The sequence below is a fragment of the Effusibacillus sp. SKA8 genome (assembly GCF_058273125.1).
The window spans coordinates 1-57301 of the sequence record NZ_JBZCSF010000017.1; the positions used below are offsets into that span (position 1 = coordinate 1).

At 53.0% G+C, this 57301-nt stretch carries 57 protein-coding genes, 5 pseudogenes and 1 CRISPR repeat array; of the genes and pseudogenes, 58 read left to right on the forward strand and 4 right to left on the reverse strand.

Going from position 1 to position 57301, the window contains the following annotated elements:
- From AC4ED1_RS12935 to AC4ED1_RS13020, 18 genes and pseudogenes are all read left to right on the forward strand, one after another.
- Positions 1 to 506: pseudogene (locus AC4ED1_RS12935) on the forward strand (group II intron maturase-specific domain-containing protein); the annotation flags it as partial.
- Positions 507 to 716: 210 nt separating this feature from the next.
- Positions 717 to 1652, forward strand: coding sequence for a hypothetical protein (locus AC4ED1_RS12940; protein ID WP_490939255.1), 936 nt, complete (start codon positions 717 to 719; stop codon positions 1650 to 1652).
- A 134-nt stretch (positions 1653 to 1786) separates the two neighbouring features.
- The gene (gene aspA / locus AC4ED1_RS12945; RefSeq protein ID WP_490939257.1) at positions 1787 to 3211 is read left to right on the forward strand and encodes an aspartate ammonia-lyase; all 1425 of its coding nucleotides are present in this window, start codon (positions 1787 to 1789) and stop codon (positions 3209 to 3211) included.
- A gap of 141 nt (positions 3212 to 3352) precedes the next feature.
- The gene (locus AC4ED1_RS12950) at positions 3353 to 3607 is read left to right on the forward strand and encodes a DUF4321 domain-containing protein (protein ID WP_490939259.1); all 255 of its coding nucleotides are present in this window, start codon (positions 3353 to 3355) and stop codon (positions 3605 to 3607) included.
- Between the two features lie 3 nt (positions 3608 to 3610).
- Complete coding sequence (locus AC4ED1_RS12955) at positions 3611 to 4213, forward strand: Maf family protein (RefSeq protein ID WP_490939261.1); 603 nt, start codon at positions 3611 to 3613, stop codon at positions 4211 to 4213.
- A 5-nt stretch (positions 4214 to 4218) separates the two neighbouring features.
- Positions 4219 to 4917, forward strand: a complete 699-nt coding sequence (radC, locus tag AC4ED1_RS12960) for a RadC family protein (RefSeq protein ID WP_490939263.1) — start codon at positions 4219 to 4221, stop codon at positions 4915 to 4917.
- A gap of 39 nt (positions 4918 to 4956) precedes the next feature.
- Positions 4957 to 5991, forward strand: a complete 1035-nt coding sequence (locus AC4ED1_RS12965; protein WP_490939265.1) for a rod shape-determining protein — start codon at positions 4957 to 4959, stop codon at positions 5989 to 5991.
- A gap of 23 nt (positions 5992 to 6014) precedes the next feature.
- On the forward strand, positions 6015 to 6866 hold the full coding sequence (mreC, locus tag AC4ED1_RS12970; protein ID WP_490939267.1) for a rod shape-determining protein MreC: 852 nt from the start codon (positions 6015 to 6017) through the stop codon (positions 6864 to 6866).
- Between the two features lie 10 nt (positions 6867 to 6876).
- Positions 6877 to 7386 (forward strand): rod shape-determining protein MreD, encoded by a 510-nt coding sequence (mreD, locus tag AC4ED1_RS12975; RefSeq protein WP_490939269.1) that lies wholly within the window; start codon positions 6877 to 6879, stop codon positions 7384 to 7386.
- 139 nt (positions 7387 to 7525) lie between these two features.
- Positions 7526 to 8206 carry a septum site-determining protein MinC gene (gene minC, locus AC4ED1_RS12980; RefSeq protein WP_490939271.1) on the forward strand — a complete coding sequence of 227 codons (681 nt, stop codon included), beginning with the start codon at positions 7526 to 7528 and terminating at the stop codon, positions 8204 to 8206.
- Positions 8207 to 8245: 39 nt separating this feature from the next.
- The gene (minD, locus tag AC4ED1_RS12985) at positions 8246 to 9043 is read left to right on the forward strand and encodes a septum site-determining protein MinD (RefSeq protein WP_490939273.1); all 798 of its coding nucleotides are present in this window, start codon (positions 8246 to 8248) and stop codon (positions 9041 to 9043) included.
- Positions 9044 to 9111: 68 nt separating this feature from the next.
- Positions 9112 to 9951 (forward strand): peptidoglycan DD-metalloendopeptidase family protein, encoded by an 840-nt coding sequence (locus AC4ED1_RS12990; RefSeq protein WP_490939275.1) that lies wholly within the window; start codon positions 9112 to 9114, stop codon positions 9949 to 9951.
- A 19-nt stretch (positions 9952 to 9970) separates the two neighbouring features.
- Positions 9971 to 10828: a M50 family metallopeptidase gene (locus AC4ED1_RS12995; protein WP_490939277.1), complete on the forward strand. Its 858-nt coding sequence runs from the start codon at positions 9971 to 9973 to the stop codon at positions 10826 to 10828.
- 121 nt (positions 10829 to 10949) lie between these two features.
- Positions 10950 to 11636 (forward strand): Crp/Fnr family transcriptional regulator, encoded by a 687-nt coding sequence (locus AC4ED1_RS13000; RefSeq protein WP_490939279.1) that lies wholly within the window; start codon positions 10950 to 10952, stop codon positions 11634 to 11636.
- A 178-nt stretch (positions 11637 to 11814) separates the two neighbouring features.
- Positions 11815 to 12972 carry a cysteine desulfurase family protein gene (locus tag AC4ED1_RS13005; RefSeq protein WP_490939281.1) on the forward strand — a complete coding sequence of 386 codons (1158 nt, stop codon included), beginning with the start codon at positions 11815 to 11817 and terminating at the stop codon, positions 12970 to 12972.
- A 5-nt stretch (positions 12973 to 12977) separates the two neighbouring features.
- Positions 12978 to 14168 (forward strand): tRNA uracil 4-sulfurtransferase ThiI, encoded by a 1191-nt coding sequence (thiI, locus tag AC4ED1_RS13010; RefSeq protein ID WP_490939283.1) that lies wholly within the window; start codon positions 12978 to 12980, stop codon positions 14166 to 14168.
- Between the two features lie 57 nt (positions 14169 to 14225).
- A complete protein-coding gene (locus tag AC4ED1_RS13015) occupies positions 14226 to 14366 on the forward strand; it encodes a hypothetical protein (protein WP_490939285.1) in 141 nt (46 codons plus the stop codon).
- 118 nt (positions 14367 to 14484) lie between these two features.
- Complete coding sequence (locus AC4ED1_RS13020) at positions 14485 to 15108, forward strand: RsfA family transcriptional regulator (RefSeq protein ID WP_490939287.1); 624 nt, start codon at positions 14485 to 14487, stop codon at positions 15106 to 15108.
- A gap of 66 nt (positions 15109 to 15174) precedes the next feature.
- Here AC4ED1_RS13020 and AC4ED1_RS13025 read toward each other — a convergent pair whose 3' ends face one another.
- Positions 15175 to 15621: an N-acetyltransferase gene (locus tag AC4ED1_RS13025; protein ID WP_490939289.1), complete on the reverse strand. Its 447-nt coding sequence runs from the start codon at positions 15619 to 15621 to the stop codon at positions 15175 to 15177.
- Between the two features lie 242 nt (positions 15622 to 15863).
- Here AC4ED1_RS13025 and AC4ED1_RS13030 point away from each other — a divergent pair, with 242 nt between their 5' ends.
- The 9 genes from AC4ED1_RS13030 to AC4ED1_RS13070 all read left to right on the forward strand — a co-directional run bounded on the left by AC4ED1_RS13030 (position 15864) and on the right by AC4ED1_RS13070 (position 21756).
- Positions 15864 to 16067, forward strand: coding sequence for a Spo0E family sporulation regulatory protein-aspartic acid phosphatase (locus tag AC4ED1_RS13030; RefSeq protein ID WP_490939291.1), 204 nt, complete (start codon positions 15864 to 15866; stop codon positions 16065 to 16067).
- Complete coding sequence (locus tag AC4ED1_RS13035) at positions 16042 to 16395, forward strand: hypothetical protein (protein WP_490939293.1); 354 nt, start codon at positions 16042 to 16044, stop codon at positions 16393 to 16395. The genes AC4ED1_RS13030 and AC4ED1_RS13035 overlap by 26 nt, the downstream gene beginning before the upstream one ends.
- A gap of 60 nt (positions 16396 to 16455) precedes the next feature.
- The gene (locus AC4ED1_RS13040; RefSeq protein WP_490939295.1) at positions 16456 to 16698 is read left to right on the forward strand and encodes a hypothetical protein; all 243 of its coding nucleotides are present in this window, start codon (positions 16456 to 16458) and stop codon (positions 16696 to 16698) included.
- 86 nt (positions 16699 to 16784) lie between these two features.
- Positions 16785 to 17582: an HAD family hydrolase gene (locus tag AC4ED1_RS13045; protein WP_490939297.1), complete on the forward strand. Its 798-nt coding sequence runs from the start codon at positions 16785 to 16787 to the stop codon at positions 17580 to 17582.
- A gap of 149 nt (positions 17583 to 17731) precedes the next feature.
- On the forward strand, positions 17732 to 18208 hold the full coding sequence (locus tag AC4ED1_RS13050; protein WP_490939299.1) for a hypothetical protein: 477 nt from the start codon (positions 17732 to 17734) through the stop codon (positions 18206 to 18208).
- A gap of 25 nt (positions 18209 to 18233) precedes the next feature.
- Positions 18234 to 20069 (forward strand): translational GTPase TypA, encoded by a 1836-nt coding sequence (gene typA, locus AC4ED1_RS13055; protein WP_490939301.1) that lies wholly within the window; start codon positions 18234 to 18236, stop codon positions 20067 to 20069.
- Between the two features lie 310 nt (positions 20070 to 20379).
- Positions 20380 to 20529, forward strand: coding sequence for a hypothetical protein (locus AC4ED1_RS13060; RefSeq protein WP_490939303.1), 150 nt, complete (start codon positions 20380 to 20382; stop codon positions 20527 to 20529).
- Between the two features lie 236 nt (positions 20530 to 20765).
- Positions 20766 to 21179, forward strand: a complete 414-nt coding sequence (locus tag AC4ED1_RS13065) for a pyridoxamine 5'-phosphate oxidase family protein (RefSeq protein ID WP_490939305.1) — start codon at positions 20766 to 20768, stop codon at positions 21177 to 21179.
- A 100-nt stretch (positions 21180 to 21279) separates the two neighbouring features.
- Entirely contained in the window at positions 21280 to 21756 is a 477-nt protein-coding gene (locus AC4ED1_RS13070; protein WP_490939307.1) for a hypothetical protein, read from the forward strand.
- A 30-nt stretch (positions 21757 to 21786) separates the two neighbouring features.
- On the opposite strand, the gene ymfI is transcribed toward AC4ED1_RS13070, so the two are convergent.
- Entirely contained in the window at positions 21787 to 22563 is a 777-nt protein-coding gene (ymfI, locus tag AC4ED1_RS13075) for an elongation factor P 5-aminopentanone reductase (RefSeq protein WP_490939309.1), read from the reverse strand.
- Positions 22564 to 22729: 166 nt separating this feature from the next.
- Here ymfI and AC4ED1_RS13080 point away from each other — a divergent pair, with 166 nt between their 5' ends.
- From AC4ED1_RS13080 to AC4ED1_RS13130, 11 genes and pseudogenes are all read left to right on the forward strand, one after another.
- On the forward strand, positions 22730 to 24073 hold the full coding sequence (locus AC4ED1_RS13080; protein ID WP_490939311.1) for an acetyl-CoA carboxylase biotin carboxylase subunit: 1344 nt from the start codon (positions 22730 to 22732) through the stop codon (positions 24071 to 24073).
- Between the two features lie 20 nt (positions 24074 to 24093).
- Positions 24094 to 24306, forward strand: a complete 213-nt coding sequence (locus tag AC4ED1_RS13085) for an acetyl-CoA carboxylase biotin carboxyl carrier protein subunit (RefSeq protein WP_490939313.1) — start codon at positions 24094 to 24096, stop codon at positions 24304 to 24306.
- Positions 24307 to 24389: 83 nt separating this feature from the next.
- On the forward strand, positions 24390 to 25310 hold the full coding sequence (locus tag AC4ED1_RS13090; RefSeq protein WP_490939315.1) for a hydroxymethylglutaryl-CoA lyase: 921 nt from the start codon (positions 24390 to 24392) through the stop codon (positions 25308 to 25310).
- Between the two features lie 84 nt (positions 25311 to 25394).
- Entirely contained in the window at positions 25395 to 26180 is a 786-nt protein-coding gene (locus AC4ED1_RS13095; protein WP_490939317.1) for an enoyl-CoA hydratase, read from the forward strand.
- A 42-nt stretch (positions 26181 to 26222) separates the two neighbouring features.
- Positions 26223 to 27752, forward strand: coding sequence for an acyl-CoA carboxylase subunit beta (locus tag AC4ED1_RS13100; protein ID WP_490939319.1), 1530 nt, complete (start codon positions 26223 to 26225; stop codon positions 27750 to 27752).
- A gap of 321 nt (positions 27753 to 28073) precedes the next feature.
- Positions 28074 to 28202 (forward strand): DUF6011 domain-containing protein, encoded by a 129-nt coding sequence (locus tag AC4ED1_RS13105; protein WP_490939365.1) that lies wholly within the window; start codon positions 28074 to 28076, stop codon positions 28200 to 28202.
- Positions 28177 to 28614: a hypothetical protein gene (locus AC4ED1_RS13110; protein ID WP_490939321.1), complete on the forward strand. Its 438-nt coding sequence runs from the start codon at positions 28177 to 28179 to the stop codon at positions 28612 to 28614. Before AC4ED1_RS13105 ends, AC4ED1_RS13110 begins: the two co-directional genes overlap by 26 nt.
- 77 nt (positions 28615 to 28691) lie before the next feature.
- Positions 28692 to 29411: a hypothetical protein gene (locus AC4ED1_RS13115; protein ID WP_490939323.1), complete on the forward strand. Its 720-nt coding sequence runs from the start codon at positions 28692 to 28694 to the stop codon at positions 29409 to 29411.
- Between the two features lie 25 nt (positions 29412 to 29436).
- Positions 29437 to 29970: a gamma-glutamylcyclotransferase family protein gene (locus AC4ED1_RS13120; RefSeq protein ID WP_490939325.1), complete on the forward strand. Its 534-nt coding sequence runs from the start codon at positions 29437 to 29439 to the stop codon at positions 29968 to 29970.
- Positions 29894 to 30170: pseudogene (locus AC4ED1_RS13125) on the forward strand (HU family DNA-binding protein). The gene AC4ED1_RS13120 and the pseudogene AC4ED1_RS13125 overlap by 77 nt, the downstream one beginning before the upstream one ends.
- A 199-nt stretch (positions 30171 to 30369) precedes the next feature.
- A complete protein-coding gene (locus AC4ED1_RS13130) occupies positions 30370 to 30939 on the forward strand; it encodes a tyrosine-type recombinase/integrase (RefSeq protein ID WP_490939327.1) in 570 nt (189 codons plus the stop codon).
- A gap of 248 nt (positions 30940 to 31187) precedes the next feature.
- Here the strand turns inward: AC4ED1_RS13130 and AC4ED1_RS13135 are convergent, their stop codons facing one another.
- Positions 31188 to 31271, reverse strand: coding sequence for a putative holin-like toxin (locus tag AC4ED1_RS13135; RefSeq protein ID WP_490939367.1), 84 nt, complete (start codon positions 31269 to 31271; stop codon positions 31188 to 31190).
- A 221-nt stretch (positions 31272 to 31492) separates the two neighbouring features.
- Between AC4ED1_RS13135 and AC4ED1_RS13140 the strand changes: the two genes are divergently transcribed.
- Complete coding sequence (locus tag AC4ED1_RS13140; RefSeq protein ID WP_490939329.1) at positions 31493 to 33832, forward strand: hypothetical protein; 2340 nt, start codon at positions 31493 to 31495, stop codon at positions 33830 to 33832.
- A 68-nt stretch (positions 33833 to 33900) separates the two neighbouring features.
- Here the strand turns inward: AC4ED1_RS13140 and AC4ED1_RS13145 are convergent, their stop codons facing one another.
- On the reverse strand, positions 33901 to 34029 hold the full coding sequence (locus AC4ED1_RS13145; protein WP_490939331.1) for a hypothetical protein: 129 nt from the start codon (positions 34027 to 34029) through the stop codon (positions 33901 to 33903).
- Between the two features lie 180 nt (positions 34030 to 34209).
- On the opposite strand from AC4ED1_RS13145, the gene AC4ED1_RS13150 reads away from it, so the two are divergent.
- The 19 genes and pseudogenes from AC4ED1_RS13150 (at position 34210) to cas2 (ending at position 49649) form a co-directional block, all read left to right on the forward strand.
- Positions 34210 to 34623, forward strand: coding sequence for a helix-turn-helix domain-containing protein (locus AC4ED1_RS13150; protein WP_490939333.1), 414 nt, complete (start codon positions 34210 to 34212; stop codon positions 34621 to 34623).
- Complete coding sequence (locus AC4ED1_RS13155; protein WP_490939335.1) at positions 34620 to 35012, forward strand: gamma-glutamylcyclotransferase family protein; 393 nt, start codon at positions 34620 to 34622, stop codon at positions 35010 to 35012. The genes AC4ED1_RS13150 and AC4ED1_RS13155 overlap by 4 nt, the downstream gene beginning before the upstream one ends.
- Positions 35012 to 35506 carry a HEPN domain-containing protein gene (locus AC4ED1_RS13160; protein ID WP_490939337.1) on the forward strand — a complete coding sequence of 165 codons (495 nt, stop codon included), beginning with the start codon at positions 35012 to 35014 and terminating at the stop codon, positions 35504 to 35506. Before AC4ED1_RS13155 ends, AC4ED1_RS13160 begins: the two co-directional genes overlap by 1 nt.
- A complete protein-coding gene (locus tag AC4ED1_RS13165; RefSeq protein ID WP_490939339.1) occupies positions 35482 to 35826 on the forward strand; it encodes a nucleotidyltransferase domain-containing protein in 345 nt (114 codons plus the stop codon). The genes AC4ED1_RS13160 and AC4ED1_RS13165 overlap by 25 nt, the downstream gene beginning before the upstream one ends.
- A gap of 199 nt (positions 35827 to 36025) precedes the next feature.
- Positions 36026 to 37141 carry a helix-turn-helix domain-containing protein gene (locus AC4ED1_RS13170; protein ID WP_490939341.1) on the forward strand — a complete coding sequence of 372 codons (1116 nt, stop codon included), beginning with the start codon at positions 36026 to 36028 and terminating at the stop codon, positions 37139 to 37141.
- A gap of 114 nt (positions 37142 to 37255) precedes the next feature.
- Entirely contained in the window at positions 37256 to 37642 is a 387-nt protein-coding gene (locus AC4ED1_RS13175; protein WP_490939343.1) for a hypothetical protein, read from the forward strand.
- Positions 37643 to 37903: 261 nt separating this feature from the next.
- Complete coding sequence (locus AC4ED1_RS13180; RefSeq protein WP_490939345.1) at positions 37904 to 38389, forward strand: helix-turn-helix domain-containing protein; 486 nt, start codon at positions 37904 to 37906, stop codon at positions 38387 to 38389.
- 5 nt (positions 38390 to 38394) lie between these two features.
- A complete protein-coding gene (locus tag AC4ED1_RS13185) occupies positions 38395 to 38976 on the forward strand; it encodes a PIN domain-containing protein (protein WP_490939347.1) in 582 nt (193 codons plus the stop codon).
- Between the two features lie 120 nt (positions 38977 to 39096).
- On the forward strand, positions 39097 to 39384 hold the full coding sequence (tnpA, locus tag AC4ED1_RS13190) for an IS66 family insertion sequence element accessory protein TnpA (protein WP_490939349.1): 288 nt from the start codon (positions 39097 to 39099) through the stop codon (positions 39382 to 39384).
- Between the two features lie 57 nt (positions 39385 to 39441).
- Positions 39442 to 39660: pseudogene (locus tag AC4ED1_RS13195) on the forward strand (transposase domain-containing protein); the annotation flags it as partial.
- Between the two features lie 69 nt (positions 39661 to 39729).
- Positions 39730 to 40278, forward strand: a pseudogene (locus AC4ED1_RS13200) (IS66 family transposase); the annotation flags it as partial.
- A gap of 166 nt (positions 40279 to 40444) precedes the next feature.
- Positions 40445 to 41206, forward strand: a complete 762-nt coding sequence (gene cas6 / locus AC4ED1_RS13205; RefSeq protein WP_490939351.1) for a CRISPR-associated endoribonuclease Cas6 — start codon at positions 40445 to 40447, stop codon at positions 41204 to 41206.
- Positions 41203 to 43260: a hypothetical protein gene (locus AC4ED1_RS13210; RefSeq protein ID WP_490939353.1), complete on the forward strand. Its 2058-nt coding sequence runs from the start codon at positions 41203 to 41205 to the stop codon at positions 43258 to 43260. The genes cas6 and AC4ED1_RS13210 overlap by 4 nt, the downstream gene beginning before the upstream one ends.
- Before the next feature lie 41 nt (positions 43261 to 43301).
- On the forward strand, positions 43302 to 44357 hold the full coding sequence (locus AC4ED1_RS13215; protein ID WP_490939355.1) for a CRISPR-associated protein: 1056 nt from the start codon (positions 43302 to 43304) through the stop codon (positions 44355 to 44357).
- A 5-nt stretch (positions 44358 to 44362) separates the two neighbouring features.
- Positions 44363 to 45127, forward strand: a complete 765-nt coding sequence (gene cas5, locus AC4ED1_RS13220) for a CRISPR-associated protein Cas5 (protein WP_490939357.1) — start codon at positions 44363 to 44365, stop codon at positions 45125 to 45127.
- Positions 45128 to 45188: 61 nt separating this feature from the next.
- Positions 45189 to 47603 (forward strand): CRISPR-associated helicase Cas3', encoded by a 2415-nt coding sequence (gene cas3, locus AC4ED1_RS13225; protein WP_490939359.1) that lies wholly within the window; start codon positions 45189 to 45191, stop codon positions 47601 to 47603.
- Positions 47604 to 47624: 21 nt separating this feature from the next.
- Complete coding sequence (gene cas4 / locus AC4ED1_RS13230) at positions 47625 to 48161, forward strand: CRISPR-associated protein Cas4 (protein WP_490939361.1); 537 nt, start codon at positions 47625 to 47627, stop codon at positions 48159 to 48161.
- 17 nt (positions 48162 to 48178) lie between these two features.
- Positions 48179 to 49172, forward strand: a pseudogene (cas1b, locus tag AC4ED1_RS13235) (type I-B CRISPR-associated endonuclease Cas1b).
- Between the two features lie 213 nt (positions 49173 to 49385).
- Positions 49386 to 49649: a CRISPR-associated endonuclease Cas2 gene (gene cas2 / locus AC4ED1_RS13240; protein WP_490939363.1), complete on the forward strand. Its 264-nt coding sequence runs from the start codon at positions 49386 to 49388 to the stop codon at positions 49647 to 49649.
- Between the two features lie 178 nt (positions 49650 to 49827).
- Positions 49828 to 57252: direct repeats of the CRISPR family, unit length 30 nt; unit sequence GATTGAATCGTACCTATGAGGGATTGAAAC.
- Positions 57253 to 57301: the final 49 nt, after the last annotated feature.

Consider the following 57301-nt stretch of genomic DNA (forward strand, 5'->3'; position numbering starts at 1 on the left):
TCCAATGCTTCATTCAGGAAAGATACCGTTGGGTGGTCGACATGGACCTGGAAAAATTCTTTGACCGGGTGAATCACGACATCCTGATCGCGCCGAAAACGATCGAGTGGTTCAAGGAACGCATCCGCGTCATCACATCCAGAACCCGGCCTGTATCGATGAAGCAGCGGATTGAGGAAATAAACCGCTACATCATGGGTTGGGCAGGATACTTCCACATCGCCTCGGCCAAGAACCACTGCGAGTCACTAGACCAGTGGATCCGGCGGCGACTCAGAATGTGTCTATGGAAACAATGAAAACGGGTGCGAACGCGCTATCGGGAACTGCGTGCACTTGGGGTCCCGGAATTTGCGGTTCACCAAATGGCCAACTCCTGCCGCGGGGCATGGGCCATGTCCCGCAACCTCAATAATGCCCTTGACACTTCCTATTGGGAAGCACAAGGGCTGAAAAGTTTGCTTGTTCGTTATTTGGAACTTCGTGAACCTTTTGGAACCGCCTAGTGCGGACCCGCATGCTAGGTGGTGTGAGAGGACGGGGGTTAGCCGCCCCCTCCTACTCGATTGATGCGCCGGTCGCCCCGACAGCAAAGACAGTCGGGAATTCGGCACGGCGCTGCTGCGGGGTGTCATCGGGCACGCCGGAACCTGCATATCTTTGCGAACGCCGTCATAAGGTAGTAAAAAATGATAGAGTCGGAAGGAGCAGCGGATATGGACAAGTCTCGAATGACGTTTACCTTTCGTCCGGTCAGCAAGGAACCTGTGGCGGGGACCGGCAAATGGCGGGGCAGCCGCCCGTTTGAGTTTCATTCGCGTCCGGAACGAAAGCCGTACTGGCGCAATGCGGACCGGTGTTCAAAACGGGATGCGCTCCCCCGTTTCCAGCGTTTCGCATGGTTGCTGCCGGCGGCTTTGGCTGTTCTGACCGGTACAATTTTGGGGAGCGGAATCTTGTTTTTGTTCAGGAACACAAGCCACGAGTCGGGTCCCACTGTCACTGCGGTCAACTCACGCCCGCAAGGGGGCGCTGCCGTTGTGGTCGCCCAGTCTTTGCCCGGATTGGAACTGGTCGCTTACCAAGTCAGCGCTTATACCGATTTTGACAGAGCCAAAAAAGGGGCTTCCGAATTTGAAAAAATCGGGGTCCGTCCGGTATTGCGCAACTCCGGCCAGATCCAGCTGTTTGTCGGGATCGCCCGGGACAGGGCACAGGGACAAGTAGTGGCGGACGCTTTGAATCGGGCAAAGATTCCTTACTACGTCAAAGACTACAAAGTGGTCCAAAAAAAAGGCGTGATCCAGGGAATTCCGGCAAAAGACGGGACCACGCTCGCTAGTGTCCTGACCCAGGCCGTTCAAACGATACAAGAAGGAATCGCGTTGGCTACCGGGAAAGCGCCGGACAAAAGCGCGGTTGAAGCATGGGGCAAACGGGTACAGTCCCTTGACGGACAGATTGGAATGGCCCGTGCAATTTTGGAGAAAGCGGGCAAAAACGGTGAAGTCGCCCGCCTGAACGATCTGCTGCAGCAGTTGCAGGAAGCCGCCACCGCGATGACACAGGCGAAAGAAGTGTTGGACGTGCAGCGTTGTCTTACGCAAAGCGTGGTCGATTACGAAGAATTAATCAACAAATTGGTACCGTAATGCCCTGTGCCCCGTCCCGCTTTTTGATATTCCCCATTTTGCGCTTCTTTTTGCGCTCCTTTTTTGGAAAGAATCCGGAAACTGTGATATGCTGGAAAAAGACTGACGTTACATTGAAAAAGGGGTCGTGGACGATGACGGAAACCCGAACGGAAAAAGACCTGTTGGGTACGAAAGAGGTGCCGGCCGACGCGTATTACGGCATTCAGACGCTGCGTGCGGTCGAGAATTTTCCGATTACCGGCATTCCGCCGCACAAAGAATTGATACGGGCGTTGGCGGCGGTGAAAAAAGCGGCTGCCATGGCCAATCGGGAGGTCGGCGTATTGCGGCCGGACATTGCCGATGCGATCATCCGGGCGGCTGATGAGGTTCTTGCCGGCAAACTGCACGATCAGTTTATCGTCGACTCGATCCAGGGCGGTGCCGGCACGTCGATGAACATGAACGCCAACGAAGTGATCGCCAACCGGGCCATCGAGTTGTTGGGAGGCAAAAAGGGAGAATATATCAAGTGTTCGCCCAACACCCACGTCAATATGGCGCAGTCGACAAACGACGTGTTTCCGACCGCAATCCGGATCGCTTCCCTTAATGTGGCCAAAGGGGTGCTGGAAGCGTTGGCCGGACTGAAAACCGCGCTGGAAAAGAAAGCGGTGGAGTTTGACATCGTGATCAAAATGGGCCGTACCCATTTGCAGGACGCCGTGCCGATCCGGATGGGACAAGAGTTTGGCGCGTACGCCCGGGTGGTGGGGCGCGACATTGAGCGGATCGCCCGTTCGCTTGATAACCTGCGGGAGATCAACATGGGAGCGACAGCGGTGGGAACCGGTTTGAACGCGATGCCGGAGTATATCGCGAAAGTCACGGAATATTTGCGGCAGATCACCGGGCTCGATCTGAAACGGGCGGAGGATCTGGTCGATGCGACCCAAAACACGGACGCTTACACGGAAGTGTCCGCCGCTCTGAAAATCTGCGCCGTCAATCTGTCGAAAATCTGCAACGATATCCGGCTGATGGCATCGGGACCGCGCACCGGGTTTGCCGAGCTGAAACTGCCGCCCCGTCAGCCCGGATCCTCGATCATGCCGGGCAAAGTCAACCCGGTGATGGCGGAAGTGGTCAATCAGGTGGCGTTTCAAATCCAGGGTAACGACCAGACGATCTGTCTGGCTTCGGAAGCGGGACAATTGGAATTGAACGTGATGGAACCGGTGCTGGTGTTTAACTTGTTACAATCGCTGTCGATTTTGCAAAACGCGGTGCGGGTGTTCACCAAGTATCTGGTGGAAGGGCTGGAGGCGAACGTGGAGCGGTGTCGCGAACTGGTAGAAAACAGCGTCGGTGTCATCACCGCCATCAACCCGCATGTCGGGTACGAAACCGCGTCGGTCATTGCGAAAGAGGCGATCGCCACGGGCCGTCCCGTCCGGGAAATCTGCCTCGAAAAAGGGGTTTTGACGAAAGAAGAACTTGACGTGATCCTCAATCCTTTGGAAATGACGACGCCGGGGATCGCTGGCGCGAATCTGTTGTTCGGAGAGCGAAAATAGAGATGCCGGGAAAGCGGATTGTTTTTCCGCGTCTCGTCTTTAATTTTTTGTGCAGCAGGAAGTACTCCGATCCTTGTCGAATAAATGACAAGATTGTCGATCTCTGGCAAGTGGACATGCGGTTCCAAAGGGGGTATGATTATGGCAAGGTCATCCTCCAACATATGGAGACTGATTTTGATTTTGATACTCGGACTCACGATCGGCACGATCGCGGGCGATCTGCTCGGAAAAGCTTTTCAGCTTCCCTGGCTGACTCAGGCGTGGACACCCGTCAGATGGAATCCGGCCGGAGATTTTGGGATTGTCAAATATGATCTCGATCTGCAGGTCAGACTAAATTTGGCAAGCCTGATCGGATTGGGCCTGGCTTACTGGATTTCAAGAAAGATGTAGGTGATGCGCGTGGGCAAGCTGATTCTTGCGTCCGGTTCGCCGCGGCGGCGCGAGCTTCTCGCCGGTTTGGGGCTGAATTTCGAGGTTTTGGTGCCCGCTGTGGACGAAACGGTTGACAAGCTCTCGCCGGAGGAAACGGTTCGCACGCTGGCGTTCAGAAAGGCGTCCGCCGTTGCGAATACTGTACGGGATGGAATCGTAATCGGGGCAGACACGATTGTTGTACTAGACGGACGCATACTTGGCAAACCTGTGGATAAGCAGGATGCCTGCGACATGCTTGGCAGATTGCAGGGAAAAACCCATACGGTTTATTCGGGAGTGGCGGTGATTGACGCGTCCACCGGCAGACACTTGGTCGGACATCGCTTGACGCACGTACATATGCGGTCTCTGACTGACACTGAGATTGCAGCGTATGTCCAGACCGGCGAACCGATGGACAAGGCGGGTTCATACGCCATCCAGGGCATCGGATCGACGATTGTTGACCGGATCGACGGGGATTATTTTACCGTCGTCGGACTTCCCATGGAATTGCTTGCTTCGATGTTGGCTTCCTTTGGTGTTCATGTGTTGAAGGCGACGGAAGAAAGCAAGAGGTGAGCTGATTGAAAACCGAAGAAACATCGCGTGTGCTCGTCCGCGATGTGCCGGCGGAGGACCGGCCGCGGGAGCGCATGCTCCGCGATGGAGCCCCCAGCCTCAGCAATGCGGAACTGCTGGCGATCCTGCTGCGCACCGGTTCCAACGGACAGTCTGTAATGGGATTGGCTGAACGCCTGTTGTCTCATTTCGGGGGGCTTCGTTCCTTAATGGAAGCGGACATTCGAGAAATGACCGACATTCCGGGAATAGGTCCCGCAAAAGCCCTGCAAATTCAAGCCGCAATCGAAATCGGCAAGCGCATCGCCCGGCTGTCGAGAGAACCGTTGGCCGTAATTCGCAGTCCCCAGGACGTGGCGAACCTGTTGATGGATCGTCTTCGCTTCGAGAAAAAAGAGCATTTCATTGTGCTTCACCTCGATACACGGAATCAAGTGATCGCGGAAGAAGTCGTATCCATAGGCTCTCTTGACTCTTCGATCGTGCATCCTCGCGAAATTTTCAAAACCGCTCTCAAAAAGAGTTCCGCTTCGATCATCTGTGTCCACAACCATCCCAGCGGCGATCCGACTCCCAGCCGCGAAGACATCCTTGTAAGCAGACGCTTGGCTGAAGTGGGGCAGCTTATGGGAATTGAAGTGTTGGATCACGTTGTGGTTGGGGAACAGCGTTTTGTCAGCATGAAAGAACAGGGCTTGTTTTAGCCGTCAGACACAGCATTCGTCTTGAAGGGAGTATCTATCATGTTTAACAGCCGTGATATGGGAATTGACTTGGGGACAGCCAACACATTGGTGTTTGTCAAAGGAAAAGGAATCATTGTCCGCGAACCTTCTGTCGTTGCAATCCGCACCGATACGGGGGCGATTGAGGCGGTCGGCGAACAGGCGAAAATGATGATCGGCCGGACGCCCGGCAACATTGTCGCCGTTCGTCCCATGAAAGACGGTGTCATCGCGGATTTTGACACGACGGCTACCATGCTTCGCCATTTCATCCGGCAGGCGATGAAAAAGAAATCGATTTTCTCGGGGCGCCCCCGGGTGATGGTATGCGTGCCGTCCGGCATTACCGCGGTGGAAAAAAGAGCGGTCGAAGACGCGACTCTGCAGGCGGGAGCACGGGAAGCCCACACGATTGAGGAACCGATGGCGGCCGCCATCGGCGCGGGGCTTCCGGTAGGGGAACCGACAGGTTCGATGGTGGTCGACATCGGCGGCGGCACAACGGAAGTTGCCATCATATCGCTGGGCGGTATCGTTACCAGCCGTTCCATCCGCGTGGCGGGCGACGAGATGGACGAAGCGATCATCCAGTACATCAAAAAAGCGTACAATTTGATGATCGGCGAACGGACCGCCGAAGAACTGAAAATCTCGATCGGTTCCGCAATGCCGTCGGAACGCAGGGAAACGATGGAGATTCGGGGACGCGATCTCGTTTCCGGGCTTCCAAAGACGCTGACGATTTCCGCCGAAGAGATCGCCAAAGCGTTGGGAGATACGGTCAACACGATTATCGATGCGGTGAAAATCACGTTGGAGAAGTCGCCGCCGGAACTGGCGGCCGACATTATGGATCGGGGGATCGTTTTGACCGGGGGAGGGGCGCTGCTCCGTGATTTGGATCGCCTTTTGTCGAAAGAGACCGGAATGCCCGTAGTGGTGGCGGAAAGTCCGCTTGACTGCGTGGCTGTGGGTACGGGGAAAGCCCTCGATTTGATCCATCTGTTCAAAAATCGGGGTGGCTACACTTCCAAGCGAAGATCCTTACGCTAACCGGGAAAAGGATGTGGGTATTCGTGCCCCGATTCAGCAACAACAAACGGATGTTGGTTCTGCTTTTGAGCCTGATCTTGCTGACCGTCGCGGTGTCTTATTCGGTCAAGGAGCGCAAAGACATCACTTGGCCGGAAAAGGTGTTGATCGACGTTTTTTCCTGGGTTCAAAGCGCCGTGTATCAACCGGTCGGGCATATAGCGGGTTTTATTGACGAAGTGGAGCACATTCTCGCATTGTATGAAGAAAACGCAGCATTGAAAGCCAATTTGCAAGATTATGCCACGCTCAGCGCAAGACTGACGGAACTGGAGCAGCGCAACAAACAACTGGAAACGATGTTGAACTTCAAAAATCAGGCTCAGCCGTACGCGTTTAACATGTGGCCCGCCAATGTAACCGGACGCAGCCCCGACAAATGGAATTCGTCGATTACGATCGACAAGGGAGAAAAAGACGGCGTCAAAAAAGACATGGCGGTAATCGCCCCTGACGGCGGTCTTGTCGGGCGTGTCATGAGCGTCGGCAAATTCAGCAGCACGGTCATCCTCATCACCGATACCAACCGGACGGGGATTTCCGCCATGGAACAGACGACTCGTGCGGTCGGTGTCGTCAGCGGATCCAGCAGCGAGTTGGGAGCTGTCGAAATGAGCCTGATTGACCGGGAAGCCAAACTGTCCCCGGGTCAAAAGGTTGTAACTTCCAATTTCTCCATGTTCCCGGCCGGCATTCTGATCGGGGAAATCACTGACGTCACGATGGAAGAATCCGGACTCACCAAAAAAGCGAAAATCAAGCCGGCTGCCAAACTGGATCGCCTGGAAACGGTCTTTTACGTTGAGCGTGCCCAACCGGCCCACAATGAGAGATAAGGAGGAGCTTATGCACCCGGTGTTCCTTTTTCTCGTTCTGCTGTGTGGGTTGATTCTGCAAGCGACTTTGTTCGTGCAAAAACCGTTCAGTTGGGTGCAGCCGTCGCTTCCCGTGCTTTTGATCCTGTTTGTCGCTTATTTCAGAGGGCGCTTTCTGGCGACGATTCTTGGCGGTCTGATCGGTTTGATTCAGGATGTCGTATATGGAAGCCTGATTGGAATGAATCTGTTTTCGTTGGCGGCCACCGCCTATTTTGCCGCTTCGTTGTTCCGGGTGTTTCTCAATCGCAGCTTGATCATGCTGATTTTGCTGATTCTGGGATTTACGGCTGTGCACGAGTTTATGAACTACGGCATGGCCATGATATTCGGCAGGGCGCATCCTGACCTGTTGGCGGTCTTAACGCATGCGGTTCGTCTGATGATTTTCAACGGGATTTTCGGCCTGATCTTGTATCCGTGGGCTGTCAAGCGGCTGCCGGCGGACGAAGAATGGGGGATGGGAGAAGAACATCTCTAATTACTGCAACGGGAGGGAGTTCCCCGGAACGAACATTCCGGATTCGTTTTTTCAGGGAGGAATACGCCCTTGAATTGGCGAATAATTACGAGACGTAGAATGTGATACCGAAGTGTGCGGCTAGACAGGAGGGCCCGAAATGCGGAATCAACCCGGGTGCGAGATGCCTCGCTTTGGCAAACATCCAGTAACAATCAAAGGCATCCGTGATGGATTGGTTTTTCTTTTTGACGATCAATGCCGGTTTGAAGACATTCTGGAGGATCTCAAAAAGAAATTGCAAGGGGCCCAGGCCAAACTTCTGTTCGGGCCGATTGTTCACGTTACGATCCAGACGGGGCGGCGTTTGCTGTCGGAGTTGCAAAAGCAGCAAGTGCGGGAACTGCTGGGCATGCACGGCAATCTGATCATCCGGGAATTTCAGTCGTTGGCGGAGAAGGAACCGGCCAGCCGGATTCCGACAGCCGCTCTTTACAAGGGAACCGTCCGTTCAGGGCAAAGACTCGAATTTGACGGGGATATTACGATCATCGGGGATGTCAATCCCGGCGGCCAGGTGTTGGCAACCGGCGATATTTTTGTGATGGGCACGTTGCGCGGCATGGCTCACGCGGGATGCAACGGCAATGAAAACGCAATCATTGGGGCTGTTTACTTTCAGCCTACCCAGTTGCGAATCGGCAAAGTGGTCTCGCGCTCCCCCGATACCGATTCGCCAATGAACGCGGAAGCGACGGAAATGGAGTTTGCGTACCTGCGCGACGGGCGGATGGCAATCGACAAACTGCTGAACTTGCATTTGATACGACCCCGAAAATAATGCCCGAGGAGGGGTATGTTTTTAAGGAGGGCCTGAAAAATGGGTGAAGCCATCGTTGTGACATCCGGCAAGGGAGGAGTTGGCAAAACCACCACTTCCGCCAATATCGGCACGGCGCTCGCGCTGTCCGGGAAAAAAGTTTGCCTGGTCGATGTCGATATCGGGCTCCGCAATCTCGATGTGATCATGGGACTGGAGAATCGGATCCTGTATGACGTCGTCGATGTGGTAAATGGCACTTGCCGTCTGGATCAGGCATTGATCAAGGACAAGCGCTTCGATCATTTGTGTCTGCTGCCGGCCTCGCAAACAAAAGACAAGACGGCGCTGGTGCCGGAGGCAATGAGACGGATCGTGCTGGAACTCAAGGAAAAATTCGATTTTGTCATCATCGATTGTCCCGCCGGAATCGAACAGGGATTTCAGCTGGCGATTGCGGGAGCGGACCGGGCGATTGTCGTCACAACGCCGGAGAATGCGGCCGTCCGGGATGCGGACCGGGTGATCGGGCTCCTGGAAGGGGCGAAGATTTACGGCCCCAAGCTTGTGATCAATCGGATTCGCCCCCACATGGTCCGGCAGGGAGATATGTTGGACATTGACGACATCGTGTCGATTCTGGCCATTGACCTGCTTGGCGTCGTGCCGGACGACGAAAACGTGATTGCCGGCTCCAATCACGGCGAGCCGATCGTTCTCAACCCGTCCTCCAGGGCGTCGATGGCTTACCGGAACATTGCCAGACGGATTTTGGGAGATGCGGTGCCGCTAATGCACTTGGAGGAGCAGTCCGGGTTGTTCCGCAAATTCAAAAAGATGATCGGATTTGGGAAATAAGTTTGGTCATAACCTTGTCCTGAGGTGAATAAGATATAGCAATTCTCCATGGACAAGGAGGTACGTCTGTGAAACAACCGCCGGATTGGGACGAACAAGATTCCAGTTTTCCGCCTCCCTCGCATCCGATTTTCCGGGGGATTCGCGAACCGGAGGAAGACCCCGGAACAGGGCGGTCTTATTTCGGCATTCACCGTCCGGCCGCTCGTCGCTGGTCGCCACCGGGACGCTTGCCATCCCGGTGGGACGGACCCTGGAGTTCGCACCAGAGGGATAAGCTCTATGACGAGTACGATGAACAGGAAAGCAACCGGATCGTCGCACAGGTGATCGGAGCGGCTGTACTCGTGCTGGTCACGTACGTGATTTTCCAGTCTTCCCATCCTGCGGCAGAACGCGCTCAACAGGTCGTAAGATCCGTCATGACGCAGGAAACCGATTTTTCGGCCGTTTCCAACTGGTTGGCGGCTCATCTCGGGGATGTCCGGCTGGCGATTCCCGCTTCCACCACCGGGTCGAAAACAACTGTCGAAGAGGTGTCTTACACGTCGCCTTTGACGGATTACAAACTTGCGAAGGAGTTTGATCCCGCCAAACAGCCCGCGGTGATCCTGGAGACTTCTCCCGGATCGGAAGTCCGCGCCGTCACCAAGGGGAAGGTTCAGACATTCGATAAAAACGACAAGTACGGAGTCTACGTAATTGTTGATCACGGCGGTTCTTTGGGGCAAACGCTGTACGGCCATTTGGACGCGGTGACGGTGAAGCCGGGGGATTGGCTGTACACCGGACAGATCATCGGCAAAACCGGCAAACGGGAGCCTTCGGATCTGTATTTTGCCCATTTTATCAAAAATAGCCCTGTCGATCCCAAAGACTTGTTGGCACGGGCGAGGCGTTCACCGTGACGGGGATGATGTGGAAGGGATGAAATGGAAGGTTCATCCTCTTTTTGTCGTATTGATGGTTGCCTCCGCGTGGACTCCTTATTTTGTTGAGATGTTGCTCCTGTTTGGCACGGTGATCGTGCATGAATTGGGACATGCGGCTGCCGCGTTTTTGTACGGGTACCGGGTGAAGGAGCTGGAAATCCTGCCCTTTGGCGGTGTCGCCCGGTTGGAACACGGATCGCTGGGATGGCAGCCGCGGCATGAAACGATCATTGCGATCGCGGGTCCGCTTCTGAATTTTGTTATGTTGTTTGCCGCGATCGGGGCGCGGCAAGCGGGACTGTTGCCGGAAAGTGACGCGTCTCGTTTGATTGAAATCAATTTGTCGCTTGCCTTTTTTAATCTTTTGCCCGCCTTGCCGCTTGACGGCGGCAGGATTCTGCGGGCCGCGTTCTCGCGTTCGCTCGGATACCGAAAAGCGACAGGAGTGGCAATCGGGATGGCGTTTCTATTATCCACCGTTTTGATGATACTGGGGCTTTTGGCGTTGGCGGCGGGATTCGTCCAAATCGGAATGGTGACCCTTGGAGCGTTTTTGTTCGTTTCCGCCTGGCAGTTGCGACGACAGATTCACTACGATACGATCCGCTTTTTCGATGCGAAACAACGCCAGCGGCACAATCGTCCGCTGCCTGTCAGGACGCTTGCTGCAACGCCGGAAACTCCGCTTTTGAAAGTGCTGGCACAGTTTGCTCCCGATGCATATCATGTCGTGTATGTAAGAGGCGAACAGCGCAAGGGATTGCGGATTCTGCTGGAAGAGGAACTGCTGGAAGCCGCCATGCGCCCGGGGGGCGTGCGAATGGCAATCGGGCAGATTTTTGCAAAACATTAGTCCTTGGCCGTGTACATGTCCTGTGCCTGCCGCCACTTGAGCCTGCCTCCTCTTGCCAGGTTCCGGTGAGTATGATACGGTTACCTATAGGATCTTTCCGGAGCTTGAGGAGGGACAACGGATGCTCAGCCTGTGCGCGGTTTGTGAATTGAGCGAGTTTGACTTGTTTAAAGGTGTGGAACAGCAAGAACTGGATCAGTTGGGAAAAGGAAGCCAGCCGTCTGTCGTGCCCAAGCGGAATTTCATATTTACGCCGGACGAACCGAGCAACGCGGTATATTTGTTAAAGAAGGGCCGGGTGCGCATCTCCCGGCTTTCCGATACAGGAAAACATTTCACACTCGTGATTTTGGAACCGGGGGCCATTTTCGGGGAAAGCGCGATCTTTGGGGATGAACCGCGGAAGTATTATGCGGAAGCGCTTGACGACGCCTATATTTGCGCGATCAACAAGCACGAGTTCGAAAAAATCGTCGCCCGCAATCCGGCGGTGTCGCTGCGGCTGGCGCAAATCGTCGAGCAGCGGCTGGAAGAAGCCCAGGAGCAAATCGAGAATTTGGTGTTTTATGATGTGCAAACCCGTTTGGCGCGGTTGCTGCTGAAGTTGGCGGACCTGCACGGCGAGCGGGTGAAAGGCGGCGTCAGGATCGGGATTCGCCTGACACATGAAGATATAGCGAGCCTGATTGGTTCAACCCGCGAGACGACCAGCAAGATTTTGAACGAGTTTAAGGCGGCGGGGCATATCGATGTGGAAAGACGGCAGATCATCCTGCTCGATCAGAAAGCACTGGCTGATATGCACTAACAACGGGCAACGGAGTCGGGACGAGATTTACCTGGCTTCGTTTCTTTTTTCCATCTTTCGCAAACCGTATGCATCTGGAAGAAATAGCAAAAATGGCTTGTTCCCGGTAAGCTGCCGGGCTATAATGTAGAAACGAGCGAAAGGGGATACTACAAAAAACGGAAAGGAAGCATATGCTGTGAGTCGTGAAATCTATCTGGACAACAGTGCCACGACGCGTCCTATTCCAGAAGTTTTGGAAGCGATGACGGAAGTGTTGACCCAATTCTACGGCAATCCTTCGTCTTTACATAGAAAAGGGCTCGAGGCGGAAGCAACCATCAACCGCACACGGGAAGACATCGCCCGGTCGCTCGGGGTCAAGCCGGCTGAAATCCTGTTTACCTCGGGCGGAACGGAAGCCAACAATTTGGCGATTCAAGGAGCGGTCCGCCGCTACAAGAACCGCGGAAATCACATCATCACAAGTTCCATTGAGCATTCTTCCGTCTTGGACGTGATGAAACACTTGGCAGGCGAAGGGTACCGGGTGACGTACCTGCCGGTAGACCGGTCCGGTCGCGTTCGCGTAAGCGATGTGGCACAAGCCCTGACCGACGAGACGATTCTGGTCTCGATCATGTATGTCAACAATGAAACCGGCGCCGTTCAGCCGATTCCGGAAATTGGGCAACTGCTGGCCGGAAGTCCGAAAACCCTGTTGCATGTGGACGCGGTCCAAGCGTATGGCAAGATTCCGTTGCGGCCGAAAGAAAACGGGATCGACATGTTGTCCTTTTCGGCACACAAGCTGCACGGTCCAAAAGGGGTCGGGGCGTTGTACCTGCGGGAAGGCGTCGATCTGACGCCGCTCGTCTACGGCGGCGGGCAGGAACGGGGCAAGCGTTCGGGGACGGAGAACGTTGCGGGAATCGCGGGATTCGGAGCGGCCGTCCGGAAGATTTTGCCGGCCGCCGATGCGGACCGCAAACGGATGGAGGCGCTTCGCGATCAACTTATTGAGCGGATCGGCGGGACGATCGCGGGGGCAAGGATCAACACCCCGCAAGAGCATGCGGCTCCTCATATCGTCAATGTGTCGTTTCCCGGTGTGAAGGGGGAAGTGCTCGTTCATGCCCTGGAGACGCAAGGGGTTTTCGTTTCCACCGGCTCTGCCTGTTCTTCAAAAGAAAAAATTTACAGCCACGTGCTGAAAGCCATGGGACTTGCGGAGAGAGAGCTGGAAGGTGCCATCCGCATCTCCCTGTCAACCGAGACAACTGGGGAGGAAATTGCGGAAGCGGTCCGCATCTTGGCCCGAACGGTGGATGATTTGCGGTTATTGACACGGAGGTAAACGAGATGTATTCAATGCTAATCGCCCGCTATGGCGAAATCTCCATAAAAGGAAAGAACCGGTCTGATTTTGAAAAAAAATTGGTCGAAAACATGCAGCAGGCTGTCAAGGGCCTTGGCGACATCAAAATTGTACGGGCCGGCAGCCGGATTATCATTCGCCTGAACGGAGCCGATTACCGTCCGGTTCTGGACAAACTCCGCTGGGTACCCGGAATCGTGTCTCTGTCACCGGTTATTGCCACGCCACGGGACTTGGATCAAATCAAGCGGGCTGCCGTCGAACTCCTGCGGCGGATCGTGCGGAAACCGACCACCTTTAAGGTGGAGGCCCGTCGTGCCGACAAGACGTTCCCGTTGACATCGCCCGAACTCACCCACGCATTGGGCGGTCACATCCTGCGTAACATCTCCCAGTTGAAGGTTGACGTGCACGATCCGGAACTGACTTTCACGTGCGAGATCAGGCAAGAGGAAGCGTATTTGTATGTCGAGGTGATTCCGGGACCGGGGGGATTGCCAGTGGGGTCTTCCGGCAAGGCACTGTTGTTGTTGTCGGGCGGAATCGATTCGCCGGTCGCCGGCTGGATGACAATGAAACGCGGCGTGGAAATCGAGGCGGTGCATTTTCATTCGTTTCCGTTTACCAGTGAACGGGCGCGCAAAAAGGTGGAGGATCTGGCGAGGATTCTGGCTGGCTATGGGGGCAGAGTACGGTTGCATGTGGTCCACTTCACGGAGATCCAGAAAGCGATCCGCCAGCTTTGTCCCGATGAGTTGTCAATCACGGTGATGCGCCGGTTTATGTTGCGAATTGCGGACCGGCTGGCCCATCAGCGCAAGATTTTGGCGCTTGTCACCGGCGAAAGTTTGGGCCAAGTTGCCAGCCAGACTTTGGAGAGCATGTACGCGATCAATCACGTCACAAATATTCCGATTCTGCGTCCGCTGGTTGCGATGGACAAGGTTGAGATCGTCCGCATCGCGAAAGAGCTGGGGACTTACGAGACTTCGATCCTGCCTTACGAAGATTGCTGCACGATTTTTATGCCGAAGGCTCCCCGTACGCGTCCGCGGTTGGGCGAGACGGAAAGGGCGGAGCGGAATCTCGATGTCGAGACGCTTGTCCGGGAAGCGCTGGAGAAGACGGAAACCGTCACTTTCTACAAAGAAATGGAAAACGGGGAAACCGAATAGAAGGCTTCAAACCGGTCACACTATGCTTAGAATCCTTTTGGAAAGGATGTGGTCGGAATGGCAAAGGCGTTGAGATACTTTGGAGCGGCTGCGGTTTTCTTCAACTTGCTGTCCATGTTACTGGCTTTCAGAGGCACAATCCTGAAAAGGCGGCGTTCGCTCAGACTGATTCGGAAAGTCATCAAAAATCTGGTCTGACGTGCAACCACCTGTTCAAGGTGGTTTGTTTATTTTGTTTTGGAAATGGAAATAACCATATGTAGGCGGTTGCCAATTTTTGCAGCACGGTGAATGTCGCAGGGAGGTCGCGTTGTGGATGAAAGCGTTGCGTCAAGACGCTTGGACAGACGATGATGACAGGGTCCTGGCTGAGATTATACTGCGCCACATACAGGGAGGGAGCACCCAACTGGCTGCGTTTCAAGAATGCGCCGAGCGTTTGGGGCGGACGGCGGCCGCATGCGGTTACAGATGGAACGCTTGCGTGCGAAAAAATTACAAATCTGGCATTGAAATTGCAAAAGCGCAGCGGAATCTGGCAAAAGCCGAACGAAAGAACAACGGCAAAATTGCGCGGGAATCGAAAAGCGGCCCGGAAACGCATATTTCAACGCATATTACATGGGACGATTGTTTGCGATTTTTAAGGGAGTACAGGCAAGCGCATTCCGCCCTTGTCGGTCGCGTGCGGAAACTGGAAGGCGATTTGGCGGATGCCGGGAAAGATTTGAAACGGGAAAGGGAGGAAAACGAACGGCTGCGCCGCCAATTCCAGAAGCTGTCGGAAGAGCACGAAGCTGTCAAAGAGGATTATAAAACGCTGGTGCAAATTATGGAAAGAGCACGCAAGCTGACTTTATTCGAACCGGAGTTCGCGGATTCGGACATGGTTACGCGTTTTCGGATGGACGCCAACGGAAATCTGGAAAGAATCAATTGAAAAATGAAAAAGAGGCGTCAAAAACGCGCCTCTTTTCACTTTGGTCCAATCGACCTGCCTATGATGTTACGGTTTCCATACGTACGGGTTTTCCCCCCGGTCCCGCACCGGATCGTATTTTACGGGCGTAAAGCCGAGTTTGATAAAAAAGTCCTGAGCGCCCAAACGAACGTTGGTTTTGATGGGAAGTCCCAGCGACTGCGCATGGCGCACCAGCGCGGAACCGTATCCTTTTCCTTTGTAACCGGGAAGCACTTCCAACTTCCAGAGTTCATAATGATCCTGCGGAGGATCAAAATAACGGTCATACTTTGCTTCGATCCGGTATAAACTCATGCGGGCCACGAGTTTGCCGTCTTCATAGATGCCGTAAAAGGGAGATTCCTTCGTGTCTTCAATCAGATTCGATTGCAGTTCTTCGTGCATCGCCAGTTCTTCCAAACCGTTTTCCCGAAATTTTTTAAACTCTTCCAAGGTTTTATAGTTGATACGGAGCTTTTGCACTTCTGCCATGGCTCCCTCTCCCTTCCCTGACGGTTGTTTCAAGATTTATTATACACGTATCCGGGAAAAACTAAAACGTCTGGAAAGAGGTTCGACATATTCCGCGGCTGAAACTGCGAATGCAGGCGGTTTATGTCAAAAAATGAGGTTTTTTCTTAACTGTTCACGAAAATATCAATTCAGTATAATGGAAAAGTGTGATTCTTGAGGCAAAAAGTATGATTCTGGGTTAAGAAGGAAGAAAACGATCAATGGAAGAGACGTTACTCAATCAGATTGACCGGATGCGGATGGAACTCCATCGTTTGTTCAAACAGTCGGGGAACCTGCTGGACCCCGATCTGATTGAAAAAAGCCAGCAGTTGGATCGTTTGATCCTGTTGCTTTACAAACAAAATGAGGAGCGGTCGACATTTGGAGGAGGGGCGTATGGATCCGATTCACAGCATGGATGAACTTTTGGCGTTTCTGGAGGAATTCCTGCAAGACGCCGCAGTGTGGTGTCGCCTCGAATGGGACAAGCCCGGTCGGTCGGAGCCAATCGTGATTGCGCAGTTCGAGGGGCGGTTTGACTTTTGCGATGTGGTATGGGGTGAAGCAAATCGGGCGATCGCTCTGGAATTTCTGTTTCACCCGCACGGCAGAGGGGACGAACCGCCTGTATTGTCTCTGCCGATCGACCCTGATGATGTGGAAGTCAATCTTTTGGATCGTGCGCTGGAAATCCAAAGCATGGAATTTGGCCTGTTTCTCACGGTCGTCAATCGTTTTTCCGGCTGTTAAGGGATGATCCGGCTACCCTGCGGAAACACTAACGATAAAAAGTGACAGGGAGGCGATCCCGTGAACGAAACCAATTCGCAAAACGAAACGGAACACAGGAAAGAACAGGAGCGTCTGCATAAACAATTTACGCCGATTGAAGAAGAGTATCACGCCGCGTATCCGGATGTGAAAGCTCCTTGGTCATACGGTTTCCTCATGGGGCTGTTCGGCCGTTACGGCATGGGATTTTTGCTGGCCGGACTGGTGGGGGCCGCGATCGCTGTTTTCTTTTGGGTCGTATATATGACAGTCTTTTCCTGATTTTCCGTGCTGGTTTATCCGTTGCCGCCTGCAGCGGTTTTTTCTTTTTTCGTATATAATTCAATTGAATAAGGATTTGATACCGCATGAAATACTTACGCTTCCACGGAGTGAGAAACGGAATGACCCAGTATCTTTTAATCGACCTGGACGACACGCTGATTCATTGCAATCGAAATTTTATCGTGGTACGGGAAAAGTTTGGCCACCGCATGGCCGAACTGTTTCGGGATTATCCGATTGACCTGGATCTGGTTGCCCGGACCCAGAAGCAAATCGACGTTGCCGGTGTCCGCCGGGCGGGTCTCGGGAAAAACCGGTTCCCGGAATCGTTGGTTGAAACGTATCTTTTGATGTGCGGCAAATACGGGAAAACTCCCGATCCGCGGGAAGAACGTGACATTTTTGAGCTTGGCTGCTCGGTTTACGATTTTGAACCCGAACTGTATCCCGGCGCCATGGAAACTCTGGTCACCCTGCTGGATTTCGGTTACGAGCCGTTTTTGTACACCGGCGGCGATTACGAGATTCAAACCCGCAAAATCCTGAATGCCGGACTGGACGCCATCTTTCCGGAAGAGCGGCGCTTTATCTTCGAACACAAAAACACGCTGACATTGAAAAAAGTTCTGCACATGGGCAAGTTTTCGCGGCTGTCGACATGGGTGATCGGCAATTCCGCCCGCAGCGACATCCTTCCGGCTCTGGAGTTGGGGCTGCACGCCATTTATATTCCCGACGCATTCGGCTGGGAATACGACCAAGCGGAGCTTGACCTACCGCCGAGGGGGCATTTCTTTGTGCTCAAGTCGATTACGGAAGTGCCGGATGTGATCGAACAATCGGTGAAAGGGGACCGCGGTGTTTGCGAACATCTGGGGTGATCGGCTATCAAAAATAGAAAACGCGCCGCGAATATTCGGATCGACGCGGACGGATGTCCCCGCATTTGAAGCGACGTTGCGAAAAATAAAAATAAATTTATTCTGGTATTCTGGTATTCTGGTATTCTGGTGAAAAGGGGCTGCCGCGGATGAGTGTACTGTCGCAATTGATGAATTACTTTCGATCACCGGCTCTGAAAGAGAGCATGTATCGAGCGCTTGAGAACCAGGAATGCCAACTGGAAAAGGACAAGCTGCTGGCCGGGGCCGACGGTTACAAGGCAGACCTGTATGTCGAAACGGACGATGCGATCTACCTCGTGAAGACGATTGAGAAGTTTCAGTTGGAGCCGCTCCCGGGCTTTCTTGTGACGGATTTGGTCCAAGCCAAAAAAACCCTGGCCAGCCGGACATACAAACGGGTGGTTCCGGTCATTTTGATCGGCCAAAACACGCAGAGTCGGTCTTTTTTGGAAGCGGTTTACCAAAATCATGTGCTGGTGCTGCAGGGGACCGTGGAAGAGTGCGCTTATCATCTGGAGTTCATTTTGCAGCATCAGGTGACCGCCACGTATCAGATGTCTCCGCGGGTTGCGGAGAATGAAGTTCGTTTTTTCGAAATTTGACGTTCGAAACATTGGGAGGCCCAACATGAACCATCAGGAAAAACTTCGGAATATCGCGATTATCGCCCATGTCGACCACGGGAAGACGACGCTTGTCGACAAATTGCTTCAACAGTCGGGAATTTTTCGGGAAAACGAACACGTTGAAGAACGCGTCATGGATTCCAACGATCTGGAGCGCGAGCGTGGAATCACCATTTTGGCGAAAAATACGGCGATTCAATATAACGGTTACACGATCAATATTGTGGACACCCCGGGCCACGCCGACTTCGGCGGCGAAGTCGAACGGATCATGAAGATGGTGGATGGCGTCCTGCTGGTGGTGGACGCGTTCGAGGGCTGTATGCCGCAGACGAAATTCGTGCTTCGGAAAGCGTTGGAACAGGATCTCGTTCCGATTGTCGTGCTGAACAAGATCGACCGTCCGAATGCCCGTCTGCAGGAAGTTGTCGACGAAGTGCTGGAACTTTTCATTGAACTGAACGCAACCGATGAGCAACTGGATTTTCCGGTTGTGTACGCTTCCGCTTTACAGGGGTATGCGACGACGGAGCCGGATCGGAAAACGGATGACATGAAGGCGCTGTACGAGGCGATTGTCAACCACATTCCCGCCCCCAAAGGCAACCCGTTGGAGCCGCTGCAGTTTCAGGTCACTTTGCTCGATTACAACGATTATCTGGGGAGAATCGGGATTGGCCGCATGCAGCGCGGGGAGATCAAAGTCAACTCGCAGGTGGCCGTTGTCAAAACGGACGGCACGATCCAGAAGTCCCGCGTTACCAAGCTGTACGGGTTTATCGGATTGAATCGGGTGGAAGTCGAAAGCGCGCAGGCGGGCGATATCATTGCAGTTGCCGGTCTTGGCGACATCAATGTCGGGGAGACGGTGGCCGATCCCGACAATCCGGAAGCGATGCCGCTGCTTCGCATCGGCGAACCGACTCTGCAGATGACGTTTCTGGTAAACGATTCCCCGTTTGTCGGGCGAGAAGGCAAACACGTAACCTCCCGCAAACTCAAGGAACGGTTGCTGGCGGAGTTGGAAACCGACGTATCGCTCAGAGTGGAAGAAACCGATTCGCCGGACGCTTTTATCGTTTCGGGACGCGGTGAACTGCATTTGTCGATTTTGATCGAGAATATGCGCCGGGAAGGGTATGAACTGCAGGTATCCAAACCGCAAGTGATTATCCGCGAGGAAAACGGGGTCAAGATGGAACCGTTTGAGCATCTTGTGATCGAGGTTCCGGAGGAGTATACCGGTCCGGTAATGGAACGGCTTGGCGCCCACAAGGCGGAAATGACGAACATGATCAATTACGGAACGGGCAACGTACGGATGGAGTTTCTGATCCCGGCGCGCGGCTTGATCGGGTTTCGGACGGATTTCCTGACCGAAACGCGGGGATACGGGGTGATGAACCACAGTTTTCACTCGTACCAGCCGTACCGCGGAGAAATTGAAGGCCGGCGGCAAGGGGTTCTGATCGCCAGCGAATCGGGATTGGCCACAACTTACAGCATTGAAGGGCTGGAAGACAGGGGCATCATGTTCATTACCCCGGGAACCGAAGTGTATGAAGGGATGATCGTCGGGGAACACAACCGCGACAACGATCTTACCGTCAATGTCACCAAGGCGAAAGCGATGACCAACATCCGTTCCGCGACGAAAGAGGAAACGACCAAGCTGAAAGCGCCGCGCATCATGACGCTGGAACAGGCGCTGGAGTATCTGAACGACGACGAGTACTGCGAAATCACGCCGCAGTCAGTCCGTCTTCGCAAGAAGTATCTGAAGAAGAACGAACGGGACCGCCACGAAAAGCAAAAAGCGTACGCAAACCAGACATGATTTCCCGTGGTTATGCCGTCAGTCAGGCAAAATGGACGCGGACGTTCTTAGCGGTTCCGGACCGGTAGTTTCCATAGGTTGGATGGAGAAGGTGGTCCGCTATGCCCTGACCAAAATTCCGGCAAGTAAAATTACGGCTGCCGTTTCCGTATTTGGATTTGATTTCAATTTAACCACGAAAAGAAATACGTATGTCACACATTCAATGGCCATGCATCTTGCGAGAAGATATCGGAAAAGCATAATTTTTGATCAGGCAAGTCAAACCCCGATATTTCGCTACAAGGATGAAGCAGGAAATGAGCACGAGGTGTGGTTCGAAAATGCGGACAGTATCCGGGCAAAGTTAAACCTGGCACACCGTCTGGGAATCCGGGGGATCGCACTTTGGCGTTTGGGGATGGAAGACCCCAACATTTGGCGAATGATTGCAAGGGAGTTTGTCGTGAAAAAAGCCTAGAATAGTTTGGAATAGAGTGTTGTTTTGTCGTTGTAACCCAAAAAGGCGTATGGAAGCGATGTCCCTACAAGCTTCCAATACGCCATTTTTTACTGACGGCATAACCTCGGTAGGATATCCCGCCGCAAAGGGGGTATTCATTTTCCCGCGCTTGTCGCGCCGCCTGTTTTTCGATTGCGGCAGAAATGGTATAATCAGGGCAAAAGCTCCTGCAAAATTGTGGAAAGGGGATTCCTATGGCCGAAAAAGTGGAAACGGAACTGTCTCAAGAATTGGTGGACTTTCTCCAGGGGGAAAAACTGGTCCTGCTGCATACAACCGATTTTGAAACGGGAGCGCCGAATGTGGCGGCGATCTCTTGGCTACTTGCGATTCATCCGAAACTGATCCGTTTCGCGATTGACCCGCGTTCCCGCGTCGTGTCGAATATCAACAAAGACGGACGCGTTTCGGTTGTGGTTCTGGGTCCCGATTCGTGCTACTCGATCAGCGGCGTCGCGAAAGCGGATACGGAGAACCTGGAAGGCGTTGCGCTGAAAATGGTCAAGGTGGATATCGCCGTCGACGAGGTCTGGGACATCATGTTCTACGGGGCCAAGTTGTCGGCGGAACCCCAATACGAAAAGACGTACGACAAAAAATTGGCGTAAAAATGCGATTCGGAAGTTTACAGCGCGTTAAAAAAGGGATAATGGATAGTAAGATTTTGGCGCGAACCGGCGCGGGGACGGCCGGTAGGAGGGATTTTACTTGTCGGAGAAACCGTTTCTCTTTCCATTGACGATGAAGAATGGCAAAGTTTTCGACTCGGCGGGAAGAGACATCACGGAGGCGTATCAACAGTTTAAACAGGTCGAGGCAGCGGAAAAACTGTGTACCGCGCTGGAGATTCTCGGCCAAGCAAAAGCGGGGGGCGAAGAAACGCGCCACATGCTGTTTGTCGATACGGCATACAAATATGCGGCCGTGGTGGAAACGTTTGTCGGGGATGATCTGTCGGAGCGCCTGAATTTGGCCTATGCGGGGAAGGTGAAGGTCGCCGAGAGCGGTGAGTGGACACTGGGAAAGCTCAACCGGTTCCTGATCCCTTTCACCAGCTTGGCGGATCTCTACAAGCATGTGACGAAAGGCGATCTGACGGTGCATATGGCGGAACAAGCCTGGGATCACCGGGGCTGTTCGTTTTACATAATTAAATCCGAACCGCAAAACAATGTCTGGCAGTAGTCAGCCATTGTTATTTTGGGGTACGCCGGATTACGTGATAAAACCGCCGTTGGGGGAAATCACCTGGCCCGTGATAAAGCCGGAAGAGGGAAGTGCGAGAAACGCGACGACCGAAGCGATGTCCGCCGGAGTTCCCAACCTGCCGACGGGGGTTTCACGGGAAAGGATTTCCAGGTCCGCTTGTTTCAGCGTTCCTGTCATGTCGGTTTCCACAATGCCCGGCGCAACCGCATTGACCGTGATTCCGGACGGCCCCATCTCTTTCGCGAGGGCTTTCGTAAATGCGATCAATCCCCCTTTGGCGGCGGAATAGGCGACTTCTCCCGAGCCGCCGGCGATCCCCCAAATCGACGACATGTTGACGATGCGTCCGTACCCCTTGCGGATCATTGCGGGCAGCACTGCTTTCGTGCACAAAAAAGGGGCTTTTAAGTTGGCGGCCATCACCCGATTCCACTCGTCCTCGGTGGTGTCGATCAACAGGCTGTGGCTGGCGATTCCCGCGTTGTTCACCAAAATATCGGGTTTGCCCAAGTAGAAAGAGGCGGTTTCGACCAGACGGGCGACGTCCTCTTTTTTTGTCACGTCCGCTTGTACCGGGAGAGCCTTTGCTCCGATCCTTTCGCACGCAGCCGCCACTTCTTCCGCCGATTCTTTCGAGTGGATGTAGTTGACCGCCACGGCGGCGCCGAGTTCCGCCAATTCCATCGCGATGGCGCGCCCGATGCCGCGCGAGGAGCCCGTCACGATCGCGGTTTGCCCCGCCAAGGGTCGTAGGATCTTGTCCACTTCCAATTCCTCTTTCATGTCTTTTTCCTCATCTTGTCCCTAAGCTTAGCATGAATTGTGGAAAAAAGGAATCGCGGAAAAAAGAAATAATGAACGAGCGCTCGTTCATGAGAGGATTTTTCGTGTATATTGTAGAAGTAAAAATAAAAGGAGAGTTGGAAGATTCATCGACAGGGGGATCGCCATGTTTTCGAAAATCCTGATTGCAAACCGGGGAGAGATCGCGGTTCGCGTCATGCGAACTTGTAGGGCCTTAGGCGTCCGAACGGTTGGTATATACTCGGAGGCGGACGCGGAGGCGCTGCATGTAAAAATGGCCGACGAGGCTTATCCGGTGGGGGGACCGCGGGTCAACGAGAGTTATTTGAACATCGACAAGATCCTTGAAATCGCGAAACAAACGGGAGCGGAAGCGATTCACCCCGGATACGGGCTGCTGTCCGAGAATGCGGCTTTTGCGCGCAGATGCGAAGAGGCGGGGATCGTGTTCATCGGTCCGTCGCCGGACGTGATTGCCCGCATGGGCAGCAAAATCGAATCGCGCAAGGCAATGGAAGAAGCCGGAGTGCCGGTGGTGCCCGGCATCGCCCATCCGCTGGCGGACGCGGAAGAAGCGGTGAAAGTGGCAAACGGCATGGGCTATCCGGTAATGCTGAAAGCGTCGGCCGGAGGCGGCGGCATCGGGATGCAGATCGTGCGAAGCGATGAGGAACTGCGCAAGGCGTTTGCCGGCAATCAAAAGCGGGCGGCCGATTTTTTCGGGGACGGGGCGATGTATATCGAAAAATGCATTGAGCGCCCCCGGCATATCGAGATTCAGATTCTGGCCGACAAGCAAGGGAACACCGTGCACTTGTGGGAGCGGGAGTGTTCCATCCAGCGGCGCCACCAGAAAGTGGTGGAAGAAGCGCCCTCCCCGTTTCTGGATGAGGCAACCCGCCTGAAGATGGGAGAAGCGGCGGTAAAAGCCGCGAAATCGTTGGGATACAGCAATGCGGGAACGATCGAATTTCTCGTCGACGCGGAAAAGAATTTTTACTTTCTGGAGATGAACACGCGCTTGCAGGTGGAACATCCGGTGACGGAAGAGATCACGGGGCTGGACTTGGTTGAGCGGCAACTGCGGATCGCCTGCGGCGAGCCTCTCGGCTTCGACCAGGACCAGGTGAAACGCGACGGCCATGCGATTGAGGTGCGCATCTATGCGGAAGATCCGAAGACATTTTTCCCTTCTCCGGGGACGATCACGAAATTCGTTACGCCGGAGGGCCCGGGAATTCGGCATGAATTGGCGGTGAGCGAACGCTCGGTCGTGACTGCTTTTTACGATCCGATGATTGCAAAGCTCGTGGTAAAAGGAAGCACCCGTGAAGAAGCGATCGATCGTCTGCAAGCTGCGCTTGCCGCATATGAAGTGGAAGGCATTAAGACAAACATTCCGATGCTGAGAGAAGTGGCCGCGCATCCGGCCTTTCGGGCGGGGGACACTACGACGGGGTTCGTGGCGGATCACTTGCAGGGCAAATAAGAAAATGGAGGGAATGCAAGATGAATCAGGTATTGGCGAGCATGGCGGGAAACGTGTGGAAGGTGCTTGTGAAGCCGGGAGACAAGGTGGAAGCCGGACAGGATGTGGTGATTCTCGAGTCGATGAAGATGGAGATTCCGATAGCGGCCGATTTTGCCGGTACGGTGAAGGAAGTCAAGATCAACGAAGGCGATTTTGTCAACGAAGGGGACGTGTTGGTCGAACTGGTATAGGCGAATCCACCGAAGTGATGAGGAGCACGGGCTTATCACTTGATGGGCTTATCACTTTATGGTTGGGGAGGAGGGGCGTGCCTGTGCGGTGGCCGGAAACTGTAACTGTCAGGGAAGTGGGGCCGCGGGACGGGTTGCAGAACGAAAAGGCGTTCATTGCGACAAAAGACAAAATTGCCTGGATTGACCAACTGTCCGGTTCCGGGCTGAAATATATCGAGATCACTTCATTTGTCAACCCGAAATGGATTCCCGCACTTGCCGACGCGTTTGAGGTTGCGAAAGGGATTGAGCGGGTGCCGGGGGTGACTTACACCGCACTGGTGCCCAACCGAAAAGGGCTTGAGCGCGCGCTTGCGGCAAACATCGACGAAACGGCCGTTTTCATGTCCGCCAGCGAGACCCACAATTTGAAGAATATCAACAAATCGATCGCGGACACGTTCCCCGTGCTGCAGGAAGTGGTCAAAGATTCGTTGGCGGCAGGGATTCAGGTGCGGGGATATGTGTCGACCGTTTTTGGCTGTCCGTACGAAGGGCCTGTCAGTGCGGATGCGGTGATCCGGGTGGCGGAGCGGTTGTTTGAAATGGGAGTCGGTGAGTTGTCGCTTGGCGATACCATCGGCGTCGCGAATCCCAGGCAGGTGCAGGAGATGCTGGAAGTCCTCCTGAAACGTTTCCCTGCAGAAAAATTGGCGATGCATTTTCACGACACCCGCGGCACGGCGATGGCCAACGTGTTGGCGTCGCTCGACATGGGCATCGGGATCTTTGACGGCGCTGTGGGGGGCTTGGGAGGCTGTCCTTACGCGCCGGGAGCTTCCGGCAACCTGGCAACCGACGACTTGCTGTACATGCTGGAAGGGATGGGGGTGCAAACGGGAATCGACCGGGAAAAATTGCTGTCCGCCGCCCGCTTTATCCAGGCAAAAGTGGGGCGTCCGCTGCCCAGCCACAACCTGCAGGCCGCCGGAAATGCTGTGGGTGACAAGTGCCCGGGGTAAACAGGGATAAGCGGGAGACTAGCGGGAACTGTTTCGGAGGCCGCTTATCGAGGGGCTGTTATCGGGATGAAAGGAGAGGCATTCATGAACGACAAAGCGGTTTTGGTATCGAAAAGGGAGGACGGAATCGCGACAATCACGCTAAACCGCCCGGAAGCGGCCAACGCCCTGTCGCTGCAGATGCTTTGCGAACTGCATGAGGCGATCGGGGAAATCAGGTTCGACCGCTTTGTCCGCTGCGTGATCGTCACCGGAGCGGGCGAAAAAGCGTTTTGCGCCGGAGCGGATTTAAAAGAGCGGGCCGGGATGGACACGACGCAGGTCCGCAAAACGGTGTCTTTGATCCGGGGCAACCTCAATGATCTGGAATCGCTGCCGCAGCCGGTTATCGCAGCCGTAAACGGGGCGGCGTTCGGCGGCGGAACGGAATTGGCGCTGGCTTGCGATATCCGTGTCGCTTCCGAGCAGGCGAAGTTCGGTTTGACGGAAACGTCGCTCGGGATCATACCGGGTGCCGGCGGAACCCAGCGCTTGCCAAGGTTGATCGGGAAAGGGCGGGCGAAAGAACTGATTTTTACCGCGCGGCGAATCGACGCGAAGGAAGCGCTTGCCATCGGGCTGGTTGAATATGTCGTCCCCGCCGGGGCGCTGCTTGACAAAGCGTTGGAGATTGCCGGTCAGATCGTCCGCAACGCGCCGGTCGCGTTGGCGCAGGCAAAATACGCGATTGACAGAGGCTATGAGGTGGATTTGCACACGGGACTGGCGATCGAGATGAACGCGTATGAAGTGACGATTCCGACGAAAGACCGGTTGGAAGGGCTGCGGGCGTTTCGGGAGAAACGGGCGCCGCGCTATACGGGAGAGTAAGAGAAACAACGTTATATCGGTGGAAGAAAGGTGGGAGCAGCCGTGTCGTTTGCGAACGAACTGCGGGCGCGCGTCGAACAGATCAAACAGGGAGGCGCGCCCAAATATCACGAAAAGAATGCGGAACAGGGAAAGCTGTTTGTCCGGGACCGCCTGAAGTTGTTGTTCGATCCGGGATTTGAACTGGAAGACGCGTTGTTTGCCAACTGTGTGGCGGAAGATCTGCCGGCCGACGGCGTGGTGACCGCGATCGGCAAGGTGAATGGGCAAATTGTGTGCGTCATGGCGAACGATTCGACGGTAAAAGCCGGTTCCTGGGGGGCGCGGACGGTTGAGAAGATCATCCGCATCCAGGAGACGGCCGAGAAACTGCGGGTGCCGTTGCTCTATCTGGTGGATTCGGCCGGGGCGCGAATTACGGACCAGATCGAAATGTTTCCGGGACGGCGCGGTGCCGGGCGGATTTTCTACAATCAGGTGAAGCTGTCGGGGAAGATCCCGCAGGTATGCTTGTTATTCGGGCCTTCCGCCGCAGGCGGCGCTTACATTCCCGCGTTTTGCGACATCGTGATCATGGTCGACGGCAACGCTTCCATGTATTTGGGTTCGCCCCGCATGGCGGAAATGGTGATCGGGGAAAAGGTGACGCTCGAAGAGATGGGCGGAGCCCGCATGCACTGCTCCGTCTCGGGTTGCGGGGACGTGCTGGCAGCCAGTGAAGAGGAAGCGATCGCGTTGGCTCGCCAATACCTGTCCTATTTCCCGGCCAATTTTTCCGAAAAACCGCCGGTGCGGGAAGGGAAAGCGCCGAAACGGTTCGACAAGACGCTGGAGGAGATCATACCGGCCAATCAGAACGCGCCCTTTAACATGTATGAGCTGATTGACCGCATCATTGACGAAGGGTCGTTTTTTGAAATCAAGAAATTGTTCGCCGGCGAACTGATCACCGGTTTGGCCCGCATGGACGGCAGACCGGTGGGGATTGTCGCGAACCAGCCGCGGGTCAAAGGCGGCGTATTGTTCCACGATTCGGCGGACAAGGCGGCGAGATTCATCACCCTCTGCGACGCGTTTCACATTCCGCTGCTGTTTCTGGCCGATGTGCCGGGCTTCATGATCGGAACGAAGGTGGAACGGGCGGGTATCATCCGCCACGGCGCCAAGATGATTTCCGCGATGTCGGAAGCAACGGTGCCGAAGGTTTCGGTGATTGTGCGGAAGGCCTATGGCGCCGGCCTGTATGCGATGGCGGGCCCCGCCTTTGAACCGGACTGCTGCCTGGCGCTGCCGACGGCGCAAATTGCGGTGATGGGGCCGGAAGCGGCGGTCAACGCCGTGTACGCCAACAAAATCGCGGAACTGCCGGAAGCGGAGCGGGCCGCGTTTATCGAAGCGAAACGGGAGGAGTACCGCCGGGATATCGATATCTACCGTCTGGCTTCCGAAATGGTGATCGACGGCATTATCCCCGCCAATTCGCTCAGGGAAGAACTGGTGAAGCGGTTTGCAGCTTATTCTTCGAAGTATCTCGTGTTCTCGGAACGCAAACATCCGGTGTACCCGGTATGAGAGAGTGTCGGCATCAGGGCGTCTTCCGCCGGAGGGGAACGGGCTGCTGCCGTTGCCGGGCCGGTTGATGTCCGGTGCCGGAAGGAACGGGGAGGTTTCCAACGCTGGGGCCTCCTCTTTTGATTACATACACGGACAAAAAGAGTGGCACGATGACGCTTATATCGTGGCCAATCGTCCAGCTCTTGAAAAATTAAAGGAACTGAGGATGTTTACGCGATCAACGGAATACTGATTTTTTCTCCCTCTCCCCTGCATGGATGAATCAATCAGGAAAGGAGAGGGATTTTTTTGCCTACTGGAACAACAGCCATTTGCAGGGTGTGTCACAGACCTTTACGCAGCCGCCTGAGCATTCTGCAGGGAGTGGGTCCCGTCTGCTCCAGGAAAGTGCGCCAAGCGCTGGAGGAATGTTCAACGGGTCATGCGGGGAGAAGCGGAACCGGATGAGCAAATCGCCTACGCCATGTCTCCCGAAGAACGACAGAGGGCGATAGAAACCCGGGTTCGGGAAGCCTACCTGAACCAACTCCGACAACGGACACACCCAAGTCGGGAACCCGTTTATGTGGAGGTGGAAAGCGTCACCTGCAATCTCGATCAGGAACGAACTCAAGTCGAATGGATTGACCGCGACCATGCCTGGGTGGAATCGGATGGAGGCGGTCGGTACCAGGTCACCGAATCGGACTGTACCTGCCCGCACTTTGTGCATCGCCTCTCCCGGGATCCGGAACTGGCTCGGGAAGGGTGCCGCCACATGCGGGCCCTGCGGTTGGCCCGCGAATTTCTGGATGTTCTGGCCAATCCACAAGACCGTTTGGCAGCCACTTGGCTGTGGGTAAGGGGGAGGGTCAGATAATTTGACAATAGAAAAAAATAATATTATACTACAAGAAAATAAATTGTTTTTCCGAGGAAAAAAAGGAGGCGGTGCAGGTGGTGAATATCGAGGAACGTCGTCATTGGCTGGAATCTGGACGGGAGCCGACGATGCCCTATTATATCGAATTTGCCGACGGGCGAAGAGGGGAGGCGGCCAATCCCTCCCGGCTGATGGATCTGGTTATTCACGAGTATTTCAGTGATGTCTATGATACCCATACCTTTTACCTCCTCGGCGTAAAATGCCTGCGGGACATTGCGGCGGGCCCGTTGGCGATGATGGGGGTCCGCGCCACCGTGTATGACGGTGTGGGGCCGTTTTACGATTCAGCGGTCAGCCGGTACCGGGACGAGGAGGAAGAGGCAGGCGGATTGGAGTTTGCCAGCCCTGACGACCCGGTGATCCTGGACGGCTGGGACCCGTGGACGGTAGTGGCCAGCCTGATCAAGGCGGGATACATCAAGCTCTATGAAAAGTACCCGACCTGGAGCGGGGAGGGGCCCGTTCGGAAAAAAGGATGTGAGGGTTGTGTCTTCCGCCAAGTTGTCCGGGAGGAAAACGGGGAAGAATGGCTGTACTGCAAATCGTGGGAAGAGGAACTGGACGAAAAAACGGGCCCGAACTGCCCGTATGTGACCCATGGGGTGCCGTACATGGGGTATCACGAAGTGAAGCCGGACGAAGTTCCGGATCCGGCCACCTGGAAGCCAAACTGGGTGCCGATCTCTGAAAGGAAGAAGGAGTATATCGGTTTTAGGCGTCAGCAAAAATGATTGAAAAGAAGGGAGGGGGAGCGCCATGCCTTTGTACTTCGCATATGGCTCCTGTATGAACCGGGCAGACTTGGCGCGAAGCGGTGTATCGGCTCTCTATCTTGGTACGGCCGTTTTGAAAAACTACCGCCTGGCGTTCTCCCGCTACTCCTATCATAGGGAAGGGGGTGTTGCCGACATCGTTCGGGAGCCAGGCGAGTATGTCGAAGGCGTGTTGTACGAGGTTTCAGATTTTCGTGCGCTCGACCTGCGGGAAGGGGCTCCGTACGTGTACCGGCGCCGGCGTGTCCGGGTGTATCCGGAAGGTTTAGGCGAACGGTGGCGATGGGCCTGGACGTACGAGATCGTGGACAAGTCGCCGGTCGAGTTTCAGCCGTCCCGGGAGTATGCGAAGCTGATTTGGGACGGTGCCCAGGTACTCAGTCGGGAGTACCGGGAAAAACTCAAACAAAATCTTCTACGAAAGGACAGGTGCAGATTTTATGACCAAACAAGAATTGATTTCCAAAGTGGCGGAAAAATCGGGTTTGAGCAAAAAAGATGCGGCGGCAGCCGTTGATGCAGTCTTTGAATCTATTTCGGAAGGATTGGCTTCCGGCGATAAGGTCAGTCTTACTGGTTTTGGCGCTTTCGAGGTGCGGGAACGGGCCGCGCGGGTTGGCCGAAATCCCAAAACCGGGGAAAGAAATCGAAATTCCGGCGGGCAAGGTGCCCGTTTTCAAGGCCGGGAAGGTTCTCAAAGAGGTTTGCCAAGCGTAGGACGAAAAGCTTCGGATTTTTTCTCCCACCCCCTTTTGTTAGTGAAAGGGGGTTAGCCGCCCCCTCCTACTCGATTTGATTCGAAAGCTGACCAGTACAATGCTTTGGATCCTTTTGGCGCTGGGAGCCCTCGGGGAGTGGGAACGATCATTTCGGCGGTAAAACCTTCTAACCACCGGGACTTAATGTTCAGGAACGCATGCATTGGGCCAAACGGCATGATCTTCGCCGACAGTGGGCCGAATATGCCTGGGTGGCATGGCTGGAGGCCGGAAAACCCCGGTTCCAGCATCCTATGATCCAGATTCGACTTTATTATCCCAACCGACGAAAACGGGATCTGGACAACGCGTTTGCGGCCGTCAAACCGATTCTGGACGGGCTGAAAGGCCATGCATTTGTGGATGATGATGTGTCGCACATAGGTCTGGAATTGTCGATCGGTGTCGATCCGGTTCCACTCCCGGCAGAAGTTCGGCATCATCTGTCTTGTTATCTGTCCGTACGGAAGGACCGGGATTCCGCTATGTTCTTGTCGAACTATGGAAAGAGGATTTCTGTCCGGCAGATACAGCGTATTTTAGCAAAATATGGGACTCATCCCCACGCTTTGAGACATACCTTTTGTCGTGCCTTGGTTTCTAGTGGGATGGATCTGGCGGCTGTTGCGGAATTGGCAGGACATACAGATGTGAACATGACTCGCCGATATGCCAAGCCGACCGAGAACGAGTTGGAGAAGGCAGTCGCAGAGGCGTTTTTGGAATAACGGGAGAATCAGCCATGTCCCGAAAAGATATGCGAGTTAAGAAAGAAAAAGCCACCGAATGATCCGACGCTCCTTGACTCACCTGCAATCATACGCCATAATGGGGATAGAAGCTTTGTTCTCAGCGTACAATAAAACGACCGCAGGTGCTGCAACACCTACGGTCGGTACAATAGATTGCCTTCGGGCAGTCGGCTCAATTGGAGCGACGATCAGGAATAGACCGCAATCCTCTGGACAAGGGCGGTCTATTTCCGTCTATGGAACGACAGTATGGCAACGAGCAACAGCCCGAACGAAATCATCAAAGAAATGGTTTCGTATACTGTCATGGCCTCACCCCCTTTCGAGGGAGTGAGCCGACCACCCTTGAGAACCGATTCTATTGTACAAGTATAGTATATCAGCCGTCAGTTCCCATCCACAATCCAAATTATTCAAATTATTCCCCTTAAAGTCTTCACCTTACGCCTTTTTCTCCCTCTCAGAGCCGTATGCCTTCCAGCCTACCCATATCAAACAGCAGGCCATCGACCGGGTGACGAGGGGCCTGATGAGCCTTTCCGGGGAGTTGTGGATTTTTCTTCTTACGAAACAGTGGTCCGCTGACGAGATCATGAGGGAGATGAGCCGACGATCCAAGAACCCGGTTTGGCGGGAACACCAGAAGGAAGTCCAGGACTATCTGCGGTACTACCTGCCCTTTCATCGGGTCAACCTGATCGTCGTACCGCTGAACCGCCAGCGTATAACCATTGACCTGACGATGGAGAATTGGAAGGATTGGTTTCGGCAGGCTGCTACTGGTGTGCTGGATGTGAAGAACCGTTTTCTGACGGGCCAGGACGTATTGTCCGAAGACCGCCTCGAAGCAGCACGTAAAGCAACGGAAGAGTGGATCGCAAAGTTGGCTCCGATGGCACGTCTGGGAAAAGCGTCGCTGCAAGACATTGAGTGGTGGCTTCGGAAGCCCTATTTCCGTGGCCTATCCGAGCCAAAAGGCACTTTGCCCGATCCGCTTCCGGTGCAGGTGATCACCCGCGGGGGGAAGAGCTGGCTGAGGCCGAGCCGATCCGCATATTTGACGCTTTCCGATGTGCGGATCATCGAGCGCCCGACCCAGCTGATCGTCGAACACCCGGATAGTGTGAGATCCTATCAGAAGGCGGCCGCCAACATCGACAAGGAAATCTGGCAACGGCTGATTGACACCCCCTGGCAACTGGGAGAAGTGGGCACGGTCGGAAAAACGCTTGGAGAAGATGCGGACAAAGTGGAAAGCATTTTGAGCGACAAATCCGTCGGGGTGAACATTACCCCTGCGACACCTTGGCGGGACGTGTTGCTCCCTTTTCCGGAAGGAATGAAACCCAGGGACAAGTTGGCGGCCGTTTTGAATCAGGACGATCATCCTGATTCGCGAGCGGCCTTTTCCGCCGCCTATCGGCTGCTTCTGTCAATCTTTACATTGGTTTCCGCGTTCTGCGCGGCTTTGTATATGCTGGCCTTGGGGATTCTGCTGAACTTCGCCTATCTTCTGTATCTGGCCGCGATGATCGCCGGTGTGATCATTTTGCCTCTCGCCTTGTTGCCGTGGGGATACAGCCATGTCATGTTCCGCTGGTGGCTCAAGGCACTGGGCGGATCGGTGCTGATCCGGATTGCGTTGAGCGCCTATATCGGCCTCACCTTCCTGGTTCTCAAGGTGTTTGGACCCGCACAAGGAGCAGTCGCCGGGAGCGTGATCGCGTCCATCCTGCTGTATCCCGTGGTATTTGTGCTGGCGCTGTGGATTTTGTCCCGGATCTGGAAACGCATGCAACCGGTGCGGATGGTCACAGGGAGTGCGCTTGGGATGTTCGGAACAAACGGGGAGGGGGCGGAGCGAGCAAGCAGCGGAATGTCACCAACTCCCCAATCCCAACCTGTAAGGCGCGTGGATCCTGACCGGGATGTCAGCGTACCGGCGGAAGGTCAACGCCAGGGTCCCGGTCGTCAAAATCCTGATACGGTCGAGATTGCCAGCGGAAATGGCAGAAATGGCGGCTTGATGAAACAAGTGTTGCGGCGAGCCGGGAAACAGGCGATTCGGGGTGACGTTGCCGGCGCCGCGTTGACCATTGCGACAGAAACTCCCAGAGAAATGGCGGTCCGGGGGTACCGAACGACCAGCAAATGGTTCAATTGGGCAAAAGAGAAGTGGAATGAGCCAGAGAAACAGCCAAGGAAGAAAAAAGGCGATGGCGGAAACGCGGATGCGGCCAACCGCCCACGCATCGATCCGGATCGTCCGGAATGGTCGAATGTACCCACTCTCGAACCGGAACATTGGGAGGCGATTCTCCGGGACGATCCCGCGAGTCGGCGGATGGAGGGGCAGCAGACTCTTCAGCCGCAAGATCAGGAGCAGAGAGTGGACGAGACTGAGCAATCACATCGTCCAAATCAATCCCGGCAGCTTGAAACCGCGGATTCGGCGAAGCGATCTGCCGGGCGTATCGGACGCAATGTCGATTCAGGGACAACACAGGCCCATGCGGTGAATCCGGATACCACTCCTTTGGTGGCGGGAGAAACCAATCAGACGTTGCCGCCCGCACCAGAGGTTGCCGTCCAGATGAATCAGTCAAAGCAAACAGAACCGAACAGCGCGATTGAGCTTCAATCGACCGTTCCCGAACAGGATACCCAAACGCCGCGCGTGTCTCCTTCAGAACCGGTTGCAAATAAAACCTTGCCATCAACCGGAGAACAAAACGGAGATGAACCTCAGCCGAAAACAATGAAGGAAAAGAGCTCCAATAGGAGAAAGGCGCCGGCATTGAGAACTATCGAAAAAATCGATGGTTCAACACACCAACGGAGAATCGATCCGGATCGGGTAGACGTATAAATGGCCGTGTGTTAGAATAAGCTTAGAAAATAGCAGGAGGGAGCCAATGCCCCCTCCTGTAAGGATGGTTATTGGCCCCCGCGATCTTGGCTGGATCGGGGGCCTTTGCCTTTGTTGAGAGCTTTAATAACCAACGCGAGTCCTTTCAAGAAGGCCCCGGCGGCTATCAAAAGCTCGGCAAAGGTATGCCAACTCATCCCACATCACCTCCTTTCCGGTGGAGGTGAAAGGAGAGGGAAGTCCCTCCAAATCCAGTCTATCACATGGTTCATAGATTTTGCATTCGCAATAGAAGCCGAAAAAACGACATATGCAACGATTCGCGTTGCATTTTTTCTTCTTTCGATATATACTATAGGAAAGGAGGTTATTTTCTCATGAGAAATGATGAACTTCGAGTCAGTGGGGAATACCTGCGAGATATACGTAAAAAAAAGGGGCTTACTCTCGATCAAGCGGCTGAAATGGTGGGAACGACCGCCGGGTATCTCAGCCGCATTGAACGGGGCACAAAACGAAATCCAAGTTACAAAATTGTGCTCGGATTGGCAAAGCTATACGGTTTGCCAGCGGAAGACCTGATCGGCGAAGCCGTCCCGCCGACCAATGCCGTCGATCTCATCGAACAGTTGTACAAGGCCGATGTGGTTCTGTACGAAGGCCGCGAGATCGACGTTCGGGACGAGTTTGTGGCGGCCCGGATTGAAACGGGAATCCGGATGGGAATCACGTGGGCGTTGGAACTGGTCGAGAAGAGAAAAAACGGTGACGAGAGGAGGCGTCAACGATGATTCATGTATTTGTGTACGGCACCTTGCTGACTGGAGAGGTCAATCACCGTGTAGCCGCACCGTATCTTCGCGGGGTACAACCGGGTTGCATCCGTGGGCAGCTGTACGATGTGGGCGCATTCCCGGCATTGGTGTTGGATGATGGAGGATACGAGATTCAGGGTGAATGGTTTGAAGTAACGGAGGAAGGGCTTCGCGCGATGGATCGATTGGAAGGATACCATGGTCTGGGTCGGAAAAACTTTTACGAGCGAGTATGGATTCGGGATGTCGAGAATGGACGATCCGGGTGGGTGTACGTGTGGAAGGATTCGAGAGGATACCCGGAGATCCCGGTTGGGTCGTGGCGGGAATACAGGATGGCTTGTGATCGAAAGGGGCGCGTATAATGGTGGTGTGCAAAATCTGCGGGAGACCGCTCAAGAATCCCGAGAGTATGAACCGCGGGGTTGGTCCGATGTGCGCAAAGCACATGCCTGCGGTCGATATTTCCGCAATTGAAAATGAGCATGTGCAGTATTGGATTCGGGAAGCGTATGAGACACTGCCCGCAGCTTTTCACCTAACGCGCAAAAGAATGCCTCTTGAGGGCGCATTCATGGCCCATCTGGCGGTAGAAAAGGCCCTCAAAGCATTGGTAACCCTACGAACGAATCAGGTTCCGCCGAAAACTCACAACTTGCTTATGCTGGCAAGACGGGCACAATTGGATTTGACAGAGGAACAATTGGATTTTTTGGAGAACCTGAACTACTACCAGCTCAACGCACGTTATCCAGAAGATCGTCAAAAAATTATCCGGCGAATGCCGAAAGAGTATTTTCGGCAATTGCCGAATGAAACGGGGGCTTTTCTGCAATGGTGTACTCAACTGTTGAAGTAGAGAGAATTGTTTCTGAGTATATTACCGAATCATTAAAGCACGTGGATGCAATCGAAGAAATTTGGCTCTTTGGTTCGTATGCTACCGGGAAAGCGCATGAGGACAGTGACATTGATCTGGCGGTAATCAGCCCGTTATTTGAGGACGAGACCCACTTGAACACCACCAAAAAATTTTACCGGGTTCTGTGGGACATGAAACAGGCGATCGATATTGAAGTACATGGTTTTACACGGGAGGAGTTTGAAAATGGCTGGATGGGCGAGGAAATCCGGAAAACAGGCAAGTGCGTGTGGAGAAACGGTGCCTTCCTGATCTGACTGTAAAATTGAAAGTCCGCCAAACCGATGTGTCCTAAAGATTCTCACCGATCAGGACTTCGTGATTAAAGTCCAAAAAATGCTGTAGAAGGATGTGGGGATCGATCATCGAACTGTAAATTTTTCTTTACGTTATGATCGTTATAGGAGAAGAATTATGTATAATATATTTACTGACGAGGAAAAGGAGGGAGGAAAAATGGCGGTTGAAATCATTGCACGAAACATCGAGCGTATCCGCCATCAGCAAGGCATCAGCGTTGAACAGTTGGCCCGATCTATTGGCGTTACGCGACCAACGATGTACAAATACTTGCGTGGGGAACAGCCCGTTGATAGCGAAAAGCTGACGAAGGTTTGCGCGGTACTCGGTGTAACTGTCCGCCAAATATTTTCCGAGGAATCGGAAATGTTTGCGTTTTTGTTTCGGGCGGATAACCCGCGGGAGAATTTTACCCAAGAGATACGACATGTCATTCTTGAGCGCTTGGATGAATATTGGAGTGTCATCGAAGAACTAGGCGAAAACTCCGTAGTCATGGTTCCGCCGAGCTATCGGCTAGAAGGAACGTTGGATCACATCATGAAAGCCCAAATTCGGGATATTGCGGATCGAGTGCGCGGTGTCCTTGGGGTGGAAGGATATGTGGGACGTCTGATCTTTCAAGTGCTCGAAGATTGGCGAATTCACGTACTGGCGTACTCGCTTGGCCGTCAATTTGATGCTTTGTCGGCATATACCGAGAAACGAGGGGCATTCATCATCGTGAATGATGCTCCAAATATTCCGGAGGAACGCAAAATCTTCAGCGTTGCCCATGAGTTGGGGCATCTCCTTCTCCATCGTGACCAATACCGGGAAAATGGAGTTGCCTATACCAGAGCGAGAGGTAACCAGGACGAAAGGATGGCCAATCTGTTTGCAAGTTATTTCCTGATTCCACGCACCCATTTGACGGAATGCGAGACCATCTTGGCGAAATCACGCAACAAGTTGCGTGAAATCTTGCAATTGAAACGGGAATTTGGAGTCAGCGCTCAAGTCTTGATTTTGGCCCTGTATGATGAGGGAATTCTCACCAGAACGGAATATGGATTCCTGAAAACCCAAATTGAAAAGCGATACGGAATTCAGGAGCCTAATCCTATGCCTTACGTGGAGAAGAATGTACGAACCAAGATGTTTTTGCGACGCTTGCATGCCGAAGAAGGCATAAGTGCGTCGAAAGTGGCAACCGTGTTGGGGGTTCCCTACGACGAAGCCAACCGGTTGCTGGTCGAGTGGGAACAGGAAGATGATGTCGGTGACTTCTGATGAGCTTTATGGAACACCGGCAATTGTTGATAACAGTGTTTTGAATGAATTGACGAAAATAGGGGTTGTAAGATTGCTGAATGCCGTTTTTCCAACGTCTATATGGCGGAAAGCATGATTCAAGATGAGGCGAACTTTCCTGGAGCGAGCGAGGCCCTAGCCGAGTTGGAACTGGTTCGGGCTATCGTGGAGACCAAGGAAGGACTGAAACTTTTGGAAGAGGTCATGAAAGAACGCAGGATGTTGAGCCGATACGATGCGGAAGTGATCACAATTGCCGCTGAAAAGGATCTGGTGTGTTGTTCCAGCGATCGGGCGCTTGTCAAGACATGTAAGCGCTACGGAATTCGGCGGATTGGTGTCCTTGGTGTCTTGGCGTTATCGTATCGGCACGAACATAGCAAAGTCGAAAAGCTGTTTTCTTTGCCAGACGCGAGGTACGGTTCTTTAGTAAGACAGAGGTTCAAAGCAGAATTTCCGGAAGTTTTTGGCGAAACGTGATGTCGGATAGTTTGAATTCCCCTCCCATCTTTCTCCCGCCCCTGATAAAGGGGGAAGGAAGGAAACACATGATGAACGAACTGATAAAAATCAGTCCAGATTCTGGTATGGAGCAATTGATCCAGGCGTTCAGTTACGAAAACGGGCGCGAAATTCGAGTTGTTGTCAAAAAAACGGGGAACCAATGAAGTTGCGTTTATTTCGTTTATTATGTATACTTATGTTTAGAAAATATTGAATTATGGGGAAGAGGTGTCTAGCATGACAAGGGACACAGTTGAAGGGTTGTTGATTGCCCCAGGCCCCGGCGAAGCTGAACAGATTCGCGATATGAGCGCCAAGTTGGCGACGAACCCAACTGATGGAGTACAGTATATCCTTACGGATAGTGAACAACGAATCCAGATGGTCTTGCCGCCCGCCCTTTTCAAGGTGTTGGTTCGTGCTGCACAAGCCTTGGCACAAGGTCAATCTGTGGCGATTTTGCATTACGATCAGGAGTTAACGACTCAAGAGGCGGCTGATTTATTGCAAGTTTCACGTCCATACCTCATTCGATTGCTGGAGGAAGGGAAAATTCGTTATCGGAAAGTCGGGACACATCGGCGGATACGTTTGAAGGACTTGGAGGGTTATAGACGTTCGAGAGACGCACAACGTCGAACGGCTCTACAGGAATTGGTGCGTGTTTCGGATTCGTTGGGACTTTATGAGGATGAATCTGAACCGTCACCCGAATCGGAGTAGGGATTATGGGCTTTGTTGCATTCCTGGATGCCTGTGTTTTGTATCCTCCAACTCTTCGAGATGTGCTCCTTACTATCGCGGAAGCTGGTATTTGCCAGATTCGCTGGAGTCCGGATGTTCTCGATGAAATGCAACGTAACATTAGCTTGCGTGCAAAGTCTCCTTCTCGTGAAACAGCAGAAGCAGGGGCGCGTTACCTTCGGGAGACGATGGAACTTGCTTTTCCGGACGCGATGGTGGAGCGTGAAACTTACGAACGGTTAATTTCAGTAATGACAAATGATCCGAAAGATCGGCATGTGTTGGCGGCTGCCATAGTTTCTCGGGCCGATGTTTTGGTTACTTTCAACATTCGCGATTTTCCTTTCGAATCGACCGCTCCATACGCCATTGATGCTCAGAATCCTGATACGTTTCTTTGCTACCAGTTTGATCTGCTTCCTGATGCTGTCCTTAGAAGTTTGAAAACATTATCTGAAGTACGTCGCGAACCAATGAACTCGGTTGAAAACATACTCCTAGTTTTGAAAAAGCAAGTGCCGAATTTTTCCGCACATGCATTGGAAATATGGCATAAACGCCAATAGTCTCCATCTGAGCAATTCGTATTTTTTCTTTAAATGTAAGCGGTCACACCCCCACCTGTAAACGATCCGTCATTCATGAGACAATGCCCTCAAGCAAATCAAGGAGGAGGCCAACATCTCATGAATCGTGAACAACGGATCCGGGAATGGGTTTCCCGCATTGAAGAGTACCGAACCAGCGGACTGACGATGGCCGCGTGGTGCGAGGCGCAAGGCATTTCCATCCATCAATTGAAGTATTGGCTGAAACGTTTGAAACGGCTATCCGATTCGAACCGGACAACGACTTCCCTCACGGGTTGGACGCCGGTGACCGTGACATCCTCACCTGAAAACCGTAAACCGGAACCAGGGGTTGTCATTCGGATCGGCCACAAGGAATCCGGCGATCGGTGTAGAAATGAATGAGTATGGAAAACCAAACGAACCCCCTCACCCTCACCCTTACCCTTACAATGGAAGCCTATGAGGCTCAGGTTGCCAGGCTGGAACAGCAGGTTGCCGAACTGTCGGCCAAACTCAAATGGTACGAAGAACAGTTCCGCCTGGCGCAAAAAAAAGCGTTTCGGCGCCTCAAGCGAAAAGACGGATCCGAACCAGCTGGAGTTGGATCTGTTCAACGAAGCGGAAGTACTTGCCACGCCAAAAGGCGAAGAGCCGCCCATGGAGAAAATCACGTACGAGCGCCGGAAACCAGCCGGTCCACGCACAACCCAACTGGATCTTCTGCCGGTTGAGACGGTGACGTATGATCGGACCGGGCGAACGGGTCCGCCGATCGTCCTGTACGACTACCAGCCGACGCGAAACGGGGAGCATCCGCGAAACTTTCTTTCGGGATTTCGCGGCTACCTGCACGTTGACGGGTATTCCGGCTACCATAAGGTGCAGGGCGTGACCCTCGTTGGATGCTGGGCGCATGCACGCCGCAAGTTCGACGAGGCGCTGGAGGCGATGCCTGCCGGACAACCGAAAACCGAAACGGCGGCCCAACAGGGACTGGAGTTTTGCAACAAGCTCTTTGCGATTGAAAGGTCGATCAAGCCATTTGTGATTGGACGAAAGAACTGGCTGTTTGCCAACACGCCTCGCGGGGCAAAGGCCAGCGCGACGATCTACAGCGTGATGGAAACCGCGAAAGAGAACGGACTGAATCCGTTCCAATACTTGAAGTATCTGTTTGAGCAGCTTCCGCAGCTTGCGGATCCGAAAAATCCGGAGGCACTGGACCCATTGCTGCCTTGGTCGTCCTCGTTGCCTTTGACTTGCCGGGTGCCACAATCTTACAACCAGTTTACCTAAGCCCACATCGGATAGACAGGTGTGGGCTATTTGACGCTTAAAGAATAAAAATTGAAGAACTCACCTTGGGATTTAGGAGGGAAAACAACGAAGGTGTCGAACTAAGCACATAGAGTCGATACCCAAGATCTAGAAAGAGTACTCCCTACATCCCGGAGGATTCAACATGCATGTCACTATCACGTTGCAGAGCGACACTCCTTGGTGGGAGATTCCGGTCAATTACAACCATTTGGTGCAAGCTGCAATTTACCACAACCTCAGTCCCGAATTTGCCGAGTTTCTTCATAATCAGGGGTACATGATGGACAAACGGCGATTTGCGCTGTTTACATTTTCACGTTTCACAGGTCCACATGATTATGTACCCGCATCCAAGAGGATGGTCTTTCAGAATACGGTGAAATTAACGCTATCCTCCCCGATCGAACGGTTTATCAGGGAAATGGCCCAAGTCTTGCTCAGAGAGGGAATGCGCATTGGGAATCAGTTTTTGTGCGTAACATCCATTGAACTAGACGCTTTTGAAGTCAAGCAGTCCGCGATTGAGGTGGAGACTCTTTCCCCGGTGGTGGCCTATTCCACTATGTTGCGGCCGGACGGACGAAAATACACGAAATACTTTCACCCGGGCGAACAGGATTTTCAACGGATTGTCTCTGGCAATCTGGTGCGGAAAGCAAAACTGATGTACGGGGCAGATCACGCATTTGCTTCCGTTGCCATTCGACCGCTTGGAAGCTTTCACAAGCAGATCGTGTCGTACAAAAACACCATCATCGAAGCGTACAGAGGACGATTTGCCCTGGAGGGGGATCGGCGCTTGCTGCAAGCCGCCCTGGATGCAGGGCTGGGAAGCAAGAATTCGTCTGGATTCGGCTGTATCCGCCCGATCAACAGACGACAAGAAGGAGGTGTCTCTTCGTGAACCTACCGCAACTGACGGCCTATCTCGGCTCATTGGTCTCCGCGGGCCGCGACCCGCTTTTGTCGAAGGTCAGACCGCTCAAAACCAAGATCAAGCCGGAAGAGAAGCCGTACGCCGTCTTTCTCACGTTCGATCTGGAGGAGCGGGTGATTCGGATTGAAGAACCGATTCCGTATCACCAAGAGGTGCCGGAGCGCTACGGCTACTTCGGCAACAACCCTGCCAACGCCTTGCAGAGCTATCTTGTACGGGAGGTGGAGTCATCGCTCCACTACCTCTTGACAAGGGTTTGGAACGACCTGCGGTTGGCCCTACGACAGCAAGGAATGGAAGATTCGGAACTATCAAAATGGATTGCTAAAATGGAAGCGGCCGAATTGATCGCGACTGGAAGCAAAAGTGGTCAGGGGGAAGTCCGATTGGATCGCGTACAGCTCCCGGACTCGCTCGGGTCGGGTTCTGTCACCCTGCATCCGGACGACAAAACCATCCGCGTTGGCGCCCAGTCGTTCAAATACGAGGCGTTTGTTCGGGCGGCCCTGGAACAAGAGAACAGACAGGACCGGTTCGTGCTGGTGATTCCGGCCGTCCGCGAGCAGGGACGCCGGATCGTGCTGTCGCAGCACGAAGCCTACCGGACCCTGGTGCGGAAAATCAACAAACTGGATCGGGCGGATGAGCGGGAGGACGCTGGAGCGAACTCGGGCGAACAGCGGGTGTGTCACGTCTGCCAGCAGACGAAGCAGGGGGTGAAGAGCGAGTACACCACGAAGTTCAGCCGGACCGGTATCAACAAGGTGTTTACCACCACCACGATCAACTCGGCTCGCTACAAGCCGGATGGGTACGATTACGACGACTCTTACGCGATCTGCCCGGATTGCTACCAGCACTTGGTCGCCGGTGAGGCATTGATCGAAAGCCGATTCAGGGGCTTGATCGCCGGAGAAAGAGCCTTTTTCCTTCCGGAGGGTCTTCTCGAGCATTTTGACTACGACAGCATCGGCCGTATCAAGGACCAACTGGATTTTGCGTTTCGCTGTCAGGAGGCGGAGGAGTGGCTGAAGATGGTGGAGGCGGATACGGAGTGGATGCGGAATCCACACTTTGTCATCCACATCGTCGTCTATCGGACGAACGGGAATTCCGTCACCATCTTGGAGACGATTGAAGATGTGCCGGCCCTGCGGTTCATGCGGATCATGAATACGTTGAGACAAACCGGCGGACGGCTAAAACCGTTTCTCTTGGGAATGTCGCCGGGCAACCTCTACCGCATGATCCCGGTTCGTGAAACGAATAAAGGGCAGGTGGACGTCGGCCGCGTCTTGTCGCTCTACAAAGCCCTGTTTTCCGGTCACCGCGTCCGCTCGGAAACGCTGTTTGCCTACGCCTCCGAGGCACTGGACAAAGGGATGCGCCAACTCTCCAATGAGCGGCTGGACAACTACCGCAACATGGGGCTGGAGCAGTACCATCCGGATAAAGCGGACTTTTTTATCCAGTCCGTGGCCATGCAGTACCTGGCCTTCATCCAGGCCGTTCAAATGTTAGGGATCCTGGACAAGCCGGTTTTTACACCATCCTGTGAAACGGAGGGACAAGCAATGCAAACACACGATTCCCTGGAAGCGATCGAGCAGTTTCTGGACCGCGAAGGGTTCAGCCCGGAAGCGAGAACCCTGTTTTATCTTGGTAGCTTGATTCACCGGGTGGGGTCCGAACAGTACAAAAAGGGACACAAAACCAAACCAGTACTGAAGAAGATTCATTTTCAGGGGATGTCGGCTTCGGAGGTGTACCGCATGTACTACGATGTGCTGGACAAACTCCGACAATATGACGCGTTCGACTGGTACAGCGAAATGCTCGTCGAAGGATTTCACCGGCATTGCGGGACATTGAAGGAAAAAGACTGGCCGTTGAGCGAGCACGCCAATGTCTTTTACATCATGTCCGGTTATGCCTACCAAGTGGGTGTCTTGGCCAATCGGAAGGGAAAGGAACCGGCCCAGGAACAAGCTGTGACCGATGCCGCTCCCGTTACCACGTAGTCTCATGCCTATGACGATATGGCGAAAGGAGTTGCTGTGTGATGATCATTCAGCAAAACAGCGATTTTCTGTTTCTCTTCGAGGCGGTCATGACCAATCCGAACGGGGATCCGGATCAGGAGAACAAGCCGCGGATGGATTACGAGACATCGACGCTCTTGGTCAGCGACGCGCGGCGCAAACGGGACTGCCGTGATTTCCTTAAGCAGAAAGGGTTTCCCATCTTTGTGGACACGCTGGCTGACCGGAAAGTGCCGGTTTCCCAGATGTTTGACCATGTTTGTGAGCAGTGGATGAGGGACACGGCGCGATTCCGCAACCTGCTGGCCGAGCATCCGGCCATTGCTGAAGCCTGGTTGGCTCTCGTTGAGTCGGACAGTGACGAAATTCTGGCGCTGTATGAAAAAGCCAAGAAAAAGAAAAAGCAGGCGCTGACCGACTTTCACAATCTCTTCCTGACTGAGATCATCAAGCGGTCGCTAATTGACATCCGGCTGTTTGGCAGCGTCATGGCAGTGGAAAACGTATCGCGCACCTATACCGGACCGGTGCAGATTACCTGGGGGTATTCGCTCCATCCGGTCGAACTGGTGAAGTCGAACACGATCACGTCGATCATGTACGACGACAACTCCACGTTTGGGAAAAAGCACAAGGTTCACTACGCTTGCGTTGCCCACTACGGCACGATCAACAAGTTCAGCGCCCGGCGGACCGGGATGACCGAACAGGATCGGGAGATTTTCCGCAAAGCGCTGGTGCAGGGGATGATGGCCAACCAGACGGATAGCAAACAGGGACAAACCCCGCTTTGTTATCTGGAAGTGGTGTATAAGCCAACATTCGATGGTTACCTGGGCGATTTGCGCCGTTTTCTGAAAGTGGATGCTGCCGAAGACAAACCGATTCGCAAACTGTCTGACATCCACGTCAATTTTGCAGGTTTGACGGCGGCCCTCCGTGAGATGCAACAGAGAGGTTATGTCGAGCGGGTGATCGGGTGGGTTCATCCATTTGCTGATCGCGGTCCGCTAACGGACATGCCAGATTTTGAAACGGTCGACTTGTGGGAACAGCTGGCCGTGTCCGGGGTGTAACCGGCGTGCGCGTTCTGGAGTTTCGGCTTTGCGGCAAGATTGCGCATTTCCGTCGTTACTATTCCAACTCTTCGGCCCTCTCGTATTCGATCCCTCCGCGTACGACGATTATCGGTATCGTGGCGGGGCTGTTGGGGTATGAACGGGATGCGTACTACGAAGACTTCTCCCTGGACCAATGCCGGATCGCGGTTTCCAACTGCGTTCCGATTAAGAAAATCATCCAGAAGCTGAATTTGTTGATGGTGGATGGATGGGAAGATTGCAACGGGTCCCAGGAAAACCACAGCCAGACGGCGACGGAGTTGGTCTTGCCCCAGAACATCCGCAGTGGAAACCTGGACTACCGGGTGTACGTCTCCCACCATAACCCGGACATCATGTTGCGGCTGGAGGAGCTCATGGCCGTATCTGAAGCAGGAGGGTACGGCAGTCTGGGCATCTCCGTGGGGCTGGGCACCGCCTACAGCCTAGGGTGGCTGCAATACGGGGGCATCTGGGAAGGAGAAGAGCGGAGCGGCGATGAGCCGGTGGCCTTGTCGTCCGTGTTGCCCGCACACGTGGTGAAGGAAATCGATCTGGCGTCGGTGGCGGAATGCTCGTACCGATTGGTGAAAGAGGACCTGCCGCTGGAATTCGATAGGGAGCGGCGGTTGACGCCCCGCGGTAAATGCAACGTGATCATCAACCTGAACGACTCTCCCGTTTATGCGACCGTCAACACCTATACGACCTTGAGCAACGGACAGAACATCGTCTGGATGCAATGACGCTGAAGGCCGGAGACGCTCAGTTGCGCTCCGGTCTTGCCTATCCGGGGAGGGATTTTGGATGAAGTATTATGCCCACTACGACCGGGGAAGCGATATGCGGCACCTGTTGGCCGAACACCTGCACGCCGTTGCCCGCAACGGTCAGGAAGCCGTCCCCCCGACCGTTGCGTTTCCCGGTTTATACAATCGGGATGTGCGGGTTTTGGGACAGATCATGACGCTTCTGCATGACCTGGGGAAATACACCGACTATTTTCAATCGTATCTGATGGAAGGGACTTCGTCGGAGCTAAAGAGCCATGCCCATATCTCCGCCTGTTTTGCGCGAGCGCTTGCGCGAGATCGATTGGGCCACGTTTCCGATCCCGACAAGCAGGTGTGGGCGTTCCTCGCCTACCTCTGCGTGCGCTTCCACCATGGGAATCCGACCTTGGAAACGTTGTTTTCGGATGACATATGGCGGGTGCTCGAACAGCAATACGCCAACCTCACGGGCAAGTGGATGGATGTTTTGGCTGACCTCGGCGTGCAGGAGGATGACCATTTTCTCCGGTTGCCGGAACGTGTCGACTTTCGTCAGTGGCGCTCTGACACTCGTGATTTCTTGCATATGCCTCAACACATGACAGGCAGGTTGCGGAAAGATTACTGGTTCTTTGCCTTGCAGTACTTCTTTTCCCTGCTCATCGACTCAGACAAGCTGGATTCTGGGGGCGTGTCCCCATCCGCTGTAAGAATGGTTCCCGCTGCGCGAGTTCCTGACTATATCCGCGCAAAGCACGGATCGGAGCCGCCTTCGCCGATGACGGGGCGGAGGGAGCGGGCAAGGCGGCAGATGCTGTCCGTGTTGGAGGGGCTGGGGGACGAACAGATATGCAAGGAACGGTTTTTCACCATCACGGCCCCCACCGGGATCGGCAAAACGCTTGTTTCGCTGGAATGCGCGCTCTATCTGCAGCAGCGGATTGCTCGGCTGGAAGGGTACGTCCCCCGGATTGTGACCGCGATTCCGTATATCAACATCATTGAGCAGAGCCGTCGGGATTATGAGGCGGTTTTTGGCGAGGACGCCCATGTGCTGGTGCATCACCGTCTGACCGATCTCAACTCTCCCACCGACGCGACTGACGAAGAGTTGCCGCTCGACAAGCGATTGCTGCTGACGGAAGCGTGGGAGGCGGATGTCGTGCTGACAACGTTCGTCCAGTTGTTTCATTCGATCTTTACCAACCGGAACCGTCCGCTGAAAAAGTTTCACAAGCTGGCCGCAAGCATCGTGATTCTGGACGAAGTACAGGCCCTCCCCGAGAAATACATGCCGCTGGTGGGAGCCGTCATGCGGAAAATGGCCGAGTACTATGGAACACGTTTCATGTTGATGACCGCCACCCAGCCCAAACTGCTGGAGCTGGGAGATCGGTTGCTCAATCAGCCGTTCCGCAAGCCGGTGGAACTGTTGCCTGATCACCGGGAGTACTTTGCAAGCCTGACCCGCACCCGGCTCATCCCCCTACTGAACCGCGAGCGAAGCGCTGACGAGTTTCTCACCCTGTTTCTCGATACCTGGCAGCCGCACCAATCGGCGTTGATCGTGGTGAATACCATCCGCAGAAGCAAGGAGATTTACGAATTGCTCACAGGGGCCCAGTCGGAAGGAGTGCTGCCGGAGCATGCGGAGATCTTCTACTTGTCCACCAATATCGTGCCCTGGCAGCGGCGCAAAGTGATCGAGGCAGTCCGGGAGCGGCTGGCCGATCCGAATGGCCCTTCTGTGATCCTGGTGTCAACCCAGACGATAGAAGCGGGGGTTGATCTGGACTTTGACATCGGGTACCGCGATCTTGCTCCGTTGGAATCGATCATCCAGACGGCGGGCCGGGTAAACCGTCGCGGGGAGAAAGGGGAGTTTTGTCCGGTGCATGTGATCCGGTTGGGGGCGGATGCCCAGTACGTGTACGGTTCGCATCTTCTCAACTGGACAAAGAAATTGTTGGAAAGCCATCAAGAAGTACCCGAGCCGTCCTTTCCTGATTTGATGCTCCCTTATTATCACGACTTGGCAGAACATCTGCCGATGGACGTTTCGCGGGAGCTGTGGGAAGAGGCGATTTACCGTCTCGACTTGAACAAGCTGAATGAATTTCAGTTGATTGAGACCAGCGAGGTTGCCGACGTGTTTGTCGAATTGACAGAGGAGGCGTCCCGGTTGGCCGATGAGTTCCAGCGCGTGATGACGGCGACCGATATGCCTTTTTACCAAAAGAAAGCGGCCCTTCGCCGCGTGACGGCAGCCATGAGCGAGTACATGGTCCAGGTGCGGATCAACCGGTTGTTGGGCAACCGGCCGGTGGAGTTTGCGGCTCGCGGGGGTGTGGAGGGGCATTTCCTTTGGGTGCCGCCCGGCCAAGTGGATGAATTTTACGACATGCGAACCGGTTTCAAGGACGAGCGCGGCGAGGCGTATCTGTATTAGATGAGTGGGAGGGAAGTGCCGGTGTCTGACTGGCAGGAAGATCCGTTGGACGAGGTAAGGGGAGTTAACGGAACGATGGTCTGGTACTACTACATCTGTCCCCGCGAGGTATGGCTCATTTCCAGGCAGTTGGAGCCCGATCCCCAGCATGAATATCTGGAGTGGGGGCGCTTTCTGCATGAACACGCGTATGCGCGGGAGAAGAAGGAGATCGCCTGGGACTCGATCAAACTGGATGTTCTTCACCGGCCGAACGCCAAGCGCCAGGAACTGGTTGTGGCAGAAGTGAAGAAGTCGTCGGCGCATTTGAAAAGCGCCAAAATGCAGGTCGGGTTCTACTTGTACCGGCTTAAGCTGGAAGGGATTGACGCCGTCGGTGAGCTGCGGTTTCCAGAGGAGCGCCGGCGGGAAGCGGTTTTCCTGGACGAGGAGATGGAAGCGGAAATCCGCCAAACGGTGAGGCGGATCAAGCAGATTCTCGCCATGGACCGGCCGCCGAAAGCGGAACGGATCAAATTTTGCGGCAAGTGCGCTTACGGCGAGTTCTGCTGGGCATAAGGAGGGCGGCATTCACAGTGAAGAAGACGATTTACCTGTTTCAGTCGGGTGAGTTGCGGCGAAAGGACAACACCTTGCTGTTCGACACGGAGGAAGAGCGGAAGTACATTCCTGTCGAGGACACGAAGGAACTGATGGTGTTCGGCGAGGTTACGCTCAACAAGGCCCTGCTCGATTTCTGCTCGCAGAAAGAAATCGTCCTCCACTTCTTCAACTACTATGGATACTATTCCGGATCGTACTACCCGCGCGAGCACCTGAACTCCGGCTACATGATCCTGCGGCAGACAGAGCACTACGCGGACGAATCCAAGCGGCTCCGGTTGGCCCGCTCGTTTGTGCAGGGGAGCGTGCCAGAACATGCTAAGGGTATTGAAGTACTACCGCAGCCGCGGCAAGGATGTGCAGGGGCCGATCGAGGCGATCGAGAACCTGCTGCCGGAGGTCGACCGAGCCGGGTCGATTGAAGAGCTGATGGCTTATGAAGGGAACATGCGGGATCACTATTATTCCGGCTTTGATCCGATTCTGCAGCATCCCGATTTTCGCTTCCAGCGCCGATCCAAGCGCCCGCCGCAAAACGAACTGAACGCCCTGATCAGCTTCGGAAACTCGCTCCTTTATACCCAAGTACTGAGCGAAATCTATCAGACGCATCTGGATCCGCGGATCGGGTATTTGCACGCGACAAATTTCCGGCGGTTTTCGCTCAATTTGGACGTGGCCGAAGTGTTCAAGCCGGTGTTGGTCGACCGCTTGATCTTCTCGCTGATCTCTCGCAAACAGTTGACCAAAAAGGATTTTGACCAGGAGAGCGGCGGCATCCACCTGACCGAGCGAGGCAAAAAACTATGGATTACGGAGTGGGAGGGCAAATTGAAAACCACCATCAAGCACCGCGGGCTGGGACGAGAGGTCAGCTACCGGCGCTTGCTGCGCTTGGAATTGTACAAGCTTCAAAAGCATTTCATGGGAGAGGCGGAGTATGCCCCGTTCATCGCCAACTGGTAATGGTACCAAGGGGACTGGTGAGAGTGCGGGTGCAGATCGTCAACGCCAGGTCTTGGCGAGAAGAGTCACAGCAGGAAGCCCTTTGGCTGCCCGTGAATGCTCTGCAGTCTATAGTCGATTGTTGTGGTGCTCGGAAGATATCGTAGGTGTCGCCACTGCCGCGTGTCAGCACCGCTATAGTCTATTGCTGTGGCGTTCGGAAGGAGGGGGCGCATGTTTGTCATCGTCGTGTACGATGTGGGGGAGAGACGTGTCGCTCGAGCACTGAAAACGTGCCGCAAGTATCTCAATTGGGTGCAAAATTCCGTGTTTGAAGGGGAGATCAGCGAGGTTAATCTGAAAAAGCTGAAAGCGGAGCTGAAGCGAATCATTCACGACGACGAGGATTCCGTTATTGTGTACACCTGGAGAACCCAGCGGTACACCGGGCGGGAGATCATCGGCCTGGAAAAAGGCGGTCAATCGTTGATCCTATGACGGGCAGAATCTGTCGTCGACCTCCAGTAGCGTAAAAACCCCCGGGGGTCGACGACAATCTGTTTTTTCGAAGAACCCTTGATGCAGCTGGACTCATCGTATTATGATGGAGGTGGGTGATTTCGCAGAGATTGTACGTGCGATGTTTTGAAACGCCTGTTTTATGGGCTTTTAATGGGATTGAATCGTACCTATGAGGGATTGAAACCCGGAAACATAGGTGTTTCCTAAGATAACAGCCTCGTCTGATTGAATCGTACCTATGAGGGATTGAAACAGATCAATCAACAAAATCCCTGGGCCAGTCTCCATGATTGAATCGTACCTATGAGGGATTGAAACCAAAGTCGATTTCCAGGCTTGAATACTGTTCCAAAAAATGGATTGAATCGTACCTATGAGGGATTGAAACAATCCTTATGTGGTGCAGCGCACCATGGAGCTTTCGGATTGAATCGTACCTATGAGGGATTGAAACCTTTGAAGCCAAAAACTGTGCCTTTGTGTATACCGGCGATTGAATCGTACCTATGAGGGATTGAAACTCGACTTGATTTTGAGCGGGTCATCAGCGCCTCGGGATTGAATCGTACCTATGAGGGATTGAAACCAGGTGTTCATGCAGTTGTATCCGGATCGTTTCCAGATTGAATCGTACCTATGAGGGATTGAAACTTGGTTGTATGACGACGGCTGTTTCCCGAACCGGAACATGATTGAATCGTACCTATGAGGGATTGAAACACACACGCAGATCATACACCGTTCTGAGCAGTTTGGTGATTGAATCGTACCTATGAGGGATTGAAACAGAACATCGGGGGTGATTTCTGTATACCCGTCCACGATTGAATCGTACCTATGAGGGATTGAAACATCTGAAGTTCGGAAAAGGCGTCTCGGTCTCGGCCGGATTGAATCGTACCTATGAGGGATTGAAACTGATTCACCCAGCGATCGTAAGGAACGTGGTCTTTCTTCGATTGAATCGTACCTATGAGGGATTGAAACTTGGAACCAATCGACGACGCCGTTAATCGTGTCTTGGATTGAATCGTACCTATGAGGGATTGAAACTCCCAGTGACGCCGCCAACGTTCTTCGTCTTCTCTTTGATTGAATCGTACCTATGAGGGATTGAAACAGTTTATCCAGATGCTCCATGCGGTTGATGACTTCTAGATTGAATCGTACCTATGAGGGATTGAAACTCACGGACGGCCGTTTTTGTGTAGCTCACAAACGCGATTGAATCGTACCTATGAGGGATTGAAACAGGAGTCGCCCGCCGTAAAAGCTGACCCGATTGCGCATGATTGAATCGTACCTATGAGGGATTGAAACTCCATTTCGGCCCTGATCTCGTCAAAGCTGAAATCGTGATTGAATCGTACCTATGAGGGATTGAAACCCATCCTCGCTCTCGACGATGCGCTTCCAATTGAGCGATTGAATCGTACCTATGAGGGATTGAAACGGTATGGAGGTCACGGATGGCGATCAACCAATTAGAGATTGAATCGTACCTATGAGGGATTGAAACTTGATGAATCGACGATGGAAATCGGTGGAAAATTAGGATTGAATCGTACCTATGAGGGATTGAAACTCCACCAATATACAAACCTCTCCGCGATAACCACTAGATTGAATCGTACCTATGAGGGATTGAAACTCTCCTTGTAAAACTTGGAAATACCTTGTATTAGATGATTGAATCGTACCTATGAGGGATTGAAACGAAATAAAGCGATTATCGGTGTGATGTTGTCGCGGAAGATTGAATCGTACCTATGAGGGATTGAAACCAGAACAACTTGGAATGGCGAAAAAGACATTACAAGATTGAATCGTACCTATGAGGGATTGAAACACACGAAACCAAACCTGATTTCCTGTTTTTCGTAACACGATTGAATCGTACCTATGAGGGATTGAAACACGTCATGCGGCCGCCCCTTTCGGGAAGTACTGCGGATTGAATCGTACCTATGAGGGATTGAAACCTTCGCTATCGTGCGCGACGGACAACTTGAAGTTGTGGGATTGAATCGTACCTATGAGGGATTGAAACTAATCCAAGACAGCAAAGACACCATTAACCTCATCCTTGATTGAATCGTACCTATGAGGGATTGAAACGCTGTTCATCAGCTTACGGATTTCACGTCCGAACTTGATTGAATCGTACCTATGAGGGATTGAAACAAGTTCAACTCTGCAATGAACGGCGTTGACATCTATGGATTGAATCGTACCTATGAGGGATTGAAACGCGCATCCGGCCAGCGCAGCATATGGTCTCAATCTTGATTGAATCGTACCTATGAGGGATTGAAACTTTGCCGTTTTCGCCGGTCGTCCGGTCGTCGGGCTGGATTGAATCGTACCTATGAGGGATTGAAACCCCGGATGAACTCGCAGTCCTCCGCCCCAAAGTAGTGATTGAATCGTACCTATGAGGGATTGAAACCAATCTCGTCGACGGCAAGCGCTCCTTCCACCACGCCCAGATTGAATCGTACCTATGAGGGATTGAAACCAACCAACCTGTAATAACCGCAGGAAAATCAACGAAGATTGAATCGTACCTATGAGGGATTGAAACCGCTCCGGTTGTTCTGAGGTGGTCATCGCCAAAAAAGATTGAATCGTACCTATGAGGGATTGAAACCTCTGATAGACACCGGGCGAATGGTAGTCTTTCGTAGATTGAATCGTACCTATGAGGGATTGAAACATGGATCCGGAACCACATCTCTTTTTGACGACAGGATTGAATCGTACCTATGAGGGATTGAAACCTCATATCCCCGCTTGACTCGGCCCGCGCATACTCGCGATTGAATCGTACCTATGAGGGATTGAAACATGTACGGCGCGACATCCTGACGGGTCACCCCGTTGATGGATTGAATCGTACCTATGAGGGATTGAAACTTCTGAGGTGGTCATCGCCAAAAAAATTTCCGCCGTGATTGAATCGTACCTATGAGGGATTGAAACCCGGGACAGGTGATCGAACGAGGGGCCGTTGCCGACGATTGAATCGTACCTATGAGGGATTGAAACAGAAATCGGAAAAACGTATCAGTTTGAAGTTGAGGTGATTGAATCGTACCTATGAGGGATTGAAACGCCGGATTAGACCGACCAATTGGTGATGGAAAAACGGATTGAATCGTACCTATGAGGGATTGAAACTTCAACGTGGTCTGGAGCGTGGGCGTGAGTCTCACGAGATTGAATCGTACCTATGAGGGATTGAAACTATCGTTATCCGGCACAACCACCACCTTCACATCGCCGATTGAATCGTACCTATGAGGGATTGAAACTCGGCTTGGCGGACGGGTTGAAAGCGGCCCTGCGAGATTGAATCGTACCTATGAGGGATTGAAACGGCATTTCCCCGACTTGCTGGCCGTTAAGACTTTCATTGATTGAATCGTACCTATGAGGGATTGAAACTTATTTGGGGGTGGACATGTATAAAATCATACCTCGATTGAATCGTACCTATGAGGGATTGAAACTCGGTGTCGACGACCTTCTCTTTTTTGAGGACCTTCAGATTGAATCGTACCTATGAGGGATTGAAACATCATCCTCATTACGCGCCAGCGCGTTCGCCTTCTCGGATTGAATCGTACCTATGAGGGATTGAAACGCGCCTGCGCCGGGAATGGGACACGCTTCATCAGCGGATTGAATCGTACCTATGAGGGATTGAAACCACTCTGCCCACACGCCATTGTGGTACGACCGCACATGGATTGAATCGTACCTATGAGGGATTGAAACCCCACAACCATCCGAGCGGAGATCCCACACCCAGTCCGGATTGAATCGTACCTATGAGGGATTGAAACACGTTAATTCCGAAGTATATATTTCCAAACATGATTAGATTGAATCGTACCTATGAGGGATTGAAACACGCGTGTCCGCATTCATGGACAACGGTTGACTTGACGATTGAATCGTACCTATGAGGGATTGAAACACAACAAAACGGTTTTCGCCAATCAGAGACATAACATGATTGAATCGTACCTATGAGGGATTGAAACTACATTAACGCGGCGAAAGACACATTTCATTGTTTTGATTGAATCGTACCTATGAGGGATTGAAACTCGATTTCGCCAACGCACAGGAAGTACAGTACGAGGATTGAATCGTACCTATGAGGGATTGAAACAGTTTTAAAAAAAGCCCGCCCGAAAAGGTTTTTTCCAAGATTGAATCGTACCTATGAGGGATTGAAACTCGTGCGCCTGACCGACTGGCAGGGCAGTCACGACAGATTGAATCGTACCTATGAGGGATTGAAACCCAGAAACCTGTCCATTTCCGCCTGTGCATTTTTTAGGATTGAATCGTACCTATGAGGGATTGAAACGTAATCTCCAGAAGGTTGACTTCAGCAGATACCTCTGATTGAATCGTACCTATGAGGGATTGAAACAGATCACTCACAAGATATTCACCAGAGCGGATGTGGATGATTGAATCGTACCTATGAGGGATTGAAACACCGACGAACAGATCGACGCTCTTGGGCAGGCGTTAGATTGAATCGTACCTATGAGGGATTGAAACGCTTCTGCTTCGAACTCTGCGGGTGGTCTTTCTTCTGATTGAATCGTACCTATGAGGGATTGAAACTTGTACGCGTCCACAACTTCTGGAGGCGCAGAATCTTGGATTGAATCGTACCTATGAGGGATTGAAACATTGCAAGCCGGAGGTGGTGGCAGGAGCGCTGCACGGGATTGAATCGTACCTATGAGGGATTGAAACCGCGAGTTGCTGTGTTTCCTCCGGACGTAAAGTACGGATTGAATCGTACCTATGAGGGATTGAAACTAATGTGATGGTTTAAGGAGATCATCCGCCGTGACCGGATTGAATCGTACCTATGAGGGATTGAAACCCGGGCAAGGTTGCAGGCTCTGGGAGTCTTCTTCTGGGATTGAATCGTACCTATGAGGGATTGAAACAGAAAAAAATTTGACAAAACTTTTTCCACGAGACGAGATTGAATCGTACCTATGAGGGATTGAAACGGGTGCGGAAAGGTTGGTCTCTTATTCGGTCCCTGTGATTGAATCGTACCTATGAGGGATTGAAACATGTGAAACTTGAGGGGATGGATCAACTCTTGGCCCAGATTGAATCGTACCTATGAGGGATTGAAACTCGCCACTTGCTTTTGTTAAGGCGGGCAAGCAAATTTGATTGAATCGTACCTATGAGGGATTGAAACATGATTGACTGCAAAATCGACACTATACCGCCCCCCGATTGAATCGTACCTATGAGGGATTGAAACTGGTAAAACGGCAATTCGACGCGGCGCAGGGAATGCGATTGAATCGTACCTATGAGGGATTGAAACGGATTCTTCGAAAAAGTGATGGGAAAATTCGCAACCAGATTGAATCGTACCTATGAGGGATTGAAACATGGTGTTGGCAATGACGTTGGGGACGGACAGTGGGGATTGAATCGTACCTATGAGGGATTGAAACGTCGTTGGATCGACTGGAACGGTCTGGATTGCTGGATTGAATCGTACCTATGAGGGATTGAAACCCTGTTCAGAAACTCCAGCTTTTTCGCAAGTTTGTCCGAGATTGAATCGTACCTATGAGGGATTGAAACTCGATGACCGATGTGCCAGATAAACCGTACTTTTTGGATTGAATCGTACCTATGAGGGATTGAAACGAGAGATCAATATTAGCACCACCGCTTTGTTCTAGATTGAATCGTACCTATGAGGGATTGAAACAACTTCTGTTTTTTCATCGCCGCATCTCCCCTTGCAAGATTGAATCGTACCTATGAGGGATTGAAACTAGATACGGCAGGTGTTCCGCCAAATCTCGAAGACAGATTGAATCGTACCTATGAGGGATTGAAACAATACCCATGTGTCGCCATATATTCCAGGCACATCGATTGAATCGTACCTATGAGGGATTGAAACTTGAGGTTCTAAACCGTTACAGAAAGCTGGTGCTGGGATTGAATCGTACCTATGAGGGATTGAAACATGTAGTCGGCAATCGCTTGCTGTGCCGCCGCTTTCAGATTGAATCGTACCTATGAGGGATTGAAACACCGTTCTCAACCAATCCGCCGATATTCGCCCTGAAGATTGAATCGTACCTATGAGGGATTGAAACGCAGGAGAGCTTTCTCAACTCGGGGATGCAGTTCTGGATTGAATCGTACCTATGAGGGATTGAAACAAACTGGAGTCGACGGGAACGTGCCAGCCGGATCAAGATTGAATCGTACCTATGAGGGATTGAAACTGCACATCTGCAATTACACCGTGTTTTAAAATTGCTAAGATTGAATCGTACCTATGAGGGATTGAAACCAAAAAGAAAGCGCTGAGGGCCCGTCACCCGAGCCTTCGATTGAATCGTACCTATGAGGGATTGAAACCCCGACCCCTCCGCCTCAATCGTCCGTGTCAACCGAGATTGAATCGTACCTATGAGGGATTGAAACCAACAATTCTTTCCGCTCTTTTTTCGTCGCATGTTTATGATTGAATCGTACCTATGAGGGATTGAAACATCACATAGGCGTCCTTGACGCCCAACGCCACGACGGGATTGAATCGTACCTATGAGGGATTGAAACTGGCGACTGTAAATGGCTTTCTTCCCATGACGGCGAGATTGAATCGTACCTATGAGGGATTGAAACCTAGTACAGCGTAGTATTTGCTACGCTGTACAATGGGATTGAATCGTACCTATGAGGGATTGAAACAAATACGCCTGAAACAGATATTTTCCAAAAACCATTGATTGAATCGTACCTATGAGGGATTGAAACCCATTTCGCAAAGCAGAAGCCGCAATGATTACGCAAACTGGATTGAATCGTACCTATGAGGGATTGAAACCGAGTGTATATATCCTTACGAGACCGAGCGTTTCGGATTGAATCGTACCTATGAGGGATTGAAACGCATCTCCGCGACAGGCAGCCAAGTATCACTAAAGCGAGATTGAATCGTACCTATGAGGGATTGAAACCAGTGTTCAACGCCAGATCAGAAATTTACAATCCGGGATTGAATCGTACCTATGAGGGATTGAAACATCGGATCGGAACCGGCGTTTGTCCGGTCGGAACTCAAGATTGAATCGTACCTATGAGGGATTGAAACCTCCTTCAGTAGCAAGCCACTGCCCAAGTTCAAACCCCGGATTGAATCGTACCTATGAGGGATTGAAACCCAGCTCCCCAGTCCCCGCCTCATCCATGAAATCATTGATTGAATCGTACCTATGAGGGATTGAAACATTTTCATTAGAACTTCCTTTTTCTCTTGGTATTATGATTGAATCGTACCTATGAGGGATTGAAACCTTCGTGCCATCATCAGTGCTTCCGGGTTGCTCGGGATTGAATCGTACCTATGAGGGATTGAAACGAATGAAAATCGTGAACTTGACACCCCACGCACTGAACGATTGAATCGTACCTATGAGGGATTGAAACTTCATAGTCTTTCTGGTCTGGTTGACTACCTGAAATCGATTGAATCGTACCTATGAGGGATTGAAACTCTCGATTATCTCGCGGCGATCGAGGTCCACGACTTGATTGAATCGTAC

Excerpts from the sequence above, each read along its gene's own strand:
- AC4ED1_RS12940 (WP_490939255.1), top strand. The coding sequence starts at position 717 with ATGGACAAGTCTCGAATGACGTTTACCTTTCGTCCGGTCAGCAAGGAA.
- aspA (WP_490939257.1), top strand. The coding sequence starts at position 1,787 with ATGACGGAAACCCGAACGGAAAAAGACCTGTTGGGTACGAAAGAGGTG.
- AC4ED1_RS12950 (WP_490939259.1), top strand. The coding sequence starts at position 3,353 with ATGGCAAGGTCATCCTCCAACATATGGAGACTGATTTTGATTTTGATA.
- AC4ED1_RS12955 (WP_490939261.1), top strand. The coding sequence starts at position 3,611 with ATGCGCGTGGGCAAGCTGATTCTTGCGTCCGGTTCGCCGCGGCGGCGC.
- AC4ED1_RS12965 (WP_490939265.1), top strand. The coding sequence starts at position 4,957 with ATGTTTAACAGCCGTGATATGGGAATTGACTTGGGGACAGCCAACACA.
- mreD (WP_490939269.1), top strand. The coding sequence starts at position 6,877 with ATGCACCCGGTGTTCCTTTTTCTCGTTCTGCTGTGTGGGTTGATTCTG.
- minC (WP_490939271.1), top strand. The coding sequence starts at position 7,526 with ATGCGGAATCAACCCGGGTGCGAGATGCCTCGCTTTGGCAAACATCCA.
- minD (WP_490939273.1), top strand. The coding sequence starts at position 8,246 with ATGGGTGAAGCCATCGTTGTGACATCCGGCAAGGGAGGAGTTGGCAAA.
- AC4ED1_RS12995 (WP_490939277.1), top strand. The coding sequence starts at position 9,971 with ATGAAATGGAAGGTTCATCCTCTTTTTGTCGTATTGATGGTTGCCTCC.
- AC4ED1_RS13000 (WP_490939279.1), top strand. The coding sequence starts at position 10,950 with ATGCTCAGCCTGTGCGCGGTTTGTGAATTGAGCGAGTTTGACTTGTTT.
- thiI (WP_490939283.1), top strand. The coding sequence starts at position 12,978 with ATGTATTCAATGCTAATCGCCCGCTATGGCGAAATCTCCATAAAAGGA.
- AC4ED1_RS13015 (WP_490939285.1), top strand. The coding sequence starts at position 14,226 with ATGGCAAAGGCGTTGAGATACTTTGGAGCGGCTGCGGTTTTCTTCAAC.
- AC4ED1_RS13020 (WP_490939287.1), top strand. The coding sequence starts at position 14,485 with ATGAAAGCGTTGCGTCAAGACGCTTGGACAGACGATGATGACAGGGTC.
- AC4ED1_RS13025 (WP_490939289.1), bottom strand. The coding sequence starts at position 15,621 with ATGGCAGAAGTGCAAAAGCTCCGTATCAACTATAAAACCTTGGAAGAG.
- AC4ED1_RS13030 (WP_490939291.1), top strand. The coding sequence starts at position 15,864 with ATGGAAGAGACGTTACTCAATCAGATTGACCGGATGCGGATGGAACTC.
- AC4ED1_RS13035 (WP_490939293.1), top strand. The coding sequence starts at position 16,042 with ATGGATCCGATTCACAGCATGGATGAACTTTTGGCGTTTCTGGAGGAA.
- AC4ED1_RS13045 (WP_490939297.1), top strand. The coding sequence starts at position 16,785 with ATGAAATACTTACGCTTCCACGGAGTGAGAAACGGAATGACCCAGTAT.
- AC4ED1_RS13050 (WP_490939299.1), top strand. The coding sequence starts at position 17,732 with ATGAGTGTACTGTCGCAATTGATGAATTACTTTCGATCACCGGCTCTG.
- typA (WP_490939301.1), top strand. The coding sequence starts at position 18,234 with ATGAACCATCAGGAAAAACTTCGGAATATCGCGATTATCGCCCATGTC.
- AC4ED1_RS13065 (WP_490939305.1), top strand. The coding sequence starts at position 20,766 with ATGGCCGAAAAAGTGGAAACGGAACTGTCTCAAGAATTGGTGGACTTT.
- ymfI (WP_490939309.1), bottom strand. The coding sequence starts at position 22,563 with ATGAAAGAGGAATTGGAAGTGGACAAGATCCTACGACCCTTGGCGGGG.
- AC4ED1_RS13080 (WP_490939311.1), top strand. The coding sequence starts at position 22,730 with ATGTTTTCGAAAATCCTGATTGCAAACCGGGGAGAGATCGCGGTTCGC.
- AC4ED1_RS13085 (WP_490939313.1), top strand. The coding sequence starts at position 24,094 with ATGAATCAGGTATTGGCGAGCATGGCGGGAAACGTGTGGAAGGTGCTT.
- AC4ED1_RS13095 (WP_490939317.1), top strand. The coding sequence starts at position 25,395 with ATGAACGACAAAGCGGTTTTGGTATCGAAAAGGGAGGACGGAATCGCG.
- AC4ED1_RS13110 (WP_490939321.1), top strand. The coding sequence starts at position 28,177 with ATGCGGGGAGAAGCGGAACCGGATGAGCAAATCGCCTACGCCATGTCT.
- AC4ED1_RS13120 (WP_490939325.1), top strand. The coding sequence starts at position 29,437 with ATGCCTTTGTACTTCGCATATGGCTCCTGTATGAACCGGGCAGACTTG.
- AC4ED1_RS13130 (WP_490939327.1), top strand. The coding sequence starts at position 30,370 with ATGCATTGGGCCAAACGGCATGATCTTCGCCGACAGTGGGCCGAATAT.
- AC4ED1_RS13135 (WP_490939367.1), bottom strand. The coding sequence starts at position 31,271 with ATGACAGTATACGAAACCATTTCTTTGATGATTTCGTTCGGGCTGTTG.
- AC4ED1_RS13140 (WP_490939329.1), top strand. The coding sequence starts at position 31,493 with ATGAGCCTTTCCGGGGAGTTGTGGATTTTTCTTCTTACGAAACAGTGG.
- AC4ED1_RS13145 (WP_490939331.1), bottom strand. The coding sequence starts at position 34,029 with ATGAGTTGGCATACCTTTGCCGAGCTTTTGATAGCCGCCGGGGCCTTC.
- AC4ED1_RS13150 (WP_490939333.1), top strand. The coding sequence starts at position 34,210 with ATGAGAAATGATGAACTTCGAGTCAGTGGGGAATACCTGCGAGATATA.
- AC4ED1_RS13155 (WP_490939335.1), top strand. The coding sequence starts at position 34,620 with ATGATTCATGTATTTGTGTACGGCACCTTGCTGACTGGAGAGGTCAAT.
- AC4ED1_RS13160 (WP_490939337.1), top strand. The coding sequence starts at position 35,012 with ATGGTGGTGTGCAAAATCTGCGGGAGACCGCTCAAGAATCCCGAGAGT.
- AC4ED1_RS13165 (WP_490939339.1), top strand. The coding sequence starts at position 35,482 with ATGGTGTACTCAACTGTTGAAGTAGAGAGAATTGTTTCTGAGTATATT.
- AC4ED1_RS13170 (WP_490939341.1), top strand. The coding sequence starts at position 36,026 with ATGGCGGTTGAAATCATTGCACGAAACATCGAGCGTATCCGCCATCAG.
- AC4ED1_RS13175 (WP_490939343.1), top strand. The coding sequence starts at position 37,256 with ATGATTCAAGATGAGGCGAACTTTCCTGGAGCGAGCGAGGCCCTAGCC.
- AC4ED1_RS13180 (WP_490939345.1), top strand. The coding sequence starts at position 37,904 with ATGACAAGGGACACAGTTGAAGGGTTGTTGATTGCCCCAGGCCCCGGC.
- AC4ED1_RS13185 (WP_490939347.1), top strand. The coding sequence starts at position 38,395 with ATGGGCTTTGTTGCATTCCTGGATGCCTGTGTTTTGTATCCTCCAACT.
- tnpA (WP_490939349.1), top strand. The coding sequence starts at position 39,097 with ATGAATCGTGAACAACGGATCCGGGAATGGGTTTCCCGCATTGAAGAG.
- cas6 (WP_490939351.1), top strand. The coding sequence starts at position 40,445 with ATGCATGTCACTATCACGTTGCAGAGCGACACTCCTTGGTGGGAGATT.
- AC4ED1_RS13215 (WP_490939355.1), top strand. The coding sequence starts at position 43,302 with ATGATCATTCAGCAAAACAGCGATTTTCTGTTTCTCTTCGAGGCGGTC.
- cas3 (WP_490939359.1), top strand. The coding sequence starts at position 45,189 with ATGAAGTATTATGCCCACTACGACCGGGGAAGCGATATGCGGCACCTG.
- cas2 (WP_490939363.1), top strand. The coding sequence starts at position 49,386 with ATGTTTGTCATCGTCGTGTACGATGTGGGGGAGAGACGTGTCGCTCGA.